Here is a 52,612-nt window from a genome sequence, read left to right as displayed (position 1 = left end):
GCAGGGACTTTCTCAGGTCGCAACCGGATGGGATCGCGGCGCGGCAGGTGTTCGGGGGCGACGGCCTCGTCGATGGGGCCGGCCGAGCCGCCAGCCAATTCGAGCACGAGGGCGGTGGCGCGCTCGAGGGCGCGGCGCGGCAGTTCGGGATCGACGCCGCGCTCGAAGCGATGCGAGGCTTCCGAGACGAACCCATAACGACGCGCCCGACCGGCCACGGCGGCAGGGGCGAAGAAGGCGCTCTCGAGGAAGACGTCGATGGTGTCGAGCGTGATGCCGCTGCCCTCGCCGCCCATGATGCCAGCCATCGCCAAGGGACCGCCCTCGTCGGCGATGACGAGCACGTCGGGCGCGAGCGTGATGCGCTGCTCGTTCAAAAGCGCCAGCGTCTCATCCGACCGAGCCCAGCGCACGGTGATGCCGCCCTGCAATTTCGCCTCGTCGAAGGCGTGCAGCGGCTGGCCGAGCTCGAGCATCACGTAATTGGTGATATCGACGAGCAAATGGATGGCGCGTACGCCGCTGCGTTCGAGCCGGCGGCGCATCCATTCGGGGGTCGGGCGCTTGGCATCGACCCCCCGTATCACCCGACCGAGATAGCGCGGGCAGGCTTCGGGGGCAGCCAGCCGGATGGGCCGGACGGCGTCCAGCGTCGCAGCGACCGGATCGATGCGCGGCGGATGCAGGGGCGCCTCGGTGAGCGCCGAAACCTCGCGCGCGATTCCCAAGATGCTGAGGCAGTCGGCACGGTTCGGCGTGAGCGAGACGTCGAAAACGGCCTCGTCGAGTTCGAGCACCTGGCGGACATCGGTACCGACGGGCAAGGCAGGATCGAGTTCGAGCAGACCCGAATGGTCCTCGCTCAAACCCAGCTCACGCGCCGAGCACAGCATGCCTTGCGATTCGACGCCGCGCAGCTTGGCGCGCTTGATCGCCAGCCCGCCCGGCAATTGCGCACCAACGAGGGCGCAGGGCACGACGATGCCGGCACGGGCGTTGGGCGCGCCGCAGACGATCTGCAGGGGTGCTTCGCCCCCCACATCGACATGGCACACGCGCAGCTTGTCGGCGTTGGGATGCGGTTCGGCACTCAGAATCCGGGCCGTGACGACCCCGATGAAAGGCGGCGCGGCGGGCTCGAGCGATTCGAGTTCGAGCCCGGCCATGGTGAGCCGCTCGCCAAGTTCCTCCGCCGAGAGAGGGGGGTCACAGAATTCGCGCAGCCAGCGTTCGGGAAACTTCATGATGGGCCTCTTTAGCGGAATTGCGCGAGGAAGCGCAGGTCGCTCTCGAAGAAGAGCCGCAGATCGTTGATGCCGTAGCGCAGCATGGTGAGACGATCGAGCCCCATGCCGAAGGCAAAGCCGCGCACCACCTCGGGATCGAAACCGCCGTTACGCAGCACTTGGGGATGCACCATGCCACAGCCGGCGATCTCGAGCCAACGGCCCTCGAGCGCGCCGCTCGTGAAGCGCACGTCGATCTCGGCGCTGGGTTCGGTGAAGGGGAAGAAAGAAGGGCGGAAGCGCACGGCGAGCGCATCGGTCTCGAAGAAGGCGCGCAGAAAAGAGGCGATGATCCCCTTGAGGTGGGCGAACGCGACGTCCCGCCCGACCCACAACCCCTCCAGCTGGTGGAACATGGGGGAATGGGTGGCGTCGGAATCGACGCGATAGACGCGCCCGGGGACGATGACGCGTAGATCGGGCATCGACGCCGCCTCGCGGTGGCGTGCGGTGTGCTCGAGCATGGCGCGGATCTGCACGGGGCTGGTGTGCGTGCGCAGCACGACGTCGTCGCGCCCTTGCAGATAGAAGGTATCGTGCATGGAGCGCGCAGGGTGATCCGCCGGCGTGTTGAGGGCGGTGAAGTTGTGCCAGTCGGTCTCGATCTCGGGGCCATCGACGGAAGAAAAGCCCATCGAACGAAAGAGCGCCTCGACGCGCTCCAGGGTGCGCGTGACCGGGTGTAGACCGCCGATACTCCCATTGCGCCCCGGCAAGGTCACGTCGAGCGCCTGGGCGGCGAGCTGGGCTTCGAGCCGACGCCGGGCGAGCGCCTCACGCGCCTCCTCCAGCAGGGTCTCGATTTGCGCCTTGGCCCGGTTGATCGCTGCCCCGGCGCGCTTGCGCTCATCCAGGGGGAGATTTGCCAGGCTCTTGAGCGCCTCGGTGACGACGCCCGCCTTGCCGAGGAAACGCGCCTTGACGCGCTCCAACTCGGCCGGATCGGTCGCGGCGGCAAATGCCTGCCGCGCCGCTTCCACCAAGCCATCCGGATCGATCATCGCTTGCTCCTGCTGCAAAAGTAAAAAAGGAGGCAAGCGCCTCCTTTTTGCTGCCGTCTTCGTGGGCTCAGGCGGAGAGCTGGGCGCGCGCCCGTTCGACCAGGGCGGCAAAGGCCGGTTTGTCGAACACGGCCAGGTCGGCGAGCACCTTGCGGTCGACCTCGACGCTGGCTTTCTTGAGCCCGTTCATGAAAGCGCTGTAGGTGAGGCCGCATTCGCGCGCGGCGGCGTTGATGCGGGCGATCCACAGGGCGCGGAACTGACGCTTGCGCTGGCGCCGGTCGCGATAGGCATATTGGCCGGCCTTCATCACCGCCTCTTTGGCGATGCGGTAGACGTTCTTGCGGCGGCCGCGATAACCTTTGGCGAGCGCTAGGACTTTCTTGTGGCGAGCACGGGCGGTGACACCACGTTTGACGCGAGGCATATCGTTCTCCTATCAGGCGTAAGGCATCATCTTCTTGACGAGAGGTAGGTCGCTCGGATGCACCTCGACCATGCCGCGCAGCTGACGCTTGCGCTTGGGGCTTTTCTTCGTCAGGATGTGGCGTTTGAACGCCTGGGAACGCTTGATGCTGCCGCTCGAGCGCACTTTGAAACGCTTGGCGGCCCCGCTCTTGGTTTTCATCTTGGGCATGAAGGCTCTCCTATGACATGACGCCAGGCAGCCCCCGGCGGAGGCATTTGTGGGCCCGACTTCACTTGTCGCGTACCGCGGCCGAACCGCCGCGGCGCTTTTCCCCGCCGCAGCGGCGAGAAAGTTTCTATTTTACCGCGAATCGCCGCGCAAGACCATCATCTATTTGCTTTTCTTCGGTGCGATGATCATCACCATCTGCCGCCCCTCGAGCCGGGGCATCTGCTCGACGACGCCGACGTCGGCCAGATCTTCGCGAACGCGCTCGAGCTGGCGCATGCCCAGTTCCTGGTGCGACAGCTCCCGGCCACGGAAGCGCAAGGTCACTTTGGCCTTGTCCCCTTCTTCGAGAAAACGGCGCAAATTGCGCAGCTTGATCTGGTAGTCGTTCTCGTCGGTTCCCGGTCGCAGCTTGATTTCCTTGACCTGGATCTGTTTCTGCTTGAGCCGGGCTTCGTGCGCTTTTTTCTGTTCCTGGTAACGGTACTTGCCGTAGTCCATCACCTTGCACACGGGCGGATTGGCCATGGGGGCGATCTCGACGAGATCGAGCCCCGCTTCCTCGGCCACCGCCAGCGCTTTGGCAAGCGACACGATACCCAACTGCTCTCCGTCCTCTCCGATCAATCGAACTTGCGGCGCGTCGATTTCCTCATTGACGCGCACTTTCTTTTCCTGTGCGATGGTCTTGCTCTCCTATGTCTGGCTGGACGCGGGGGCCGGCAATTTGCGCTCGATCTCCTCGCGCAGGCGCGCGACGAAATCATCCAATGGCATCGCACCGAGATTGATGCCACCGCGGGCGCGGACTGCCACCCCACCCGATTCCCGCTCCTGATCGCCGACGACGAGCAGGTAAGGGATCTTGTGCACACTGTGCTCGCGGATTTTATAGTTTATCTTTTCGTTGCGCAAATCGGTCTCGACGCGAAAGCCCTGACGGCGCAGAGCCTCGGCCACTTGTCGCGCATAGTCGGCGTGACGCTCGGCGATACTCAGCACTACGGCCTGCACTGGGGCGAGCCAGGCGGGCAGCGCTCCGGCGTAGTGCTCGATGAGGATGCCCGTGAAGCGCTCGAGCGAGCCGAAGAGCGCCCGATGCAGCATCACGGGTCGTTTACGGGTATTGTCCTCGGCCACGTAGCTGAGATCGAAACGCTCGGGCAGGTTCATGTCGACTTGCAAGGTGCCGCACTGCCAGTCGCGACCGATGGCATCGCGCAGCACGAATTCGAGCTTGGGCCCGTAGAAAGCGCCCTCACCGGGGAAGAGTTCATAGCTCATGCCCATGGATTCGAGCGCCTGCGCGAGCGCCCCTTCGAGCCGATCCCAGATCTCGTCGCTGCCGATGCGGTGCTCGGGACGGGTGGAGAGCTTGACCCGCACCTGCTCGAAGCCGAAGTCCTTGTAGATGTCCATGATGAGGCGCACGACGGTGCGGCACTCTTCTTCCATCTGCTCGGGGGTGCAGAAGATGTGCGCATCGTCTTGCGTGAAGTGGCGCACCCGCAGCAGCCCGTGCAGGGCACCGGAGGGTTCGTAGCGATGCACTTTGCCGAACTCGGCCATGCGCAAGGGCAGATCGCGGTAGCTGTGCAGCCCATGTTTGAACATGGTCACCGCCCCGGGACAGTTCATGGGCTTCAAGGCAAAGACGCGACCATCCTCGGTCTGGGTGGTGAACATGTGGTCGCGATAGTTCTGCCAATGCCCGGAGAGCTCCCACAGCGAGCGGTCCATGACGTCCGGGGTGTTCACCTCGACGTAGCCGGCCGCCTCCTGACGCGCGCGCATGTACTGGATGAGGGTTTGGAAGATGCGCCACCCCTTGGGATGCCAGAAGACGGCACCCGGGGCGGCCTCTTCGAAATGGAAGAGATCGAGCTGCTGACCGAGCCGGCGATGATCGCGTTTCTCGGCCTCCTCGAGCATGGTCAGATAGGCTTGGAGTGATTTTTCGTCGGGCCAGGCAGTGCCGTAGATGCGCTGCAGCTGTTCGTTGCGCGCATCGCCCCGCCAATAAGCGCCAGCGACCTTGGTGAGCTTGAAAGCCCGGAGTTTGTCGGTGGAGGGGACGTGCGGACCGCGACACAGGTCGATGAAGTCACCTTGCCGGTAGAGGGAGATGGTCTCCCCTGCGGGGATGGAGGCGATGATCTCGGCCTTGTAGTGCTCCCCGAGGGATTTGAAGAATTCGATCGCCTCGTCCCGCGACCACTCCTCGCGCACGACGGGGATGGCCTGCGCCGCGAGCTCGCGCATGCGCGCTTCGATGCGCTGCAGATCTTCGGGGGTGAAGGGGCGATCGTAGGCAAAATCATAATAGAAGCCATTTTCGATCACCGGCCCGATCGTCACCTGAGCCTCGGGGAAGAGCTCCTTGACGGCATGCGCGAGCAAATGTGCCGTCGAGTGGCGCAGGATCTCCAAACCTTCGGGACTGCGATCGGTGATGATCTCGACACGGGCATCCCGTTCGATACGGTGCGACAGATCGACCAGGCGCCCGTCGACCTTGCCGGCAAGGGCGGCCTTGGCCAGGCCCGGGCCGATCGATTCGGCCACTTCGCGTACCGTTACCGGCGAAGGGAATTCTTTGACGGAGCCATCGGGCAGAGCAATTCGAATCATGTCAGGTCTCGCAGGCAAAAAAAATGCGGCCACCGGGCCGCATTTCCATTTCTGTATAGGAGCTTCTTCCCCGGTGAAGCGGTCAGGAAGAGCGCAGGGTAGTTCGACTCATGAGAAGCTCCTGGATATCTGGTAGGCGCGATTGGACTCGAACCAACGACCCCCACCATGTCAAGGTGGTGCTCTAACCAACTGAGCTACGCGCCTGTAGAAAGCGGATTATAGCTTCGGAAACACGCCTGTCAAGGGCCCTGTAGCGATGTGTAAGAGCAAAATAGTAATGTCCGCTCTGGGCAAGATGAAAATGTCCGCATCGGGTCGATGCGGAGGTTCTGATGGAGCAGATCGAGATGAGTAGCAAAGCGCTCGAGCGCCTGGAGATGTTGCGCCAGGGCATGATCGGGGACGCCACGATCAGCCGCGTCGTCGACCAAGAGCGGCTCGGGCAAACACGACCCCAAGATACACCACACGAAGAAGGGCACTCGATGGTACTTCGGCATGAAGGCGCACATCGGCGCGGAAGAGGCCTCCGGCCTTGTGCACAAGGTACTCGACACGGCTGCCAACGTGAGCGATGTCATGCAAGCAAAGCGCCCCAAAGTGCGACAAACTCCACCATCTCGGCGATGTTCGCCCATTCTGTTCCAGAAACGGGATACTCCTCGACGAGAAAAGCTCGCGGGCTTACTTGCTTACTCGTTCAGCGTCTCCGTAACTATCGGACCTTTCTATTTCCCCTTGACAGTCGACAGTCGCGCCGCGCTGCTTCAGCGCAGTCCGAGCACGTCGCGCATGTCGTAGAGACCAGGCGCACGCCCCTGCAGGAAGCGCGCCGCACGCATGGCCCCCACAGCATAGGGCATGCGGCTCTGCGCGCGATGGGTGATCTCGATGCGCTCGCCCATGCCGGCAAAGAGCACGGTGTGATCCCCCACGATGTCCCCGCCCCGGATGGAGGAAAAGCCGATCTGCCGCGACGGGCGCACTCCCACCTCTCCCTGACGGCCGTAGACCGCTTCACGATCGAGGTCGAGGCCCAACACGCGGGCGACGGTGCGCCCCATTTCAAGCGCGGTGCCCGAAGGCGCATCCACTTTGTTGCGGTGATGCGCCTCGATCACCTCCACGTCGTACCCCTCGCCGAGCAAGGCAGCAGCCCCTTCGAGGAGCCGAAAGACGACGTTGACCCCGATGGCCATGTTGGGCGCGAGGACGATGGGAATCTCCTTGGCCGCTTGCTCGATGATGGCGCGCTGCTCGGCATCGAACCCGGTGGTACCGATCACCATGCTCTTGCCCAGGCGCTGAGCCACTCGGATAAGCCCGACGGTGACCCCCGGTCGCGTGAAGTCGATGACACAATCCGCTGCGGCAATTGCCGCCTGGGGATCCTCGCCGATGAGCACACCGGTGTTTCGTCCAGCTGGATCACCCGCGTCGCGGCCGATCCATTCGCTGCCGGGGCGCACGAAGGCCGCTGCAAGTTCGATGCCAGGATCCTCGAGCGCCGCCTCGACCAGCATCCGCCCCATCCGGCCGCCTACGCCGGCAATCGCTATCCGAACCGGTTTCATTGCTCCACCCCCTGTTTCGTTTGCTCCGAATCCTTCGCCTCACCCACGGCAGCGGTTTCCCCCGCATTCTCGACCCTCTTCTCGTCCTTGCCGTTTTTCTTCTCACCTTTGGTTGGCTTGCCGGGAATCTCGACCACTCGCGGCGCGGAGCTCGTCACCGGTGCATCCCCTTCGGCCGGCATGACGTCGCCCGCCACGCGCACGAGCACGTCGTTCTCGAAGAACACGGTAAGGCGCCGTTGCTGGACGGTGCCGTCACCCTTTTTCACGTAGTAGACGTAGTCCCAGCGATCGTTGCGGAACGGGTCGACGAGCAGCGGCGTTCCCAGGAGAAAGCGGACCTGGTCACGGGTCATCCCTTTCTCCAGCCGGGCGACGGCTTCCGGATCCTGGAAATTGCCCTGACGCACGTCGGCGCGGTAGGGCGAAGCCAATCCGACCACCCGGTCCATCGAGCACGCGCTCAAGAAGAGCGCCGCTGCGACGGTCGGCAAAAGGATTCGAGGGAACATGAGTCTCATTAAGGTTCTGCCGAACGGCGAAAAACTATATCATAGCGCATGTCGTGCTGCCGAATCGCACACATCGAACCGAGGAACCCCTGCCGATGGACAACACGAAGAACCTGCGAAACATGGGCCTCAAGGCCACCTACCCGCGGCTCAAGATCCTGGAGCTCTTCCAAAGCGGCGAGCATCGCCACCTCACCGCCGAGGACGTCTATCGCCTGCTCAACGCCGCCGGCGTCGAGATCGGCCTGGCGACGGTCTATCGGGTGCTGACGCAGTTCGAGCAAGCCGGCGTACTGGAACGGCATCACTTCGAATCGGGCAAGGCGATTTTCGAATTGGCCGCCGGCGAGCACCACGATCATCTCGTATGCCTCGACTGTGGGCATATCGAGGAGTTTTTCGACGCGACGATCGAATCACGGCAGCGTGAAATCGCCCAAGAACGCGGATTCGAGGTCACCGACCACGCGATGTATCTCTATGCCCATTGTCGCCGGGCGCATTGCCCACATCGTGATCGCAACGATTGAGTCAAGCGCTGTACCTCCAGCCTTGGCCACACCCAGCAGCGCTTGACGACCCTTAGGAAGGAGGCGACGAACCCGTCCTCCATCCTCCACGCCGAACGCTTTGCAGCGGCATGAGGATAAAAATAGCCTTCGACTGCCCCATCGCGCCGTCGGTCTATGACCTCGAAGAACCTTCGGCAGCCGTCACCGTGGAAAAGTCTCCTCCAGCCTCACACACAGAAATTCTGACACCCCCGCCGCTTCAAGGCGGTTAGATAATCACGCTTATGCTTGCTCACTTGCTCCTGCCTCGTTCACGTTTTCGTCACCTGCGCGTGACACCACGGTGACGGCCGAATTCCTACACTTGGGAACTTCGCCCTCATCCGGTTCCGTTGCATCATGCCGCTGCTCCGTCACGCTCAAGCCCGATTCCTTTCGCTGATCCTCCTCGCCTGGCTGCTCGTCTTTTTCCTCACCCGCACGGGCTTGCTCCTGGTACACCCGAACGAGGCGGTGCATACGCCGCTCGACGTCGTGCGCCTCTACGGCGTCGGCCTGGCTTACGACTTCGCTTTCCTCATCTACGCGGCCTTGCCGCTCGCCTTCTACCTCTTCGTACTGTGTCCCAACCGGCTGTGGCGCACGCGGGCGCACCGCGCCTTTCTCTACGCGCTCACGGCCCTGAGCCTCTTCGCCATGCTCTTCGTGGCCACTGCCGAATACTTCTTCTGGGACGAGTTCGGCGCACGGTTCAACTTCATCGCCGTGGATTACCTCATCTACACCACGGAGGTGATCGACAACATCCGCGAATCCTACCCCGTGGGGGCGTTGATCACGGGGCTTGCCGTGCTCGCGCTCGCGCTGACCTTCGCCCTGCGCCGGGTGATCGCCGGTGCGCTGGATGCCCCGCCCCTTGCGCTCAAACCGGGGCTTGCCGCCTTCGCCGGGTTGATTGCGCTCGCCGTGCTCGATGCAGCCTTCGTCGACCAGGATTTCCCCATGGGGCAGGAGCAGAACACCTATCGGCGCGAGCTCTCCGGCAACGGACCCTATCAATTCTTCGCAGCGTTTCGCAACAACGAGATCGACTATCGCCGTTTCTACGCCACCCTGCCCGAAGTCGACACGGGGCCGGTCTTGCGCCAGGAGCTCGCCGAGCCCAACGCGACCTTCCTCAGCCAGGATCCCCTCGACCCGCGCCGGCGCATCGTCAACGGCGGCCCGGAGCTGCGACGCAACATCATCCTCGTGACAGTGGAGAGCCTCAGCGCCAAGTTCCTCGGCAGTAACGGCGATCCGCGCGGGCTCACCCCGAACCTCGACGCCCTGCGCCGCGAAAGTCTCTATTTCAACAACTTCTACGCCACCGGCACCCGCACCGACCGCGGTCTGGAGGCGGTCACCCTGTCGGTGCCGCCCACGCCGGGCCGTTCCATCGTCAAGCGCATCGGGCGCGAGAGCGGCTACGCCAGCCTGGGACAGCAGCTCGTGGCCAAGGGTTACGACGCCGTCTTCGTCTATGGCGGGCGCGGCTACTTCGACAACATGAACGCTTTCTTCAGCGGCAACGGCTACCGCATCGTCGACCAGAGCAGCGTGCCCGAGTCCGAGATCCACTTCAAGAACGCCTGGGGCATGGCCGACGAGGATCTCTACGCCCAGGCGATGAAAGTGGCCGACCAGGACCATGCCGCCGGCAGACCCTTCTTCCTGCACCTCATGACCACCTCGAACCATCGCCCCTATACCTATCCCGACGGGCGCATCGACATCCCTTCGGGCAAGGGGCGCGACGGGGCGGTGAAATACACCGACTACGCCATCGGCAAGTTCCTGCGCGAGGCGCGCGACAAACCCTGGTTCAAGGATACGATCTTCGTCTTCCTCGCCGATCACACCGCCGGCAGCGCCGGCCATGAAGACCTGCCGGTGGCGAACTACCACATTCCGCTCTTCATCTACGCGCCGGGTTTCATCACCCCGCGCGAGGTCTCGGCGCTGACGAGCCAGATCGACCTCGCGCCCACCCTGCTCGGCCTACTGCACCTGGACTACGTCTCCACCTTCTACGGGCGCGACGTGCTGCGCGACGAAACCCGCCCGGGGCGCGCCCTCATCGGCAACTACCAGCATCTGGGGCTTTTCGACGGCAAGGATCTGGCGATCCTCAGCCCGCGCAAGAAGATCCGCCTGCGCGAGAATGCCACCGAGCGCGCAGAGCACGAACGCCCGGCATCGCCGGAAGCCCCCCTCGTGCGCCGCGCCATCGCCTACTACGAAGACGCGAGCCACGCTTTCCGCAACGGCCTGCTCGCGTGGCGAACGCAGGAGCACGAACTGGCTGAAACACCGAGCGGGCAAGCGACACCGACCTCGGGCGCCTCGACGAACCGTCACGGACGGGTGCAAAGCAAGGCGCCCGAAGCTCGAGAAACGAGACCTCTCGAATGGATGGGCGAGCCCCAAGGGACCGGAGCACGCCCCCGTACAGCCGCGCAGTAGGCCCAACGAGGCGCCCCAGTAGGCCACGGCCACCCGACTTATCGACGAGCCGCACTATAATTGTCGGGTGCCTCGAGCAACCGTCACGAGCTCAGGCCAAGCCAAGTGCCCGGGGCTGCGGTCCAGGGAACATATCGGATGGCTCGACGAGCATCCGGGCATCGCATGGCGCCGCCATACAGCCATATGGAGGGGCATTCGAGGCATCCTGCGGGATCGTGCTCGTCCCCGCGCCTGACACCCGATCCTTCATTCTCACGGAGTCCCTGCATGAGCACCCGTCACTGCCGCCTTCTCATCCTCGGTTCCGGCCCCGCCGGCTACACCGCCGCCATCTACGCCGCCCGCGCCAACCTCGAACCCGTCCTCATCACGGGGCTCGCCCAGGGCGGTCAGCTCATGACCACGACCGAAGTCGACAACTGGCCCGCCGAGCCGGAAGGCGTTCAGGGACCGGAGCTCATGGAACGCTTCGAGAAACACGCCCGCCGCTTCGGTACCGAGATCGTGTTCGACCACATCCACACGGCCGATCTCTCGCAGCGCCCGTTTCGCCTCGAGGGCGATGCCGGCACCTATACCTGTGATGCACTCATCATCGCCACCGGCGCCACCGCCAAGTACCTCGGCTTGCCGTCAGAGGAAAAATTCATGGGACGAGGCGTGTCGGCCTGCGCCACCTGCGACGGGTTCTTCTACAAGAATGAGGACGTCGCCGTGATCGGCGGCGGCAACACCGCCGTCGAAGAAGCGCTCTATCTCGCCAACATCGCGCGCAAAGTCACCCTGGTACACCGCCGCCAGCAATTCCGCGCCGAGAAGATCATGGTCGACAAGCTCATGGAGAAAGTCGCCAGCGGCAAGATCGAATTGGTACTCGACAGCGTGGTGGATGAAATCCTGGGCGACGATTCGGGCGTGACCGGCATCCGGGTGAAGCACGTCGTCGACGGCAGCACGCGCGAGATTCCCGTCAAGGGCGTATTCGTCGCCATCGGACACAAGCCCAACACGGAGCTCTTCGTCGGCCAGCTCGACATGGAGAACGGCTACATCGTCACGCGCGGCGGTCGCCACGGCAACGCCACGGCCACCTCGATCGAAGGGGTTTTCGCCGCCGGCGACGTGCAAGATCAAGTCTATCGCCAGGCCGTGACCAGCGCCGGTACGGGCTGCATGGCGGCGCTCGATGCCGAGCGCTACCTCGACGGCGTGGGAAGCTGAGCCCGATGGCCCGCCCGCGTCCTCCGGCCTGGGCGACACCTTTGGTCGAGCTCAAAAAGCAAGGCTCGAGCCGGGTCGGCGCTGCGCCCTCGAAGTCGATCCCCGAAGAAGCGGATTGGCGCGAGGGCGTTCGCCCGCTCTCTTTCACCCCGCGCGTGGAGCCTGAACGCCCGCGCCCGGCGCCGGTGCCGCGGCAAAAGCTCGCCGACGAACGCGCCATCCTCGCCGAGGAGCTGCTCGCCCCGCTGGAACTCGAAGACTGGCTGGAAGCAGACGAAGAAACGCACTTTTTGCGCCCAGGCGTGCCCCGGCGTGTTCTCACCGACCTGCGCCGTAGCCGCTGGGCGCTGCAAGGCGAGATCGACTTGCACGGTTTGACACGCATCGAGGCGCGCGAGGCGCTCTCGGCCTACCTCGCCCGCGCCCGACACCGAGGCTTGCGCTGCATTCGCGTCATCCACGGCAAGGGGTTGCGCTCGCCGGGCGGTTTCTCCGTGCTGCGCCACTTGTCGCGGCGCTGGCTCGCGCAGCGCGACGAGATCCTCGCTTTCTGCGAAGCCCCGCCCACGCGCGGCGGCAGCGGCGCCCTCATCGTCCTGCTGCGCGCCCCGCGCGAGTGAGCCGCCTCAAATCGCGTTGCCGTCGGTCTCGCCGGTGCGGATGCGGATCACCTGCTCGACCGGCAGCACGAAGATCTTGCCGTCGCCGATCTTGCCGGTGCGCGCCGTCTCCATGATGACGTCGACCACCTGGGCGACGCGATCGTCGGTGACGACCACCTCCACCTTGATCTTCGGCAGGAAATCGACCACGTATTCGGCACCACGGTAGAGTTCCGTATGCCCTTTCTGGCGACCGAAGCCCTTGACCTCGGTGACGGTCAGACCACTCACCCCGATCTCGGAGAGCGCCTCGCGCACCTCGTCGAGCTTGAACGGCTTGATGATCGCTTCGATCTTCTTCATGATCCGCTCTCCTCGTCGTATTCGTCGGCATAGCGCGCCGTGATGGGATAGCGCCAATCACGACCAAAGGCGCGCCGGCTCACCCGTACACCGATCGGCGCCTGGCGCCGTTTGTATTCGCTACGTTTCAAAAGCGTCACGGCGCGCCGCACCGCCGCGGCGTCGAACCCGGCGGCGATGATCTCACGGGGCGACCATTCCCATTCCATGTAGCGCTCGATGATCTGATCGAGCACCTCATAGGGCGGCAAAGAATCCTGGTCGCATTGATCGGGTTTGAGCTCGGCCGAAGGCGGACGCGTGATGATACGCTCGGGGATCACCTCACCGTCGCGGTTGCGCCAGCGCGCGAGCCGATAGACCTGGGTCTTGTAGACGTCCTTGAGCACGGCAAAGCCGCCTGCCATGTCGCCGTAGAGCGTGGCGTAGCCGGTGGCCATCTCGCTCTTGTTGCCGGTGGTGAGCACCAGCGCCCCCGTCTTGTTGGAAAGCGCCATCAGGAGCACCCCGCGGATGCGCGACTGCAGGTTCTCTTCGGTGGTATCCGGCGGCAAGCCGGCGAAGAAAGGCTCCAGCATCGCCGCGAACGTGTTCATCGCCGGCTCGATGGGGATGACGTCATAGCGCACCCCGAGCCGGGCAGCGAGCGTCGCGGCGTCTTCCAGGCTCATCGCCGCCGTATAGGGCGAAGGCAGCATCACGGCGCGCACGCGCTCCGGCCCCAAGGCGTCGACCGCGAGGCACAGCGTGAGCGCCGAATCGATCCCCCCCGATAGACCGATGATCGCGCCGGGGAAACCGTTCTTGCCGAGGTAATCGCGCACCCCCGACACCAGCGCCCGATAAAGCTCCTCTTCCGGCGGCAAGGGCTCGAAGGAAGGCGCATGCGGCCGCCAATACCCCTCACGCCACTCGATCACCGCCTCGTTCTCGGCGAAGAACGGTCCCTGCCAAGCCAAGGCGCCTTGCGCGTCGAGCGCGAAGGAAGCGCCGTCGAAGACGAGCTCATCCTGCCCCCCCACCATGTTGAGGTAGAGCAACGCCCGGCCGGAGGCCCGGACCCGCTCGGCGATCACGGCTTGCCGCTCACGCCACTTCTGCTGGTGGTAGGGCGAAGCGTTGAGCGCCACGACGAGCTCCGCGCCCTGCGCCACCGTCTCTTCTACCGGCCCTGCCGACCAGGCATCCTCGCAGATCACCACCCCCACCCGCACGCCTTGGTGGGTGAAGACGAAGGGCTCATTACCCGCGCAGAAGTAGCGTTTCTCGTCGAAGACGGCGTAGTTCGGCAAGCGGCGCTTGCGATAGAGCCCGTCGATTCGGCCATCGCGCAGCAGCGCCGCCGCGTTGAATCGCCCGCCCTCGTCGGCCCAGGGCACGCCGACGAGCAGCGCCGGCCCCGCCGCCGTACGCGCTGCCAAAGATTCCAGATGACGCCGCGCCGCGCGGTAGAAGTCAGGGCGCAACAGCAGATCTTCGGGTGGATAACCGCTCAGGGCGAGTTCCGGCGTGAGGACGAGCTCCGCGCCCTGGGCTGCCAGGCGAGCAAATGCCCCGGCGATGAGCGCCTCGTTGTGGGCGAAATCCCCCACCACCGGATCGATCTGGGCCAAGCCCAGGCGCAGTGCGCTCATTCCATCGGGGCCGTTTTACTTGGCCGACGAAGCGTTCTTCACGCCGGCGAGGATCTCCTGCTTGGCCTCTTCGACGCCCGCCCAGCCGAGCACCTTGACCCACTTGCCCGGTTCCAGATCCTTGTAGTGCTCGAAGAAATGCACGGTCTGTTTCAGCAGGAGCTCCGGCAGATCCTCGAGTGACTGCACTTTGTCATAGAGCGGGGTGAGCTTGGACACCGGCACCGCCACCACCTTGGCATCGACGCCCGATTCGTCTTCCATCTTCAGCAAACCCACCGGGCGGCAACGGATCACCACCCCCGGCTGCAGGGGAAACGGCGTGACGACGAGCACGTCGACCGGATCGCCATCCCCCGCCACCGTGTGCGGCACGTAGCCATAATTGAGCGGATAGCGCATCGTCGTGCCCATGAAACGGTCGACGAAAATGGCGCCACTCTCCTTGTCCACCTCGAATTTGATCGGATCGGACTGCGCCGGGATCTCGATGATGACGTTGATGTCGTTGGGCACGTCCTTGCCAGCGGAAACGCATTCGAAAGCCATGGAAACTCCTCACTCGTACAAAAAACCCGGCCGGAAGAACCGGCTCGACTGGAGGAGGATTATATAACGCCCTTTTGCGGCTTCAGGGGTGACAGACCACGCCCTGCCAGATCATCCCGCCCAGCTGCGGCGCGCGCCACAGCCCCAGCAGCCCGAAGGCGACCACCAGGAGGCCCGCGGCGCGGCGCACCCAGGGGTGTCCTGCCACGTTGCGAAAGCGCCGCAACAGCAGCCCCGCAGCGAGCAGATTCGGCAACGTACCCAAACCGAACGCGAGCATCACCCCGGCGCCACGCAACCCGTCACCCGCAAGCAGCGCCGTCGCGAGCACGCTATAGACGAGCCCACAGGGCAAAAACCCCCACAGCAGACCGAGCGGAAACGCCTGCGCCACCGAACGCACCGGCAGGAAACGGCGTGTGGCCGGCTGCACCCACCGCCACAGGCGATGCCCGGCGCGCTCGAGCGGGGCGAGCCAGCGCGTCTGGCCGAGAAAATAGAGCCCCATGGCCACGAGCATGAGATTGGCGAGCACGTAGAACGTGAGCTGAACCGGCAGCACTCCTTCGAGCATTCCGCCGATGGCCCCCAGCCAGCCCAGCACTGCGCCGAGCAGCGTGTAGGTGGTGATACGGCCGAGGTTGTAGGCCAGATGCAGCGGCCACTTCGCCCCCTGCGCCGTCTGCAGCGACAAGGCGCCGACGATGCCGCCGCACATGCCGAGGCAATGTACTCCGCCCAGGAGGCCGATGAGGAAGACCGCGAGAAAACCGTTCCAAGCCACGCCGCTGCCTCAGATCACGCGCGAATAGCGCGCCCGCTCGCGATCGTGGCGCAGATAGCGGTCGAACACCATGGCGATCGCCCGCACCAGCAGCCGCCCCGGTGGCAACACCGTGATCCAGCGATCCCCGATCTCCACCAGCCCTGCCTCGGCCATGCGCGCCAAGTCGTGTAACTCCGGGGCGAAATAGCGGCGAAAATCGATGAGGTGCGCGATCTCGATCGACTCGATCGACAGCTCGAAATGGCACATCAACGCCTGGATGATGGAGCGGCGCAGCACGTCGTCGGCGGTCAGCTCCACGCCGCGCAGCACCGGCAGCTCACCGCGCTCGAGCGCGTCGTAGTAGTCTTCCTCCGTCTTGTGATTCTGCGCGTAGATCGCCCCCAGTTTGCTGATGGAGGAAATGCCGAAGGCGATCATGTCGCACTCGGCCTGGGTCGAATACCCCTGGAAATTGCGGTGCAACCGCCCCTGCCGCTGGGCGATCGTCAGTTCGTCGTCGGGCTTGGCGAAGTGATCCATCCCGATATAGACGTAACCGGCATCGACCAGGCGCTCGATAGCGTACTTCATGATGCCGAGCTTGTCGGCCGCCGTGGGCAGGGCCGCCTCCTCGATGCGCCGCTGCGGCTTGAAGAGCCGCGGCAGGTGGGCATAGCTGTAGAGCGAGAGGCGATCGGGCGAGAGTTCGATCATCCGTTCGAGCGTGGCGGCAAAGCGCTCCACCGTCTGGTGCGGCAAACCATAGATGAGATCCATGCTCACCGACTTGAAGCCGTTTTCGCGCGCCGCCTCCAGCACCGCCGCCGTTTCGTCGAAACTCTGGATGCGATTGACCGCCGCCTGCACCAGCGGGTCGAAGTCCTGTACCCCGATGCTCATGCGGTTGAAACCGAGCTCGGCGAGCAAGGCCACCTGCGCCGCCTCCACCTTGCGCGGATCGACTTCGATGGAAAATTCACCGTGCTCGGCGAGCAGGAAGCGCGCCCGGATCACCTCCATCAACCGGCGCATCTCGTCTTCGGCAAGGAAAGTGGGCGTACCGCCGCCCAAATGCAACTGAGTGACCTCACGGCCACCGGCCAGATGCCGATCGACGAGGTCGATCTCGCGCTCGAGGAAATCGAGATAGCGCGCGCTGCGGGAATGATCCTTGGTGATGATCTTGTTGCAGGCGCAATAGTAACAAATCGTATTACAGAAGGGGATGTGCACGTATAATGACAGCGGCCGGTTCAAGCCTCCGACTTCGCGGCTCCCGAGCCAGCGGGCATACTGGGCCGGCCCGAAGGCTTCGACGAAGCGATCCGCCGTCGGATAGGAGGTATAGCGCGGCCCGCTGATGTCGAAGCGCCGGATCAGCTCCGGATCGACGACGAGGCGATGGGTTTCTTGCATCGTAGCACTCATGGACGGACGCCCACCTGGTTTTCCTGCGTTAGATTCTCATAATATGGCACGAAACGGCCGACGACAGGTTGACCGTCATCAACGAAAACGTTTCCTTTCCCCCCAGAGAAGCACAATGGACCTCCAACTTCCGCCCACCTTGCGCCAATTGCGCGTGGCCTGCTCCCAGTGCAACCTGATGGAACTGTGCCTGCCGGTCGGGCTGAGCGAAGAAGACGTGGCCCGCATCGAAGAGCTCGTTGGCACGCGCCGCAAGCTGCGGCGCCATCAGTCCCTCTACGAGGCGCGCATGCCGTTTCAGGCGCTCTATGCCATCCGCGCCGGTTCGTTCAAGACCACCATCGTGCTCGAGGATGGCCGAGAGCAGGTCACCGGGTTCCAGATGACCGGTGAGCTGCTGGGCTTGGACGGCATCAGCACGGGGCAGCACGTCGTCAGCGCCATCGCACTCGAAGACAGCGAAGCCTGTGTGATCGAATACGCCCGCCTCGAAGCGCTCGCACGCGAGATCCAGGGGCTACAGGCGCAGTTTCACAAGGTACTCTCGCGCGAGATCGTACGCGAACAAAGCGTCATGATGCTGCTCGGCACCATGCGCGCCGAAGAGCGCCTGGCCGCATTCCTGCTCAACCTGGCGCAGCGCTTCGCCGCCCGCGGTTTCTCGGGCACGGAATTTCGGCTGCGGATGACGCGCGAAGAAATCGGCTCCTACCTCGGGCTCAAACTCGAGACGGTCTCCCGCACCCTATCCCACTTTCAAGAAGAAGGGCTCATCGAGGTGCAGCACAAGAACATCCGGCTGCGCGATCGGGAGCGCCTGCGTGGTCTCATCCAGGCGCCCCTGTCTCACTAAACACGAACCGGCGCGCCGTCAGCGCTCGAGGACGTAGCTTCCCGGCGCCTTTCCGAGTGAAGGCACGCTCGCCGGGTCCTTCGGCGCCACCAGTTCGCCCGCCTGCGGTCTGAGCCAGGCGACCCAATCGTCCCACCAGCTGTTGGGATGCTCGGGTGCCGACTTGAGCCAGGAATCGGCTCGCGGCACCGGATCGCCGACGTCGCTCACCCAGTACTTGCGCTTTGGTGGATCTTTCGGCGGGTTGACGATACCCAGGATGTGACCCGAGCTCGACAGCACATAGCGCCGCGGCCCGCGCACGTGCCGCAGTAGCTTGAAAGTCTGCTGCCAGGGGGCAATGTGATCGTCTTCGGTGCCCACGGCATAGACCGGCTGCACGATCTGGCGCAGATCCACGGGAACGCCCGCCAGGGTCAGCGCATCGGGCTGGATGAGGCGATTGTTGAGATAGAGCTCGCGCAGATACCAGCAGTGCATCTTCGCCGGCATGCGCGTCGGATCCATGTTCCAGTAGAGCACGTCGAACGGCGCCGGCTCCTCGCCATAGAGCCAGCCATGCACGATGTAACGCCAGATGAGGCTGTTGGAGCGCAACAAGCGAAACGCCTCGGCCATGTCTTCACCGCGCAAGTAGCCATCGATCTGCATCTTGCGGCAGAGAAAATCGACGGTGGCTGGATCGATGAAGACTTCGATGTCGCCCGGAGCCGAAAAATCGACGAGCGTGGTGAGAAACGTCGCGTTTGCCACGGGCGAAGCCTCGACGCCCACCCTGCGGTTGATCACCGAGAGATAGGACGCCAGCGCGGTGCCACCGATGCAATAGCCCACGGCATTGACCTTGTCGGCACCGGTGATCGAACGTGCCGTCTCCACCAGCACGTCGATGCCATGGGTGAGATAGTCGTCGAACGTCGTATCGGCCATCTCGCGCGTGGGGTTCTTCCAGCTGATGATGAAGACCTCGAACCCTTGGTCGCAGAGATACTTCACCATGCTCTTGTCGGGCGTGAGATCGAGCACGTAGAACTTGTTGATCCACGGAGGAACGATCACGATGGGGCGCCGACGCACCTGAGGCTGGGTCGGTGTATAACGGATGATCTCCACCAGCCAATTGCGATGCACCACGTCCCCGGGCGTGGTGGCCAGATTCACCCCGACGTGGAAATCATCGGGCCGGGTCATCCGTACCATGCCGGCGGCCATGTCAGAGAGAAAATTTTTGTAGCCTTCGAGCAGACTCAGACCACTGGTTTCCACGGCGAGCTGGCGCGCCTTGGGGTTGGTCCAGAAGAAATTGGTGGGGGCAAGCGCATTGACGAACTCGCCGGTCCAAAAAACGGCGCGCCGCCGCTCCCGCTCGTCCAGTCCCGGAGTCTGGCGCACCATCTCGACCAAGGACTGCCCCCAGCCGAGGTAGCTCTGCTGTAGCCCCGACCACCAAACCGATTCGGTCCATGCGGGGTGATCCCAACGGATGTCATAAGGTTCGGGCACGAAGGGGGGCTCGACTTCCTGACCCGAGAGCCGCTGCGCGATGTAGCGCACCAGCGCTACGTTGCGCTTGCCCAGCTCGATCTCCTTCGACCACAGCGCCACCGGATGTAATGCCCACAGCACCTGAGCATGCAGAATGGGGGCGACGTTGCCCAACGGATCGAAAGTTCCCTCCATTGCCCGATGCATGATTTCGGCCACCTGTTCGGGAGTCTCCTCGATACGATGCGCGACCTCCCAATTCGAGTCCTGACGCGAATTTCGTGCCCTTGCCTTGCTCCTGGCCATGAAGACCTCCTCGTTGTCAAGAATCCTGCCACCTTTGACCGCGAACCGCTACCTCGACGTGGGTCCAGCCGAGCGTATCGCGTACCGTCTGCGCGAACGCCTGTGACTGGTTCACTTCACCATGGGTGACGAAACACTGCTGAGGGGGGCGGCGGAATCCCCGCAGCCAGGCAAGCAGCCCTAGGCGGTCGGCATGCGCCGACATGCTTCCTATCGTATGCAGACCAGCACGAACCGGGATTCGTTCCCCGAAAATCGTCACCTGCTGCGCTCCATCGACGAGACGCCGCCCCAGGGTACCCATCGCCTGGAAGCCGGCAATGACGATGGCGCATTCTGGACGGGGTAGATTGTATTTTAGGTGATATTTGATGCGACCGGCCTCGCACATGCCACTGGCCGAAATGATGACCAAGCCCGAGCGCACGTTGTTGAGCGCCATCGATTCCTCCACGCTCGCCGTGAAACGCACGTGAAAACGGTCGCGGTACCGTTGCATCCAGGCGAAGAGTTCGCGGCTGGGCTCATCCCACAAATCGAGGTGCCGCGCCGAGATCTTGCTCGCCTCGGTCGCCATGGGCGAGTCGACCACCACGTTGAGCGAACCCAAACGACCTCGCCGAACCAGATCGGCCAATACGAGGATCATCTCCTGGGTACGGCCAACGGCAAACGATGGAATCACGACGTTGCCCCGAGGCAAAGTCTCCCGTAATACCGTCTCCAGCTCGGCGACCGAGTCGTCCCAAGGGCGATGCTCCCGATCGCCATACGTCGACTCCACCCAGACGACGTCGGCGTCAGGAATCAGCGTTGGGTCGCGCACCAAAGGGCGTCCCGGCATGCCCAGATCTCCACTGAAGACCCACCGCCGGCGCACACCATCAACCCGCTCGAGCTCCAGCTCGACGATGGCCGAACCCAGGATGTGACCAGCGTCATGAAATCGCGCCCGTACGCCCTGCATCACGGGAAACCAGCGACCATAATCGTGCCGTCGCAGCCAGCGCAGACTCTCCTTCGCCTGGACCACCGTGTAGAGCGGCGCATCGGTTAGCAGCAAACGACGTCGAGTGCGATGCGACTGCTTGGACAGCCATTCCCACTCCTTTTCCTGGATGTAGGCGCTGTCGAGCAGCATCACTTCCAGCAGGTCGGCCGTGGCTTCGGTGACGTGCACCGGTGCCCGGGCGCCGAGGGCTACCAGTCGCGGTAGCAGGCCGGAGTGATCGAGATGCGCATGAGAAAGGATCACGGCCTGCAATGCCCAGGGATCGAAAGGAAACGCCTCGAGGTTCTTACGCTTGGCTTCACGTCCGCCCTGGAACATACCGCACTCGACGAGAAAATTCCCCTCGGGTGCGCTCACGTGAAAGCATGAACCGGTAACTTCCTGCACCCCGCCCAAAAAACGCACTTCGGGCGCCGCAGGAGCAGGTCGATCTTCGAACCGAGTCCGCCGGTGCGGGCTCGGGCCGCGAACTGCATCTTTCCCCTCGTGCTTTGGCCACTTCCCCTGCGCGCGTCCCGTTCGAACCATCTTGCACCCCACCTGCCTGTGGTTATAATGAAACAATGTTACCTCACCCAAGGAAGGAGCGACGATGTTCAAGCACATCCTAGTGCCGACGGACGGTTCGGATCTGTCGCGTAGCGCCTGCGAGCGCGCCGTCGCCTTTGCCAAGAGCATCGGCGCAAAGATCACTTTTTTCTATGCCCAGCCCGACTTTCCCCTACCAGTCTATGGTGAAGGCGCCCTGATCGATCCGACCACCCCGGATCAATTCCGCCGCGCAGCCAAGGAAGAAGCGGATCGCATCCTGGCGGAGGCCAAAGCGTTGGCGGACAAAGAGAATGTTCCCTGCGAAACCGACACCATCGTCAGTGACACCCCCTGGGAGGCGATCATCGATTGCGCTCAGCGACACGGCTGCGACCTCATCTTCATGGCCTCGCACGGACGGCGCGGCCTGGCAGGATTGCTGCTGGGCAGCGAAACGCAAAAAGTGCTCACCCACAGCAAGTTGCCGGTGCTCGTCTTTCGCTGAAACCAGGCACACGGGCGCGCAAGGAACCGCCAAGCGACGGCGCCGTCCGCGGTGCCCAAAGAAAAAAGGCCGCTGTCGCGGCCTTCGATTCGATCTAGGAAGAATGTTGCCGCCGTTGCTGCCCCGCAGAGGAGGCAGCATTTTTTTCCTCCTCCTGGATCTGCCGCGTGACGTAGCGGTAGATGTAGACCGCCATCACGATGATGAAGGCGATGGTAAAAAGGCTCAACCAGCCGATTCCCGAAGAAAGCAATTCTCGTAATGCGTCGGACATGACACGTCCTCCTTAGTCTGCTGCAGGCACGAACGGTTCGATTCTCACCTCGCTCTCTGTGGGCACATACACGGTCCCGTTCAGGCGCCACTCTCGGGACTCATCTTCGATCTGTACCAGCCAACGACCGGCATTGATGGGTTGGATCGGAGCGACATAGCGCCCCTGGTCGCGGACCAGGCGCACTACCTGGTCCATTCCGGAACGGGTGGGGTGGGTCAGGGTCACCACGAGGAAGGGAGGCTTGGCCTTGGCGCGCTCCTCGTCGAAGCGCAGCCATAGCCGCTCCGCGTCCATGCCCACATAAGCGACGAGGCCGAGCTCACCCGCTTTGAGCGAGCGGTCCAAGGTTTGGCGAATCGCCAACCCCTCTTTGTAATAGTCGTCGGTAACCAAACCGTCCCAGGTCGCGATCGCGATCCACAAAGTGGCGAACCCCGCCACGACCGCCACGGCCGGCGGCAACATGAGCAACCAAGGCCACTTTTGACGATACCAAGGTAGCGTCTGAGAACTGTTCCGTGAAGAAATCCGTGCTTCCATCGTTTCTCACTCCGGCATGATGAAAGTGGCCAGTTCCCGCGTCACGTTCTCGGGCTCATCCACCACCTTGATTTCGAAATAGATTTTGTGTGTTCCTGCATCCACCGCCCCGGCCGGGACGCGAACTTGAACCGTCAGCGGGAAAATGCTCACCGCGGGCACGTCGAATTCCTTGGGCCCTTCCATGACGATATTGGGCAGCCCCCCTACAGAGAGCGTGAAACGGCGAGGCCGCTCCACCATGTTCATGATGTTGAGCGTATAGACGTTCTCGATCCAACCACCGCGAACCTCCCGTGCGAGCGAGGCGCGATCCCGTATGACGTCTACGCGCACGTCGGGGCGTGTGGCGATTTTCCAGAAAAGCACCGAAGCCACGACGATGAGAATGACGCCGTAGATGAGCACTCGCGGCCGCAGAGCGCGCCGGAAGGTCCGTGCCCGATCCCAGTGATTCTTCATCGCGTTCTCGGTGGTGTAACGGATGAGACCGCGGGGATAGCCCATCTTGTCCATCACTTGGTTGCAGGCATCGATGCAGGCGGCACAGGCGATACATTCGTACTGCAGGCCATTGCGGATGTCGATGCCCGTAGGGCAGACCTGCACACAGATGCCGCAGTCGATGCAATCCCCCAAGCCCAAAGAACGGGGATCGACCCCTTTCTTACGCGGCCCACGCGGTTCGCCGCGCTCGGCATCGTAGGTGATGATGAGGGTGTCCGGATCGAACATCACGCCCTGGAAACGCGCGTAGGGGCACATGTATTTGCAGACTTGCTCGCGCAGCACCCCTGCGAGCAGAAAAGTGAATCCAGCGTAGAAAAAGATCCAGAAGGTTTCCCAGGGGCCGAAGCTGAACGTCTGCAAAGACTGCCACAATTCTTTTTGCGGCGTGAAGTAGCTCACCAGCGTAAAGCCGGTGAAGAGCGAGAAGACGATCCATATGGCGTATTTGGTGCTGCGCTTGACAATCTTCTCCACCGTCCAGGGCGAGGCGTCGAGTTTGCGCCGTTTGACGTGATCACCCTCGATCTTCTCTTCGAACCACATGAAGATCTCGGTATAGACGGTTTGCGGACAGGTATAGCCACACCACACCCGCCCCGCCACGGCACTGAAGAAAAAGAGCGCATAGGCCGAGAGAATCAGGATGAGCGAGAGATAGAAGACGTCCTGGGGCCAGAACACCCACCCGAACAAGTAGAACTTGCGCTCTACCAGGTGAAAGAGCACCGCCTGACGGTCGTTCCAGGTGAGCCACGGAAAACCGTAGAAGATCGCCTGCGTGAGGAAGACGAAAAACCACCGCAGCCGCTGGAAAGGGCCCGTGGTGGATCGCACGTAGAGCTTCTTGCGTTTGGCGTAGAGAGAGGACGGCACCTCGTCGGCGCCGTTGGATCTCTCCTTGGCGGACATCGCGGAAGTTTTCAGTGGCTCGTTCATGTAGAGATGGGCTCGTCGTTGTGAATCCGCACGGCGAAAGCGATCGTTGCTCGTGCGGCAAGACGCGGCGAGGCGCATGGCGCCCGCCGCGATCCCACGGTACTACCCTACAGCATCACTGCTTGTTGCTCAACCCCCACACGTAGGCGGTAAGGATATGGACCTTGTCTTCACCCAGGAATTCCCCGAACGCCGGCATACGGTTCTGGATGCCGTTGGTCACGATGGCGATGATCTGGGCTTCGGACGAACCCCACAGCCAGATGTCGTCGGTGAGGTTGGGCGCTCCCAGCAGCGGATTGCCCTTGGCGTCCGGTCCATGGCACACGGCACAGTTCTCGGCGAACACCGTTGCCCCACGCTCGGCCCGTGGCGCATCATGCGACAGCCCCGAGAGCGAGCGCACGTAGTGGGCGACGTCGCGGATCTGCTCCTCGGAGAGGATGTCCTTGAACGGCGTCATCACCCCGATACGCCCTTGAGCGATGGTCGTCTTGATGTACTCGGGCGAACCATCCCCACCGAGCCAGTCGTTGTCGGTGAGATTGGGGAAGCCCTTGGCGCCTCGTGCGTCCGCGCCGTGGCACTGCATGCAGTAGGTTTGAAACAGCCGCTTGCCCATGGCCATCGCTTCGGGGTCGGCCGCCACCGCCTTGACGTCCATGTTGCGATACTTGGCAAACTTCGGACCGTACTGCTCGTCGGCCCGTTTCATCTCCTGCTCCCACTGACCGACCGAAGTCCACTTGGCGATCCCCGGAAAGGCGCCAAAACCAGGGTAGATGATGAGATAGGCGATGCCGAAGAAAATGGTGATCCAATACAGATACATCCACCAACGCGGCAAGGGGTTGTTCCATTCCTGCAGCGTCTCGTCCCACTTGTGCGGCTGTAGCTCTCCGACCTTGCCGCTGACGCGCATGTTCAGCATGATGATGACGATGCAGAACACGAAACTGACGGCGACCAACACCATCACGTACATGTTCCAGAATCCACTCACGAAGTCAGCCATTTTATTTCCCTTCCGTGTGATCGTTGGCGAGCATCGGTTCGTCGTCCTCGAGGAACGGCAGGCGCGAGGCCTCTTCGAACCCCGGTTTGGCAGCACGGCTATAGGCCCACACGCAGATTCCGAGGAAACAGAGGAAGGCTGCCACCGTTACCGCACTACGCAGGTCGTTGATGTCCATCACGCCCTCCTTTCACTCATTGGAAATTGGACAACGCCCGACCGAGACCCTGCAGATAGGCCACCAGTGCTTCCATCTCCGTCTTGCCTTCGAGCATGGCCGGGGCCTGCGCGATCTCCTCGTCGGTATAGGGATGTCCCAAGGTACGGAGCGCTTTCATCTTGCCCTGAATGGCATTGATGTCGCGCTGGCTGATGGGCCGATCGAGCCACGGGAAAGCAGGCATGTTGGACTCGGGCACCACGTCACGCGGATTGCGTAGGTGCGCGATATGCCAGGTGTCCGAATAACGCCCCCCGACACGGTGCAGGTCGGGACCCGTGCGCTTGGAACCCCACTGGAAGGGACGATCGTAGATGTACTCGCCCGCCACCGAGTAGTGACCATAGCGCTCGGTCTCGGCACGGAAGGGACGAATCATCTGCGAATGGCAGTTGTAACAGCCCTCGCGGATATAGATGTCGCGGCCGGTGAGGCGCAGCGCATCGTAGGGTTTCACGTCGAGCGGGTTGCCCTGCCGGTCGATCGGCTTGGTGGTCGAATGCTGGAAGAAGAGTGGCACGATCTCCACCAATCCTCCGACACTCACCACCAACAAGGTCGCCACGATGAGCAGCGTCACGCTGCGTTCAATGAGCTCGTGCTTGGAATTCGCCATGATTCATTCTCCCTCAGGCATGAGCCGGAGCCAGCACCGGCGCATCGACGGGTTTGGCGCCCGCGACGGTCTTGAATACGTTGTAGGCCATCAGCAGCATTCCGACCAGGAAGAGCAGCCCACCGAGCACCCGGATGGTCCAGAACGGATAGGAGGCTTTCACCGATTCGACGAAGGCATAGGTGAGCGTGCCGTCCACGTTGGTGGCGCGCCACATCAGACCCTGCATCACCCCGGAGATCCACATCGAGGCGATGTAGAGCACGATGCCAATCGTCGCGATCCAGAAGTGCGCCGTGACCAGATCACGCGAATACATCTCGACTTTGCCGTAGAGCCGCGGGACCAGATAGTAGAGCGAGCCGATGGAAACCATCGCCACCCAGCCGAGCGCACCGGAGTGCACGTGGCCCACCGTCCAGTCGGTGTAGTGCGACAAGGCGTTGACCGTCTTCACCGACATCATCGGCCCTTCGAAGGTGGACATACCGTAGAAGGAGAGCGACACGATGAGGAACTTCAGGATCGGGTCGTCACGCAGCTTGTGCCAGGCACCGGAGAGCGTCATGATGCCGTTGATCATCCCGCCCCAGGAAGGCGCGAGCAGGATCAGCGAAAAGATCATGCCGAGCGATTGGGTCCAGTCGGGCAGCGCCGTGTAGTGCAGGTGGTGCGGACCGGCCCACATGTAGGTGAAGATGAGGGCCCAGAAGTGCACCACGGAGAGCCGATAGGAATACACCGGACGGCCGGCCTGCTTGGGAACGAAGTAGTACATCATGCCCAGGAACCCGGCAGTGAGGAAGAAGCCCACGGCGTTGTGACCATACCACCACTGCACCATGGCATCCTGCGCCCCGGCGTAGGCCGAATAGGATTTCGGCGTGAGGATACCCGCTTCGAACACGGGCATGGCCATGCTATTGACCACGTGCAGCAGCGCCACGGCGATGATGAAGGCGCCATAGAACCAGTTGGCGACGTAGATGTGGCTCACCTTGCGCTGAGCGATGGTGCCGAAGAACACCACGGCGTACGCCACCCATACGAGGGTGATGAGGATGTCGATCGGCCACTCGAGCTCGGCGTATTCCTTACCGGTGGTGAAGCCCAGCGGCAAGGACAGCGCCGCGAGCACGATCACGAGCTGCCAACCCCAGAAGGTGAAAGCCGCCAGGCCCGGCGCGAAGAGCCGGGTATGGCAGGTGCGTTGCACCACGTAGTAGGACGTAGCGAAGAGCGCCGAGCCGCCGAAGGCGAAAATCACCGCATTCGTGTGCAGCGGACGCAACCGCCCGAAATGGAACCACTCGCCGAGCTGCGGGAAATTGAGCTGCGGCCAGACCAGCTGGGCGGCGATCAACACCCCGACCAGCATCCCTACGATGCCCCACACCACTGCCATGATGGCGAACTGGCGTACGACTTTGTAGTTATAAGTCGCTTCCGTTTGCATGGTCACCTCTCCAATGAGAACTTACCGAAATCACCCCGGCGCGTCCGCCGACTGCGACAAGCGGTAGGATACGCCGCGCGAGCAAAGCCGTGTTGACTTCGGTCAACATTTTAGTCGATGACGTAACAAACTCGACGAAACGTGGCCGGAGAAAGAAAAAAAGGGCACGCGCCTGCGTGCCCCAACCCCAACAGAGAGACAAGGAACCCAAAAAGGCTTGGACTCGCACCCAAACCGGAGTCGATTCTATCCCTTATCAATCCAGAGGTTTTTGATGCACGTCAAAGAAACTCATCGTTCATCGACATTTCCACCCGACTTGCCGATATCATGGTCCGAGGCAGCCGTCGCTTTTTCAGTCGCCTCGTCGCGGTCCTCGAAGAGCACGCGGTAGGCCGGCCCCTGGAGATCGTCGAACTGTCCACTCCTGACCGACCACCAGAAGACGAGTCCGATGACGAACACGAGCACGACCGACAAGGGGATCAGGATATAGAGGCTTTCCATCGTCTCAGAGCCTATGGAGCGCGTTGCAGGCGCAGTGCGTTGAGCACGACACCCAAGGAGCTCGCCGCCATTCCCAGACCCGCCATCCACGGCGTCACCCAGCCGGCCATGGCAAAGGGAATGGCGAGAAGGTTGTAAGTGAACGCCCAGCGATGGTTCTGCGCCACGACCACGAGCGTGCGGCGTGCATGGCGTACGGCGCGTGCGACGCCCGAGAGATCGCTGCCAAGCAGCACGACATCGGCGTTGAGTCGGGCAAGATCCGCCCCTTCGCCCATGGCCACCGACACGTGTGCCCCCGCCAGCACCGGAGCGTCGTTGACCCCGTCGCCGACCATGGCGACCACGCTCCCTGGCCGTGCCATCACTTCCCGCAAGGCCTCGATCTTGCCCTCGGGAGTGAGCGCGGCGCGTGCCGAGTCGATGCCGAGGGCTCGTGCAACATGGAAGACGATCTCGGGCGCGTCTCCGGACAAGAGATGCGTACGCACGCCGAGCGCATGAAGCTCCTGCACCAGGGCCGGAGCTTCGTCGCGCACGACGTCGGTCAAACCGAAAAGCGCCATCCAGCCCGTTTCGTCGGCCAGCGCCACCCAGGTAAGCGTCGGATCGATGTCGCTCCCTGCTTGCGCCAGGGGAGGCAAGGAAAACCGTTCGGCGACCCATTCGGGGCGGCCGATCCGCACCCGACGTCCGCCGATGCGGGCGCTCAAACCTTGTCCGGTGACCACTTCCAGCGCCTCGAGCGAAACGTCCATGGGCGTCACGTCGGCGAAAGCGCGGGCGATCGGATGTTCGCTCGCCGCCTCCAGCGCCGCAGCCAGCGCCAGCGATTGCTGCGCGTCATGTCCGGAGAGCGGGAGCACCTTGGCCACAGCCAGCTGCCCCCGCGTGAGTGTACCGGTCTTGTCGAACGCAATGTCGGTGAGCCGAGCCAAAGTCTCGATGGCATGTCCGCGCGTTACCAGTACCCCCGAACGCATCAAGGCATCGGTGGCCGCGGTCAAGGCCACGGGAGTGGCCAAGGACAGGGCGCAGGGACAAGCGACGACGAGTACCGAGACGACGATGGGAACGATGCGAGCCGGGTCGAGCCAGCTCCAAAGCACGGCGGTGAGCAACGCCAATGCCAGCACGGCCACGATGAAGAGGCCGGCGTAGCGCTCGGCGAGCGTGGAGATTGCGGGCTTTTCGCTTTGAGCCCGCTCCATGGTGCGACGGATGGTCGCGAGCCGGGTTTCTTCGCCGACCCGCTCGACGGCGATTTCGAGCACCCCACCTCCGTTTAGACTGCCGCCGAGTACCCTATCCCCTTCGTTCTTGGGAATGGGGCGACTCTCTCCCGTAAGGATGGCTTCGCTCACTTCGCCGTACCCCGACAGGATCCGCCCGTCGACCGGGATGGTCTGTCCAGGACGTACGCGGATACGATCGCCCGGCGCGAGCCGTGCCACCGGCACACGCTGCCAAATCCCTGCTTCCAGACGTTCGGCCACGGCAGGAATGACGCGGGCGACCTCCTCCAGCCCGCGCACCGCCCGCTGACGGGCGAGCATTTCGAGGAATCTCCCACCCAGCAGAAAAAAGGCGAACATCGCCACCGAGTCGAAATAAACCTCCGCCCCGTCGGTGAGGGTAAACCATAGACTGGCCAAAAAAGCCACGCCGATGCCCAAGGCCACCGGCACATCCATCCCGACACGCCGCAGTCGCAGATCGCGCCAGGCATTGGCAAAAAAAGGGCCGCAGGAGTAGAACACCACGGGCAGGGTCAGCACGAGGCTCGCCCAGCGCAACAAGCGCTCGATGTCGGCCGGCATCTCGCCCTCGCCCGCCAAGTAGGTGGGGATGGCGTACATCATGACCTGCATCGAGGCAAAGCCGGCCACGAACACGCGCCAGAGCATGGATCGCCGCTCGCGCTGCGCAACCTCTTCGGCTTTCTTCGGATCGAAAGGGTAGGCGCGATAGCCGATTTCGGCGATCGCCTTGAGGATACGCGACAGGCTCGTACGCTCAGGATCCCAGCGCACCAGCGCGCGGCGGGTGGCGTAATTGATCTCGACGTGGGTGACGCCGGGCTGGCGGCGCAGGTGCTGCTCGTTGAGCCAGACGCAGGCTGCGCAGGTGATGCCCTCGAGGATGAGGGTGACCTCGCGCTCGTGCTCGCCCACCGCCCGTGAGACCTGCTCGGTGAGTTCGGGCAGATCGAAGGATTCGAGCTCTCGCACCACCTCGGGCAAGGCTTCGCGCACCGGCTCGGGCATGGCATCGCGGTGGCGGTAATAGTCGCCCAGGCCGTTGTCGACGATGGCCTGCGCCACGGCCACGCAGCCGGCGCAACACATGCGCCGCGCCCGCCCGTCGATCACCACGGAAAAATGCGTCTGCGGTGGAATCGGCAGGCCGCAGTGATAGCAATCGAGATCGGCGTCCGCAGCGATCTCCGCCTGCTCAAGGGTGGCTTCGTTCATCTCTGCCTGCGTCCGCCTTGGTTTCCTTTCTTACTACGCAAATATCAAACGGAGAAAGACTGTCCGCAGCCGCAGGTGGTGGTCGCATTGGGGTTGCGGATCACGAACTGGGCCCCCTCGATCCCTTCCACGTAGTCGATCTCGGCGCCGACCAGATATTGGTAACTCATGGAATCGATGAGCAGCGTCACTCCGCCCTTTTCGATCACGGCATCGTCTTCGGCCACTTCCTCGTCGAAGGTGAAACCGTACTGAAATCCGGAGCAACCACCCCCGGTCACGAATACACGCAGCTTGAGCGCCGGGTTACCTTCTTCTTCGATCAGCTCGCGCACTTTGGCGGCGGCACTGTCGGTAAAAACGAGTACGTCGTCGGTCTGGGTTTCGGTCGTCATGATATGGGCTCCTCGTCAGGGTCGTCGCAGAGGCGACGTGGTTATGGACCGGAAAGGGCGCTCGCCGTTCCCCGTTCCCGTTAGTTCAAGGGCTCACCGGCACGAGGTCGAGCCCCAGCGTCTCGGGGAAACCGAACATCAGGTTCATGTTCTGCACCGCCTGCCCCGCCGCACCTTTCACGAGATTGTCGATCACGGAAAGCACGACGACGATCTCGCCCCCTTGAGGCCGATGGACGGCGATGCGGCACACGTTGCTCGCGCGCACCGAACGCGTCTCCGGATGAGAACCCGCCGGCAGCACGTCCACGAAGGGTTCTCCGGCATAACGCTCGGCGAAGAGCGACTGCACGTCGAGCGATGGGTCCGCGAGCCGAGCATAGAGAGTGGCATGGATGCCGCGGATCATGGGCGTGAGGTGCGGCACGAAGGTCAATTCCACCGGCAGGCCGCGGGCGATGCGCTGCAGCCCCTGCCGAATCTCGGGCAGATGGCGATGCCCGGCCACCCCATAGGCCTTGAAGTTGTCCGCCGCTTCGGCAAAGAGCGTATGGACTTCGGCCTTGCGCCCGGCGCCGGAGACGCCAGACTTGCAATCGGCCACCAGCCAGTCACGGGCCACGGCATTCACCTCGAGCAGCGGCAGAAAGCCGAGTTGCACCGCCGTGGGATAGCAACCGGGGTTGGCCACCAGACGCGCCCGGGCGATCGCCTCGCGCTCAACTTCCGGCAAACCGTAGACGGCTTCCTCGAGGAGTTCGGGCGCAGCGTGCGTCATGCCATACCAGCGCTCCCATTGGTCGGCATCGGCCAGGCGAAAATCGGCCGAGAGGTCGATGAGGCGCACCCCGGCGTCCAACAGCCGCCGTGCCTCTTTCATGGCCACGCCATTCGGGGTGGCAAAGAAGACGAGGTCGCAACGATCGAGTCTTGCCTCGTCCGGCGTCGAGAAACGCAAATTCACGTGACCCCGCAGGCTGGGAAACATCTCGGACACCGGCATGCCGGCCTCGGTGCGCGAGGTGATCGCCTCGAGCGACACCTCGGGATGGCGGCTGAGCAGACGCAACAACTCCACCCCCGTATAACCTGTGCCACCGACCACGCCAACCTTGATCATCGTTTCGCCTCCTTGAGATCACAGCGTGCAATTATCGCCCGAGAACGCCGAAAATCGAGCGTGCTGAAACGGCGAAAGCCACCTCGAGGGTGGCTTTGCAGAATGCTGCCCGGGCGAAAACGATCAGCGCTTGGAGAACTGCTTGGCGCGACGGGCTTTGCGCAGACCGACTTTCTTCCGTTCGACCTCACGCGCGTCGCGAGTGACAAAACCGGCCGCCCGCAGCTGCGCCTTCCACTCGGGATTGTAGTCGATGAGCGCCCGGGTGATGCCGTGGCGCACCGCACCGGCTTGGCCGGATTCACCGCCACCATCGACATTGACCATGATGTCGAAGCGATTCTCGACTTCGAGCAGGCGCAGCGGCTGCCGCACGATCATGCGCCCCGTCTCGCGAGAAAAAAATTCATCGAGCGGCTTACCATTGACCACGATGTTGCCGGAGCCCGGCTTGATGAACACACGAGCAACCGCTTCCTTGCGCCGCCCCGTTCCGTAATTGTACGACACCGCCATCACTGACTCCTCAGATTTCCAGCACTTTGGGCTGCTGCGCGACATGGGGATGCTCGGCGCCGGCGTAGCACTTGAGCTTTTTCAGCATCGCATAGCCGAGTGGCCCTTTGGGCAGCATACCCTTGACCGCCTTCTCGAGCACACGCTCGGGATGGCGCTGCAGCAGTTTCTCGAACGTGGTCTCGTAGATACCGCCCGGATAGCCGGAATGGCGGTAGTATTTCTTGTCGGCAGCTTTGTTGCCCGTGACACGAATCTTATCGACGTTGACGACGACGATGTAATCACCGGTATCGACGTGGGGCGTATAGATCGCCTTGTGCTTGCCGCGCAAACGGCGGGCGATCTCGGCCGCGAGCCGACCCAGTACCTTACCCGACGCATCGACGACGAACCAGTCACGCTTGACTTCGTGTGGCTTGGCGGAGAACGTTTTCATGCGTATCCTCGATCATCTCAGGCCCGAGTCCGGCCCTTCTGGAAAGCAGGGGATGTTAGCGTAAAGGCAGCGCCTTTGTCAATCTCGAGCCGAAAAAAAACGCCGCCTCGAAGAGGCGGCGTTCAATCCACACCAAAGGAGGAGGGTGGAGGAGACACCGGTCGAACCACACGAGTCGTGATCCGTTGCTGCGTATACTAGTGACACCCGGCAAAAAAAGCAAGAAAAAAATGGCGCACTGCACAATAAACTTTTAGATCGCAAAATCAAACTCGTTTATCCGCAAATCCCCTACAATTCTGCATTGCGCAAACCACGAGGGAAGATCAACATGGAATGCACGGTTCGCTGGATCGAGGGCCGCACTTTTCTGGCAGAAACAGGATCGGGACATCTGGTGGCGATGGACGGAGCCCCGGAGGCAGGCGGCCGCAATCTCGCGCCACGCCCCATGGAGCTGCTGCTCGCCGGCGCTGGCGGCTGCACCGCCTTCGACATCGTGATGATCCTGGAGAAAGGACGGCAGGCCGTGAAAGGCTGCGAAGTACGGCTCGAGGCCGAACGCGCTCCCACCGACCCCAAGGTATTCACCCGCATCCGTTTCCATTACGTCGTGCGCGGCCGCGGACTGGACGAGGCGCGTGTGGCACGAGCAGTCCGGCTGTCGGCGGAAAAATACTGCTCGGCCTCGATCATGCTCGGCAAGACCGCCGAACTCGAGCACACTTGGGAAATCGTCGAGGAGGGGTGAACCACCCCGAGACGGCAGGTCAGAGGCGGTAGGCGAGCGTCGTCATCACTTTGGAAGCGAGCCGCATGGCCCCTCGCACCGGCGCCGGCAGCGGTCGCGCACCCAATGACTCGGCGAGTCGAGCATGCCCCGTCTCATCTTCCTTCATCTGTTCGAGAATGGCGCGACTGCGCCGATCCTCTGCCGGCAGCGCCTGCAGATGCCCTTCGAGATGACGCTCGACCTGGCGCTCGGTCTCGGCGAGAAAGCCGAGATTCCAGTCGTCCCCCGCCGCCCCCGCCGCCACGCCGATCGCCAGGGAACCCAGATACCACAAGGGATCGAGCAGGCTGGTTCGCCCGCCGAGCTCGTGCAGACGCGCCTCGGTCCAGGCGAGGTGGTCGACCTCCTCGTCGGAAGCGCGGCGCAACGCCTCGCGGATCGACGGGTCGCGACTGGTGAGCGCCTGCCCCTGGTAGAGTGCTTGGGCGCAGATCTCGCCGGTGTGATCCACTCGCAGCAGGCCTTCCACGTGCCGGCGCTGCGCTTCGTCGAGCGGACCACCCGGCAGGCCGGCACCGGGCATCGGCCGCGCGCCCCTTGCCGGGGCAAAAACCGTACGCAGGGCGCGATCGAATTCGACGATCACCCGGTCGAGCGCATCGAGCCGCTCAGCGTCCATGTCGTTCCTCCAACGGCGAAACAACGGGAAAATCGGGGGGGATCTCCTCGATCAATTCACGGTACTGCGGCTGAGTGTGCGGCGGCGGCACGTCGAGATAGCGCGAAAGTTCGATGAGGGCAAGCTGGTAGACGCGGCGTTTGAAAGCGATCACCGCATCGAGCGGCACCCAGTACTGCGCCCAGCGCCAAGCGTCGAACTCGGGGTGCGCGGTTGCGCGCAGGCAGACGTCGGAGTCCCGCCCCACGAGACGCAGCAGGAACCAGATCTGCTTCTGCCCGCGATAGACATTACGCCACTGGCGCTTCACCCAGCGCCGTGGTACATCATAGCGCAGCCAATCGCGCGTGCGTCCAAGGATGCGGACGTGCTGCGGCAGCAGACCGACCTCTTCGTGCAGCTCCCGGTACATCGCCTCTTCCGGCGTTTCCCCTTTTTTGATCCCGCCTTGTGGAAACTGCCAGGAATGTTCGCGTATACGTTTGCCCCAGAACACCTCGTTGCGCGCGTTGACGAGCACGATGCCGACGTTCGGGCGATACCCTTCCCGGTCGAGCATGGTCGTTTCCTCGATTCTTCGTTGCCGCTATTGTTCCATAATGAGACGCCAAAGAAAAGCGACGGCTCATCTCCTTGATTTCTCGCCCAAAACAACACGACGCAAAAACTGCTTGACAGTTCCCCGAGGAATTACCTATAATTCCACCTTCTTCGACGGGTCGTTAGCTCAGCCGGTAGAGCAGCGGACTTTTAATCCGTTGGTCGCAGGTTCGAATCCTGCACGACCCATCTCCAACGCGCGATCCCCGTGCGCATTTTCATCGCATCGCAGCCGTCGACCCATGGCTTTGATCCGCATTCGCGGTGCGCGCACCCACAACCTCAAAAACGTCGATCTCGACCTACCTCGAGGAAAACTGATCGTCATCACGGGCGTATCGGGCTCCGGTAAATCTTCGCTCGCCTTCGACACGCTCTACGCCGAAGGCCAAAGGCGCTACGTCGAATCGCTCTCCGCCCAGGCGCGCAAGTTTCTCGATCAGCTGCCGAGGCCCGAAGTCGACACGATCGAAGGGCTTTCGCCGGCGATCGCCATCGAGCAGAAGACGCTTTCGCCCAGCCCACGATCGACGGTGGGCACGCTCACCGAAATCCACGACTATCTGCGCGTACTCTTCGCTCGGCTGGGCACGCCGTATTGCCCCGAACATCCACAGGAGGCTCTGACGCACCGCTCGATGAGCGATTTCATCGAGTCTTTATTGCACACTCTGCCGCAGCGACGCATCGCCCTCCTCTCGCCCCTCGTGCTCGATACCGAACCGCGGGCCGCGCTCGCCTCCCTGAAGGCACAAGGGTTCACCCGCATCGAAACCGGTGGCGAATTCGTCGAGCTCGATGGTTTGCAAGATGCCCCCTCCGACGCGCCTCGACTGGTGATCGACCGCTTGAGAGTACGGGAAGAGGCGCGGGCGCGGCTCGCCGATTCGCTCGAACTGGCGCTCAAGATGGGGCATGGGCGCTGCTTCGTGCGCGATCTCGACGAAGGGGAAGAACTGACTTTCGTCGTCACCCCTTCGTGCCCCCGCTGCGGTTTCACGGCCCCGGCGCTCGAGCCGCAGCTCTTCTCTTTCAACCATCCGGCAGGCGCCTGCCCCACGTGCGAGGGAACGGGGCGGCGATGGGAGCTGGACGCGGAACGCTTACCAGCATCGGAGCGCAGCCTGCGCGAGGGTGCATTGCCCGGTCTCGACCTCGGCAACGCCTTCTCGGCCCGGCTTCTGGAGGATTTGGCGGCATATTATGGTTTCTCCCTCGACACCCCGTGGTCCGGGCTGCCGGAACCGGTGCGACGGGTTTTACTCTTCGGCTCGGGCGAGGAACCCATCCCTTTCCGCTACCCGCTCGATCGCAGCCGCATGGTGCTCAAGTCTCATCCTTTCGAAGGCTGGGTCTCCTACCTGCAACGGCGCCACCACCCCGAAGAGGAAAGAGGACGCAGAGAGAAGGCTCTGGATCTCCCTTGGCAGGAACGCCCCTGCCCCACCTGTGGTGGTAGCCGCTTGCAACCTTTTGCCCGGGCGGTACGCGTGGCGGGCATGAGTCTGCCGGAGCTCACGGCACTTCCCTTGTCGGCCTGTGCAAGTGCGATCGAACGCATCGCCACCGTGTGCGGAACTCATCCCGTGGCCGAGATGACGATCGAGGCGATCCGCTCGCGTCTCCGCTTCCTGCTGCAAGTCGGGCTCTCCTACCTGAGTCTCGATCGCGCATCGCACACGCTCTCCGGCGGAGAGGCGCAGCGCATCCGGCTCGCCAGTCAGGTTGGCTCGGGACTCACCGGCGTGCTCTACGTACTCGACGAACCTTCCATCGGGCTGCATCCACGCAATCAGGACGATTTGCTGCGTACGCTCGAAGAGATGCGCGATCTGGGTAACACCGTCGTCGTGGTCGAACACGACGAAGCGACGATTCGCCGTGCCGATCACGTAGTGGAAGTCGGCCCAGGTGCTGGACGAGAGGGAGGTGAAATTCTCGTCTCCGGGTCGCTGTCAGCGCTGCTCGCTTCGCCGCGCTCGCGAACCGCCCCTTATCTGCAACGCCCCTTGCACGTGCCGCATCGTTCTCTCCCTTGCGAAGAAGACAGGCCCACGCTACGGCTGCAAGGCTGCCACGCCCACAATCTGCAGGGAATCGACGTCGAGATCCCCCTGGGATGCCTCGTGGTCGTCACCGGGGTCTCCGGTTCGGGAAAATCCTCGCTCGTAGAGGACACGCTGGTTCCCATCCTGCGCGATCACCTCTCGGGGCGCCCCTGCCGCGCCCCGTGTACGGGAGCCTCGGGTCTAGAGGCGATCGACAAGCTGATCGTCGTCGATCAATCGCCGATCGGCCGTACGCCGCGCTCGAACCCGGCAACCTATACTGGCATCATGGATGGGTTGCGCGAACTCTTTGCCGCCACACCCGAAGCACGCATGCGCGGCTACCGCGCCGCCCGCTTTTCCTTCAACCTGAGAGGGGGGCGCTGCGAGGTATGCGAAGGTGAAGGATATCGGCGCATCGACTTGCAGTTTCTGCCCGACGTCTATCTACCCTGCGAAGCCTGCAGCGGAAAGCGGTACAACCGTGAGACGCTGGAGATCCGCTACCGCGGGCTGAACATCCACGAATCCCTCTCCCTTACCGTGGAGGAAGCGCTACATCCCTTCGGCTCGCACCCCACGCTGCGGCGCAAGCTCGAGATTCTGCAGTCGCTGGGGCTGGGCTACTTACCCTTGAACCAACCGGCCACGACGCTTTCGGGGGGAGAAGCGCAGCGCTTGAAATTGGCTGCGGAGTTGATGCGCCGCGACACGGGACGAACGCTGTACGTGCTCGACGAGCCAACCACGGGGCTGCACTGGGTCGACGTCGAACAGCTCCTCACCGCGCTGTTCGCGCTGCGCGATCGCGGAAACACCCTGGTGGTGATTGAACATCACCTCGACGTAATCGCCCATGCCGACTGGGTGATCGACCTGGGACCAGGAGCGGGCGAAGCAGGCGGCCGAATCGTCGCTTGCGGCACCCCCGCGGCGATCGCCGCCCATCCCAATTCCGTGACCGGACGCTACCTCGCCGAGCGGATCGGCTCGGCGGGATAAAAACGGACGCCGCACCCTCGAATGGATGCGGCGTCCATCGTTCTTCCCTGAACGGAAAGGGCGATCAGCCTGCGTTTTGCGGTGCGGCTTGCGTTTCGCTACCCGCCCGATCGACGAGCTCGATGATCGCCATCGGCGCGTTGTCACCATCGCGGTAGCCGAACTTCAGCACGCGGGTGTACCCACCTGGACGATTTTGCACGCGCGGGCCGATCTCGTTGAAGAGTTTGAGCACGATCTCACGATCGCGCAGGCGAGCGAAGGCGAGCCGGTGATTGGCCAGCGTCGGTTTCTTCGCCAGCGTGATGAGCGGCTCGACGAAGCGGCGCAGTTCCTTGGCTTTGGGCAGAGTCGTCTTGATGACTTCCTCGCGCAGCAGGGCGTTGGCGAGATTGCGCATCAGCGCCTGACGATGGCTCGTCGTGCGGTTGAGCTTGCGATATCCGTTTCCGTGACGCATTTTTCTTTCCTCGTGCGTTATCCGTCAGCCGAGTTTTTCCAAACCGGGCGGAGGCCAGTTTTCCAGTTTCATCCCCAGCGTCAGCCCGTGCGCTGCGAGCACTTCCTTGATCTCGTTGAGCGACTTGCGACCGAGGTTGGGGGTTTTCAGGAGTTCCTGTTCGGTGCGCTGGATCAGATCACCGATGTAGTAGATGTTCTCGGCCTTGAGGCAATTGGCCGAGCGGACCGTGAGTTCGAGATCGTCGACGGGGCGCAACAGTAGCGGATCGATCGCTGCGCCGCTCTCGGAGCGTGCACTGGGCTGGCGTCCTTCGAGATCGGCAAAGACGGCGAGTTGGTCCACCAGCACGCGTGCGGCATAGCGAATCGCCTCTTCGGGATCAATCGAGCCGTTCGTCTCGAGTTCGAGGACCAGACGATCGAGGTCGGTACGCTGCTCGACCCGGGCGCTTTCGACGGTATAGGCGACCCGACGCACCGGGCTGAAGGAGGCGTCCATCAGGATATGACCGATCGCACGATCGCCCTCGGTTTTGCGCGCGGAGGCCGGAACGTAACCCCGGCCTCGCTGGACACGGATTTCCATCTCGAGGCGCCCGCCTTCTTCGACGTGGGCGATGACGTGATCTCCGTTGATGACTTCGACGCCATGGCCCAACTGGATGTCGGCCGCGCGAACCACTTTCGGCCCCACGGCTTCGAGGCGCACGGTCGCATCTTCACGTTCGTGCAGTCGAAACACGACGCCTTTCAGATTGAGCAGCAAATCGACGGCGTCTTCGCGCACCCCTTCGATCGTCGAATACTCGTGCAACAGGCCAGTGATCCGCACCTCGGTAGGAGCGCTACCGGGAAGCGCAGCCAGGAGCACGCGCCGCAGCGCGTTGCCCAACGTATGGCCGAAGCCGCGCTCGAACGGTTCCATCGTGACGCGCGCCAACACCGGCGACAGATTTTCCACGTCGATGCTGCGCGGTTTCAGCAGGCTTTCCAAAGACATCGATGCTATCCTCTGTTTCTCGCCGCTGCGAGGGGCTTATCGCGAGTAGAGTTCGACCACGAGGTTTTCGTTGAGCGTGGGCGAAAGCTCGGCGCGCTGCGGATAGGCCTTGAACACCCCCTTGCCCGCCTGCACATCGACTTCGATCCACTCGGGGAAACCACGTTGCGCTGCCGCTTCCAACGCAGCCTTCACGCGGAGCTGGGCGCGGGCCTTTTCGGTGAGCTCGACCACGTCGCCCGGACGAACGAGGTAAGAAGGAATGTTGACCCGGCGACCGTTGACCATCACGCCATTGTGGCGCACGACTTGGCGCGCCTCGGCGCGTGAGGCGCCGAAACCCATGCGATAAGCGACGTTGTCGAGCCTGCCTTCGAGGAGTTGCAGAAGGTTCTCGCCCGTCTGGCCGCGACGGCGAGCCGCTTCGGCGTAGACACGACGGAACTGCATTTCCAAAACGCCGTAGAGCCGACGGATCTTTTGCTTCTCACGCAGCTGTTTTCCGTATTCGGACAAGCGCTGCCCCGAGGTTTGACCGTGCTGACCGGGTGCATAGCTGCGACGCTCGATCGCGCACTTGTCCGTGAAGCATTTTTCCCCTTTGAGGAAGAGCTTTTCGCCTTCCCGCCGGCACTGCCGGCACTTGGGATCGAGATTACGTGCCACGTTCGACTCCTGTTAGATCCGACGTTTCTTGGGCGGACGGCAGCCGTTGTGCGGAATCGGCGTTACATCCTGTATGCTGGCGATGCGGATGCCGAGCGCGGCAAGCGCCCGCACCGACGATTCACGCCCTGGGCCAGGACCTTGCACACGCACTTCAAGGCTCTTGATGCCACATTCCTGGGCTGCCTTGCCTGCCGCATCGGCCGCCACCTGGGCGGCAAACGGGGTACTCTTGCGCGAGCCCTTGAAACCCGCCGAACCGGACGAGGCCCAGGAAAGCGCGTTGCCTTGCCGATCGGTGATCGTGATGATCGTGTTGTTGAAACTCGCGTGGATGTGCGCGATGCCCTCCGCAACATTCTTTTTGACTTTACGTCGGGCCTTCGTCGTAGTTTTAGCCATGGAGTGACCTCATCATTTCTTCTTGCCGGCGATGGTCTTGGGCGGCCCCTTGCGGGTACGCGCGTTCGTGCGAGTACGCTGTCCACGCACGGGCAACCCCCGGCGATGGCGCATGCCGCGATAGCAACCCAAGTCCATCAAGCGTTTGATGTTCATGGTGATCTCACGCCGCAAGTCGCCCTCGACCTTGTATTTGGCGACTTCCTCGCGCAAGCGCTCGAGCTCGGCGTCCGTCAGATCTTTGACCTTGGCCGATGGCTGGATGCCTGCGGCCTCGCAAATCTTGCGGGCACGGGAACGACCGATGCCGTAGATCGCCGTGAGCGCGATCTCGGTGTGTTTGTGGTTGGGGATATTCACCCCTGCGATACGGGCCATCTGCAATCACCCCAAAAACGAAATTTTCAAGTATAAAAGATTCGCGCCCAAGGTTCAACCTTGACGCTGCTTGTGGCGCGCTTCTTTACAAATGACCCGCACCACGCCCTTGCGCCGCACGATGCGGCAATTGCGGCAGATCCGCTTCACTGAGGCTTGGACTTTCATGGAGCTCTCCCTGGATTCTTCACTTGGAACGGAATACGATGCGCCCGCGCGTCAGGTCGTACGGAGTGAGCTGCACCGTGACCTTGTCTCCGGGCAGGATGCGGATGTAGTGCATTCTCATCTTGCCCGAGATATAACCGAGAATGACGTGACCATTTTCCAGACGCACGCGGAAGGTGGCGTTGGGCAGCGTCTCGATCACTTCACCCTGCATTTCGATGACGTCTTCCTTGGCCATGCCTTACTTCCTCCGCAACGCGCCAGACGTGAAATTCGCCTTCTTGAGCAAACTCTCGTATTGGTGCGACATCACATAGGATTGCAGTTGCGTCATGAAATCCATCGTCACGACCACGATGATGAGTAGCGAAGTCCCCCCGAAATAGAAGGGCACGTTCCACTCGAGGATGAGAAACTCGGGGATCAAGCACACGAGCGTGATGTAGATTGCCCCGGCGAGCGTGAGTCGCATCAACACGCGGTCCAGATACTTCGCCGTCTGCTCGCCCGGCCGAATGCCTGGCACGAACGCACCGCTCTTCTTCAGGTTCTCCGCCGTCTCCTTGGCATTGAAGACGAGGGCGGTGTAGAAGAAACAGAAAAAGACGATCGCCAAGGCATAGAGCAGGATATAGACCGGCTGCCCGGGCGACAGCGCTCCAGCCAGGTCTCTCAACCAGATGAAGCGATCGCCCGACCCGAACCACTGCGCCAGCGTGGCAGGGAAAAGAATGATGGACGAGGCGAAGATCGGCGGGATCACACCGGCCATGTTGAGCTTCAAGGGCAGATGCGAACTCTGACCCCCATAGATCTTGTTGCCCACCTGTCGCTTGGCGTAATTGACCAGGATTTTCCGCTGACCTTTTTCGACGAAGACGACGAAAGCCGTCACCAGCAACACCAGCATGCAGACGAAGAGGGCGGAGAAAGGATGCATCGCCCCGCTCGAGACGAGCTCGAAGAGTCCGCCCAGCGCCTGGGGCAGCCCCGCGACGATCCCGGCGAAGATGATGAGAGAAATGCCGTTCCCAATACCCCGTTCGGTGATCTGCTCACCGAGCCACATCAGGAACATCGTGCCGGTCACCAGCGTCACCACGGTGACGAAACGGAACATCAATCCTGGTTCGAGCACCAACCCGGGCTGGGATTCGAGGGCGACCGCGATTCCCAAGCCCTGCGCGAGCGCGAGCACCAAGGTACCATAGCGCGTGTACTGCGTCAGCTTGCGCCGACCCGCCTCGCCTTCTTTTTTCAGCGCCTCGAGCGCAGGGAAGGCGTAGGACATGAGCTGCACGATGATCGATGCCGAGATGTACGGCATGATCCCGAGCGCGAAGATCGTGAAGCGCGACAACGCCCCGCCGGAGAAGAGGTTGAACACCCCCAGGATCCCGCCACCTTGCGTCTGGAAGAGCTGGGCAAGTTTGGCCGGATCGATGCCCGGGACAGGGATGTGCGCCCCGATCCGATAAACGACGAGCGCCCCCAGCAAGAACCAGAGACGCCGTTTCAGGTCGGCAAATTTCCCTACCGTCGCGTGTTGGGTCGCTTTGGCCACGACGTTTCCCTACTCAGGATTCGACGAGGGTGCCGCCGGCCGCCTCGATGGCGCTCTTGGCCCCCTTGGTGGCCGCGATTCCCCGCAGGATGAGCTTGCGCGAAAGGGTACCCGCAAGGATGACCTTTGCCGCTTTGGCGGTTCTCGGAACGACCCCCGCTTGCTTGAGCACGAGCAGATCGATCTCCTCGACCGGGATTTGCTCGAGGTCGGAGAGGCGCACCTCGGCCACGTCATTGGCCGTAGGCGAGACGAATCCACGCTTGGGCAGACGGCGTTGAAGCGGCATCTGACCGCCTTCGAAACCGACTTTGTGAAAACCTCCGGAGCGAGATTTCTGGCCCTTGTGCCCCCGGCCGCAGGTCTTGCCCAGACCGGAACCGATGCCGCGGCCGACCCGCTTCTTGGCTTTCTTGGCCCCATCGGCCGGTTTGATGGTGTTGAGTTGCATTTGTCAGCCCTCGACCTTCAGGAGATAAGACACCTTGGCGATCATGCCACGCACCTGAGGGGTGTCGGCGAGCTCGACCGTGTGGTTGAGCCGACGCAAGCCGAGCCCACGCACGGTGGCACGATGATCCTTACGCGTGCCGATCAAAGACTTGATCAGCGTCACCTTGACTTTGTCTTTCGCCATGGCTCACTCCGTGATCTCTTCGATGGACTTGCCGCGCTTGGCGGCAAGCTCGGAAGGACGGCGTGTGGCCGTCAATCCCTTGATCGTGGCGCGCACCACGTTGTACGGGTTGGTCGAGCCGATGATCTTGCAGATGACGTCCTTGACGCCCATCACCTCGAACACCGCGCGCATGGCACCGCCGGCGATGATTCCGGTACCCGGAGGAGCCGACTTCATCATCACCGTGGAAGCACCGTGCTTGGCGATCACGGTATGCTGGATGGTGCCGTTTTTCAAAGGCACCTTGACCATGTCACGACGGGCCGACTGCATGGCCTTTTGCACCGCGACCGGTACCTCACGGGCCTTACCCTTACCCATGCCGATGCCACCGTCACCGTCGCCGACGACCGTCAGCGCCGCAAAGCTCAGGATGCGCCCACCCTTGACGGTCTTGCTGACGCGGTTGATCGACACCATCTTTTCATTGAGCTCGTCCTGCCGCTCTTCCGCAGGTCGGCGCTTGTCTTGCTGATTCCTGGCCATCGCTTTTCCCGTATCAGAATTTGAGCCCGGCTTCGCGCGCGGCCTCAGCCAAGGCTTGCACGCGACCATGATAGAGATATCCCGAGCGGTCGAACGCGACCGTCTCGATGCCGATCGCCTTGGCTTTCTCGGCGATGGCACGACCCACGAGCGCCGCAGCGGCCTTGTTACCCCCGTTGCTCACCTTGTCGCGCAGCTCCTTGTCGAGCGTAGACGCGGCAGCGAGCACGCGTGAACGGCACGGGGAGATGATCTGCGCGTAGACGTGCGAGTTGGAACGGTAAACCGTGAGGCTCGGCACTTTCAGCTGCGCGATCTTCGCCCGGGTTTTGCGGGCACGGCGCAGACGTGCAAGTTTCTTGTTCATGATCGAATGCCCTTATTTCTTCTTGGTCTCTTTCAAGACCACGATTTCATCCGCATAGCGTACACCCTTGCCCTTGTAAGGCTCCGGCGGACGGTAACCGCGGATCTTGGCGGCTTGCTGGCCGAGTTGTTGCTTGTCGGCCCCTTTGAGCACGATCTCGGTCGGTTGAGGTACTTCGGCCTTGATACCCGCAGGAAGCTCGTGCTCGATCGGGTGCGAGTAGCCCAGCGAGAGATTCAGCTTGTTACCCTGCAGCTGTGCGCGGTAACCCACCCCGACCAAAGTAAGGCGCCGCTCGAACCCTTTCGCGACCCCATGCACCATGTTGGCGAGGATGGCCCGCGCAGTACCGGCTTGAGCAACGCTGCCGGGAATCTTCTCGTCGCCCTGGCAGCGCAGCACGTTACCCTCCCGGACGATGCGCACGGCGGGATTGAACGAGAACTCGAGCGCGCCGAGCGGACCTTTGACCGCGACACGGCTGCCGTCGATCGTGACGTCGACGCCACCCGGAACCTCGATCGGTTGTTTTGCGATTCTCGACATCTCGATCTCCCTCAGGCGACGTAACAGAGCACTTCGCCACCGACTTGCGCCTTGCGAGCGGCACGATCGGTCATCACCCCCTTGGGCGTAGACACGATGGCCACTCCCAGACCGTTCATAACCTTGGGCAAGTCGGCGACGGAACGGTAGATGCGCAAACCAGGACGCGACACCCGCTCGATGCGCTCGATCACGGGACGACCAGCGTAGTACTTGAGCTTCAATACCAGGGTCGATTTCGGCCCATCCTGCCGCACCTCGAACCCATCGATGTAGCCCTCTTCGTGCAATACGCGAGCGATCGCGGACTTGAGCTTGGAGCCAGGAACCTCGACGGTAGGCTTTTCCGCCTTTTGCGCATTGCGAATGCGCGTCAACATATCGGCGATCGGATCAGACATGCTCATCTTCGGACTCCCTTACCAGCTCGCCTTGGTCATGCCGGGGACTTCGCCGCGGAAAGCCATTTCACGCAACTTGTTTCGGCTCAGACCGAATTTACGGAAAGTTCCGCGCGGACGGCCAGTGATCGCGCAACGATTCCGCAACCGAGTGGGGCTGGCGTTGCGCGGCAGTTGCTGCAGCTCGAGGCGCGCCTGCATGCGCTCTTCTTCGGACAGACTCATGTCCCGTATTTTGGCGAGCAGAGCGTCGCGCTTGGCTGCGTACTTGGCCACCAGCTTGCGACGTTTTTCCTCGCGATTGATCATCGATTTCTTTGCCATGTCAGCCTCAATTCCGGAAGGGAAACTTGAACGCGGCCAGCAGCGCCTTGGCCTCTTCATCGGTTTTCGCCGTGGTCGTGATGGTGATGTTCATGCCGCGCAGCGCATCGACCTTGTCGTACTCGATCTCCGGAAAGATGATCTGCTCACGCACACCCAAGTTGAAGTTGCCACGACCATCGAACCCCTTGCCGCCAACGCCGCGGAAATCCCGCACGCGGGGCAGAGCGATCGAAATGAGCCGATCGAGGAATTCGTATGCCCGAGCGCCGCGCAGCGTCACCTTGCATCCGATCGGGTATCCCTCGCGGATCTTGAAACCGGCGATCGATTTGCGCGCCTTGGTGATCACGGGCTTTTGCCCCGAAATCGCCGCCAGATCTTTGACGGCATTCTCCAGGACTTTCTTGTCGGCCACGGCCTCACCTACGCCCATGTTGAGCGTGATCTTGGTGATGCGCGGCACTTCCATGATCGACTTGTAGCCGAACTTACTGACGAGTTCGGGCACGACCTTTTCTTTGTACTGTTGTAGCAACCGGGCCATGTTCGCTCCTTAGACGTCCACCACTTCGCCGGTGCTCTTGAAGAAGCGCACTTTACGGCCATCTTCGAGCACCCGAATCCCGACCCGGTCGGCTTTCTGGGTCTGCGGATTGAATAGCGCGACGTTGGAGATGTGGATAGGCATCTCTTTTTCGATGATCCCACCTGCGATTCCGCGCAAGGGATTGGGGCGCACGTGTTTCTTGACGCGGTTGATCCCCTCGACGATGACTTTTTCGTCGCTGACGCGGCGCGTCACTACCCCCCGGCGCCCTTTGTCTTTGCCGGCGATCACGATCACCTGATCGCCCTTACGGATCTTCTTCATTGCGACACCTCAGATGACTTCGGGGGCGAGCGAGACGATCTTCATGAATCGCTCGGTACGCAATTCACGCGTAACAGGGCCAAAAATACGCGTACCGATCGGCTCGAGCTTGTTGTTGAGCAGCACGGCGGCGTTGCCATCGAATTTGATGAGCGAACCGTCGGGACGGCGCACCCCTTTGGCGGTGCGAACGACGACGGCGTTATAGACGTCGCCTTTCTTGACGCGCCCGCGCGGGGCCGCTTCCTTGACCGACACCTTGATGATGTCACCGACGTTGGCATAGCGGCGCTTGGAGCCCCCAAGCACTTTGATACACATGACCTTGCGCGCGCCGCTGTTGTCGGCGACCTGCAAGAGGGTCTGCATCTGGATCATGAAAATCTCCAACTTATACCGCTAGAGCGGACAGTTTTGGACTCAAACACCTTCGGCGCGCAAACGGCTCAGGCGACGAAGGAAAACGAAGCGCCCCGCCTTGCGACGGGGCAAGAGTCCAGCACTATAACCGATGCGGCAGAAAATTGCAAGGGCGAATCAGGCAAGACGTGCCTTGGACACGAGCCGGACGACCTTCCAGGTTTTTGTCTTGGAAATCGGACGGCACTCTTCGATCTCGACGACATCGTTGAGCGCCACTTCCGGATCTTCGCAGTGCGCATGGAATTTGCGCGATTTGGTGACGATCTTCCCATAGAGGGGATGCGCCACTCGACGTTCGACCAATATGGCGACCGTCTTGGCCCGAGCGGTACTCACGACGCGTCCAACCATGCGCTGCCGGGTCTTGTTTTGCATTTCTTCGGTCATTTACGCACCCCTTTTTCCCGCAGGAGGGTCTTGATCCGCGCGATATCGCGCCGGGTAGCACGCATCGCCGCGGTATTGGTCAGTTGCTGCGTCGCTTGTTGCATACGAAGCGAGAATTGCGCCTTGCGCAACTCGAGCAATTCTTTCTCGAGCTCGTCGACGCTCTTTTCACGCATGTCTTTTGCTTTCATCATGCCGCTCCCAACTTGCGGGTGACGAAGACGGTCTTGAACGGCAGCTTCGCGGCGGCGAGTTCGAACGCCTCACGGGCCAGCGCTTCGCTCACACCGTCCATCTCATACAAGACTTTGCCCGGCTGGATTTCGGCGACCCAGTATTCAGGGTTTCCTTTCCCGCTTCCCATACGGACCTCGGCAGGTTTCCGGGAGATGGGTTTATCGGGAAACACTCGGATCCAGATCCGCCCGCCGCGCTTGATGTGACGGGTCATGGCGCGCCGCGCTGCTTCGATTTGGCGAGCCGTGAGCCGTCCGCGGCCGATCGCCTTGAGACCGAACTCGCCGAAGGAAACGGAGGTCCCGCGCGTTGCCAGTCCCTTGTTGCGGCCCTTCTGGACCTTGCGGAATTTAGTTCGTTTCGGCTGCAGCATCGCCCACTCCCGAAGTTACGTTCGCTTTGGCGGCGCGGGTGCGACGACCGCGACGCGCGCCTTCCCCTTCGTCACGACGACCCCGCGCGGGACGCCGAGCTTCCCGCTCGACAGGCTCCTGCGGTGCCTGATTACGCGCCAGGATGTCGCCCTTGTAGAGCCAGACCTTGACGCCGATGATCCCGTAGGTGGTCTGTGCCTCGGCAAAACCATAATCGATGTCGGCGCGCAGGGTTTGCAGGGGAACCCGACCCTCACGGTACCATTCGGAGCGTGCGATCTCGGCCCCGCCCAGACGGCCGGAGGTCATGATCTTGATCCCTTTCGCCCCGAGCCGCATCGCGTTTTGCATCGCACGTTTCATGGCGCGACGGAACTGGATGCGTTTCTCGAGCTGGGTCGCGACCGATTCGGCGATGAGCTGCGCATCGAGCTCGGGTTTGCGGATTTCCTCGATCGTGAGGTGCACCGGCACGCCCATGCGACGGTTCAGATCCGCTCTGAGAAGCTCGATGTCCTCACCTTTCTTCCCGATGACCACACCGGGACGCCCCGAGTGGATCGTGATCTTTGCACTCTTGGCCGGGCGTTCGATCACGATACGACTGACGGCCGCATGCTTGAGCTTGTTCTTCAAGTACCCACGAACCTGGGCGTCTTGCTGCAGCAGGCGCGGGAAGTCCTTGCTCGAGGCAAACCAGCGCGAGGACCAGTCACGCGTGACGACGAGGCGAAAGCCGGTCGGATGGATTTTCTGTCCCATGTTCGCTCCTTATTCTCCGACCGCGACGATGATGTGCGACGTAGGCTTGAGGATCTTCGCCCCACGCCCTTTGGCCCGCGCCCGGAAGCGCTTGAGCACCACGCCCTTCTCGACCATGATGCGTTTGACCTTGAGTTCATCGACGTCGGCACCGTCGTTGTGTTCCGCATTGGCGATGGCCGAAAGCAGCGCTTTACGAATCAAATGCGCGCCTTTTTGCGGACAGAAGGCGAGGATGTCGAGCGCCTGCGCCACCGGTTTGCCGCGGATGAGATCGGCGACGAGACGACCTTTCTGGGGAGAAAGGCGCACGCCGCGCACGATAGCCTTGGTTTCCATATCTCGTTTCCTCGACCTTTAGCGTTTAGACTTCTTGCCCGCGGCGTGCCCTTTGAAGGTGCGGGTGAAGGAGAATTCGCCGAGTTTGTGTCCAACCATGGCCTCGGTAACGAATACCGGGACGTGCTGCCGGCCATTGTGCACCGCGAACGTCAACCCGATGAATTCGGGCAGGATCGTGGAGCGGCGAGACCAGGTCTTGATCGGACGCTTGTCGTTGGTCGCGCGGCTTTGCTCGACCTTCTTGAGCAGATGGGCATCGACGAACGGCCCTTTTTTGACGGAACGTGCCATGACTTACCCCTTAACGCTTGTGCCGACGCTGGACGATCATGTTGTCCGTGCGCTTGTTGCGGCGAGTGCGATACCCTTTCGTCGGCTGACCCCATGGGCTGCGCGGCACGCCGCCCTCGCCCGTGCGCCCTTCACCACCACCATGCGGGTGGTCGATCGGGTTCATCGCCACACCGCGTACGGTAGGACGAACGCCACGCCAGCGGGAAGCCCCCGCCTTGCCGAGTTTTTCCAGGGAATGCTCACCATTGCCCACTTCCCCGATAGTGGCGCGACATTCGACGTGCACCTTGCGCACTTCGCCCGAGCGCAGACGCACCTGGGCATAGGCACCTTCACGCGCGACGAGCTGGACCGAAGTTCCTGCAGCGCGAGCGAGCTGCCCGCCCTTGCCCGGCACGAGCTCGACGTTGTGCAGCGTCGTTCCCACCGGGATGGCACGGATCGGCAGCGCATTGCCGGGCTTGATCGGCGCTTGCGGACCGCTCATGATGGTCTGGCCGACCGTCAGCCCTTTTGGCGCGAGGATGTAACGGCGCTCCCCGTCGGCGTAGCACAGCAGTGCGATGTGCGCCGAGCGGTTGGGATCGTACTCGATCCGCTCGACCCTGGCCGGGATGTTGTCCTTGTTACGCCGAAAGTCGACGATGCGATAGTGCTTCTTGTGCCCGCCGCCCTTGTGCCGGGTAGTGATGCGTCCGGCGTTGTTGCGACCCGCGAGACGCGTCATCGCCTCGACGAGTGAAGGATACGGCCGACCCTTGTAGAGTTCCTTGTTGACGACCCGCACCATGGCACGACGGCCGGGCGAAGTCGGTTTCATCTTGATCACTGCCATGATGGTTTACTCCCCGGCCATGAAGCTGAGCTCTTGGCCCGGCTTGAGCGAGACGAAGGCTTTCTTCCAACCGGCACGGCGGCCCGTGATTCGCCCCGTCCGTTTCTCCTTGCCTTTGACGTTGAGCACCCGCACGCCCTCGACTTCGACCTCGAAGAGCTTCTCGACGGCGGCCTTGATTTCGGGCTTGGTGGCATCGCGCGCGACGCGGAATACCACTTGATTGAGACGCTCCCCGAGCATCGTGGCTTTTTCCGAAATCTGCGGGCCGAGCAGAACCTGATAGAGGCGTTCTTCGCTGATCGTCATTGCCACATCTCCTCGAATTTGGCCACGGCGCCCTTGGTGAGGAGCACTTTCGGGAAGTGCACCAAAGCCACCGGATCGGTCTCGTGCGCCGCCAGCACCAGCGCATCTTTGAGGTTGCGGCTGCCGAGCAGCAGATTCTCATCGAGCTCGTCGGTGATCAGCAGCACGCGCGTCCCCGCAAGCCCCATTTCCTTGAGCTTTTGTGCCACGAGTTTGGTCTTGGGCGCATCGACGCGGAAATCGTCGATCACCGCCAGGCGCTCTTCGCGGGCGAGCTGCGACAGGATGGTGGCCATTGCCGCGCGGTACATCTTACGGTTGACCTTCTGCTTGAAATTCTCGTCCGGCGAACTGGGGAAAATCTTTCCGCCATGCCGCCACAGGGGGCTGGAAGTCATCCCTGCGCGCGCACGCCCCGTCCCCTTCTGCCGCCAGGGCTTACGGGTGGAGTGATGCACCTGGGAACGATCTTTCTGAGCGCGCGTACCTTGACGGGCATTGGCCTGATAAGCGACGACGACCTGATGCACCAGCGCTTCGTTGTAAGGGCGGGCGAAGAGCGCGTCGGAGACCTGAGTGGTTCCGGCAGGCTGACCCTGCGCATTCAATAGCTTGAGTTCCATATCCACCTCGCCTTAGCCTTTGACCGCCGGGCGCACGATCACGTCGCCGCCCTTGGCACCAGGAACCGCCCCCTTGACGAGCAGGAGGTTGCGCTCGGCATCGACGCGCACGATCTCGAGATTCTGCACCGTGACGGTCTCGTCGCCCAAATGCCCCGCCATGCGCTTGCCGGGGAAGACGCGACCGGGATCCTGCGCCATACCGATGGAGCCGGGCGCGCGCGTAGTGATCGAGTTCCCGTGCGAGGCACGGTTGGAGCTGAAGTTGTGGCGCTTGATCGCGCCGGCGAACCCCTTACCGATGGAGCGACCGGTGACGTCGACTTTCTGTCCCGGCTGGAACATCGTCACGGAAAGCTCCTGGCCGAGCTGCAACGAGGCGAGATCGGAGGGGGCGACGCGGAATTCACGCAAGACACGCGCCGCAGTGACGCCCGCCTTGGCGAAATGCCCGGCGAGCGGCTTGGTGGTGCGCGAAGGCTTTCGCGCGCCAAAACCGACCTGGACGGCTGCATAGCCATCGGTCTCTGGCGTTTTGAGTTGCGTCACGCGGTTGGCGGAGGCTTCGAGCACGGTCACCGGAATGGACTGACCATCGTCGGTGAAAATCCGAGTCATGCCCACCTTGCGAGCGACAAGGCCTAGACTCATGTTGTTCTCCTCGAACCGGTTACGATTGACCGGACGTGTACGAAATAAGACCCGCCGAAGTGGGTAAACGCGCAATTATAGGCCGGATCGATCTCTAATGCAAGGCAAGGCTTACATCAGCTTGATGTCGACGTCCACCCCGGCAGGGAGGTCGAGCTTCATCAAGGCATCGACGGTCTTGTCCGTGGGCTCGACGATGTCCATGAGCCGCCGATGGGTACGGATCTCGAACTGGTCACGCGAGGTTTTATTCACGTGCGGCGAGCGCAATACGTTATAGCGTTCGATTTTGGTCGGCAAAGGAATCGGGCCGTGGACGACGGCCCCAGTGCGCTTGGCCGCCTCGACGATCTCGTGCGCGGACTGGTCGATCAACCGATAGTCGAATGCCTTGAGGCGGATGCGGATCTTCTGATTGTTCATGATTCATTCCAAAGAGCGAAAGGTAGAAAAACCCGGCGGGGAATGTCCCGCCGGGTCAGAGCAGCAAAACGATTACTCGATGATCTTGGTGACGACGCCGGCGCCGACGGTACGGCCGCCTTCACGGATGGCGAAGCGCAAGCCTTCTTCCATCGCGATCGGGGCGATCAGCTTCACTTCCAGCTTCACGTTGTCACCGGGCATCACCATCTCCACCCCTTCGGGCAGCTTGATGGCACCGGTGACGTCAGTGGTGCGGAAGTAGAACTGCGGCCGGTAGTTGCTGAAAAACGGCGTGTGACGCCCGCCTTCTTCCTTGGAGAGCACGTACACTTCACACTCGAAGTGCGTGTGCGGCGTGATCGTCCCGGGCTTGGCGAGCACTTGCCCGCGTTCGACGTCTTCGCGCTTGGTGCCGCGCAGCAGCACCCCGACGTTGTCGCCCGCTTGCCCTTGATCGAGGAGTTTGCGGAACATCTCCACGCCCGTGACCGTGGTCTTCTGCGTCGGGCGCAGACCGACGATCTCGACTTCGTCGCCCACCTTGACGATGCCGCGCTCGACCCGGCCCGTGACCACCGTGCCACGACCGGAGATGGAGAACACGTCTTCGATCGGCAGCAGGAAGGG

The 52,612-nt window shown here is 62.5% G+C and carries 68 protein-coding genes, 2 tRNA genes and 1 pseudogene (1 of these 71 cut by a window edge); 10 read left to right on the top strand and 61 right to left on the bottom strand.

The annotated features are described in order from the left end of the window. The 7 genes from pheT to EPD80_RS09630 all read right to left on the bottom strand — a co-directional run. Positions 1-1,244: the 5' portion of a phenylalanine--tRNA ligase subunit beta gene (gene pheT, locus EPD80_RS09660; protein WP_142811351.1), read on the bottom strand. The gene continues 1,141 nt to the left of window position 1, outside the view; only the first 1,244 of its 2,385 coding nucleotides appear in the window; the start codon lies at positions 1,242-1,244; its stop codon lies off the left edge, out of view. Positions 1,245-1,255: 11 nt separating this feature from the next. Beyond that, positions 1,256-2,287, bottom strand: coding sequence for a phenylalanine--tRNA ligase subunit alpha (pheS, locus tag EPD80_RS09655; protein WP_142811349.1), 1,032 nt, complete (start codon positions 2,285-2,287; stop codon positions 1,256-1,258). A gap of 67 nt (positions 2,288-2,354) precedes the next feature. After that, on the bottom strand, positions 2,355-2,714 hold the full coding sequence (rplT, locus tag EPD80_RS09650; protein WP_055424109.1) for a 50S ribosomal protein L20: 360 nt from the start codon (positions 2,712-2,714) through the stop codon (positions 2,355-2,357). A 12-nt stretch (positions 2,715-2,726) separates the two neighbouring features. After that, positions 2,727-2,924 carry a 50S ribosomal protein L35 gene (gene rpmI / locus EPD80_RS09645; RefSeq protein ID WP_142803693.1) on the bottom strand — a complete coding sequence of 66 codons (198 nt, stop codon included), beginning with the start codon at positions 2,922-2,924 and terminating at the stop codon, positions 2,727-2,729. Positions 2,925-3,086: 162 nt separating this feature from the next. Next, a complete protein-coding gene (gene infC / locus EPD80_RS09640) occupies positions 3,087-3,608 on the bottom strand; it encodes a translation initiation factor IF-3 (RefSeq protein ID WP_142803692.1) in 522 nt (173 codons plus the stop codon). 12 nt (positions 3,609-3,620) lie between these two features. After that, positions 3,621-5,555, bottom strand: coding sequence for a threonine--tRNA ligase (gene thrS / locus EPD80_RS09635; RefSeq protein WP_142811347.1), 1,935 nt, complete (start codon positions 5,553-5,555; stop codon positions 3,621-3,623). Between the two features lie 130 nt (positions 5,556-5,685). Then, positions 5,686-5,762: transfer RNA gene (locus EPD80_RS09630), tRNA-Val, on the bottom strand. A 176-nt stretch (positions 5,763-5,938) separates the two neighbouring features. On the opposite strand from EPD80_RS09630, the pseudogene EPD80_RS11515 reads away from it, so the two are divergent. Continuing rightward, a pseudogene (locus tag EPD80_RS11515) lies at positions 5,939-6,152 on the top strand (transposase); the annotation flags it as partial. Positions 6,153-6,325: 173 nt separating this feature from the next. Here EPD80_RS11515 and dapB read toward each other — a convergent pair. Together dapB and EPD80_RS09615 are read right to left on the bottom strand one after the other, a co-directional pair. Next, a complete protein-coding gene (gene dapB, locus EPD80_RS09620) occupies positions 6,326-7,132 on the bottom strand; it encodes a 4-hydroxy-tetrahydrodipicolinate reductase (RefSeq protein ID WP_142811343.1) in 807 nt (268 codons plus the stop codon). Further along, positions 7,129-7,644: an outer membrane protein assembly factor BamE gene (locus EPD80_RS09615; RefSeq protein ID WP_221928947.1), complete on the bottom strand. Its 516-nt coding sequence runs from the start codon at positions 7,642-7,644 to the stop codon at positions 7,129-7,131. The genes dapB and EPD80_RS09615 overlap by 4 nt, the downstream gene beginning before the upstream one ends. A 95-nt stretch (positions 7,645-7,739) precedes the next feature. Here EPD80_RS09615 and fur point away from each other — a divergent pair, with 95 nt between their 5' ends. The 4 genes from fur (at position 7,740) to EPD80_RS09595 (ending at position 12,505) form a co-directional block, all read left to right on the top strand. Continuing rightward, on the top strand, positions 7,740-8,174 hold the full coding sequence (gene fur / locus EPD80_RS09610; RefSeq protein WP_142811339.1) for a ferric iron uptake transcriptional regulator: 435 nt from the start codon (positions 7,740-7,742) through the stop codon (positions 8,172-8,174). 381 nt (positions 8,175-8,555) lie between these two features. After that, the gene (locus tag EPD80_RS09605; RefSeq protein ID WP_142811337.1) at positions 8,556-10,661 is read left to right on the top strand and encodes an LTA synthase family protein; all 2,106 of its coding nucleotides are present in this window, start codon (positions 8,556-8,558) and stop codon (positions 10,659-10,661) included. Between the two features lie 270 nt (positions 10,662-10,931). Beyond that, the gene (trxB, locus tag EPD80_RS09600) at positions 10,932-11,885 is read left to right on the top strand and encodes a thioredoxin-disulfide reductase (RefSeq protein WP_142803664.1); all 954 of its coding nucleotides are present in this window, start codon (positions 10,932-10,934) and stop codon (positions 11,883-11,885) included. 5 nt (positions 11,886-11,890) lie between these two features. Then, a complete protein-coding gene (locus EPD80_RS09595; protein WP_142811334.1) occupies positions 11,891-12,505 on the top strand; it encodes a Smr/MutS family protein in 615 nt (204 codons plus the stop codon). 6 nt (positions 12,506-12,511) lie between these two features. On the opposite strand, the gene EPD80_RS09590 is transcribed toward EPD80_RS09595, so the two are convergent. The 5 genes from EPD80_RS09590 to hemN form a co-directional block, all read right to left on the bottom strand. Next, complete coding sequence (locus tag EPD80_RS09590; protein ID WP_028874947.1) at positions 12,512-12,850, bottom strand: P-II family nitrogen regulator; 339 nt, start codon at positions 12,848-12,850, stop codon at positions 12,512-12,514. After that, a complete protein-coding gene (locus EPD80_RS09585; RefSeq protein ID WP_142811332.1) occupies positions 12,847-14,484 on the bottom strand; it encodes an NAD+ synthase in 1,638 nt (545 codons plus the stop codon). Before EPD80_RS09585 ends, EPD80_RS09590 begins: the two co-directional genes overlap by 4 nt. A 15-nt stretch (positions 14,485-14,499) precedes the next feature. Further along, a complete protein-coding gene (ppa, locus tag EPD80_RS09580; RefSeq protein ID WP_142811330.1) occupies positions 14,500-15,033 on the bottom strand; it encodes an inorganic diphosphatase in 534 nt (177 codons plus the stop codon). Positions 15,034-15,115: 82 nt separating this feature from the next. Then, complete coding sequence (locus EPD80_RS09575) at positions 15,116-15,817, bottom strand: sulfite exporter TauE/SafE family protein (RefSeq protein ID WP_142803668.1); 702 nt, start codon at positions 15,815-15,817, stop codon at positions 15,116-15,118. Between the two features lie 9 nt (positions 15,818-15,826). Beyond that, the gene (gene hemN, locus EPD80_RS09570; RefSeq protein ID WP_142803669.1) at positions 15,827-17,218 is read right to left on the bottom strand and encodes an oxygen-independent coproporphyrinogen III oxidase; all 1,392 of its coding nucleotides are present in this window, start codon (positions 17,216-17,218) and stop codon (positions 15,827-15,829) included. Between the two features lie 127 nt (positions 17,219-17,345). Between hemN and EPD80_RS09565 the strand changes: the two genes are divergently transcribed. Next, the gene (locus tag EPD80_RS09565) at positions 17,346-18,083 is read left to right on the top strand and encodes a helix-turn-helix domain-containing protein (protein ID WP_142803670.1); all 738 of its coding nucleotides are present in this window, start codon (positions 17,346-17,348) and stop codon (positions 18,081-18,083) included. 18 nt (positions 18,084-18,101) lie between these two features. Here EPD80_RS09565 and EPD80_RS09560 read toward each other — a convergent pair whose 3' ends face one another. Together EPD80_RS09560 and EPD80_RS09555 are read right to left on the bottom strand one after the other, a co-directional pair. Beyond that, entirely contained in the window at positions 18,102-19,775 is a 1,674-nt protein-coding gene (locus EPD80_RS09560; protein ID WP_221928946.1) for a PHA/PHB synthase family protein, read from the bottom strand. A gap of 115 nt (positions 19,776-19,890) precedes the next feature. Continuing rightward, a complete protein-coding gene (locus EPD80_RS09555) occupies positions 19,891-21,291 on the bottom strand; it encodes an MBL fold metallo-hydrolase RNA specificity domain-containing protein (RefSeq protein ID WP_390613101.1) in 1,401 nt (466 codons plus the stop codon). A 187-nt stretch (positions 21,292-21,478) separates the two neighbouring features. On the opposite strand from EPD80_RS09555, the gene EPD80_RS09550 reads away from it, so the two are divergent. Further along, positions 21,479-21,922, top strand: coding sequence for a universal stress protein (locus tag EPD80_RS09550; RefSeq protein ID WP_142803673.1), 444 nt, complete (start codon positions 21,479-21,481; stop codon positions 21,920-21,922). A 94-nt stretch (positions 21,923-22,016) separates the two neighbouring features. Here the strand turns inward: EPD80_RS09550 and EPD80_RS09545 are convergent, their stop codons facing one another. From EPD80_RS09545 to rplM, 13 genes are all read right to left on the bottom strand, one after another. Further along, positions 22,017-22,196, bottom strand: coding sequence for a DUF3149 domain-containing protein (locus EPD80_RS09545; RefSeq protein WP_142803674.1), 180 nt, complete (start codon positions 22,194-22,196; stop codon positions 22,017-22,019). Between the two features lie 12 nt (positions 22,197-22,208). Next, on the bottom strand, positions 22,209-22,739 hold the full coding sequence (locus EPD80_RS09540) for a FixH family protein (RefSeq protein WP_142803675.1): 531 nt from the start codon (positions 22,737-22,739) through the stop codon (positions 22,209-22,211). 6 nt (positions 22,740-22,745) lie between these two features. Then, positions 22,746-24,185 (bottom strand): cytochrome c oxidase accessory protein CcoG, encoded by a 1,440-nt coding sequence (gene ccoG / locus EPD80_RS09535; RefSeq protein ID WP_142803676.1) that lies wholly within the window; start codon positions 24,183-24,185, stop codon positions 22,746-22,748. Between the two features lie 115 nt (positions 24,186-24,300). Continuing rightward, positions 24,301-25,200: a cytochrome-c oxidase, cbb3-type subunit III gene (gene ccoP / locus EPD80_RS09530; RefSeq protein ID WP_142803677.1), complete on the bottom strand. Its 900-nt coding sequence runs from the start codon at positions 25,198-25,200 to the stop codon at positions 24,301-24,303. A 1-nt stretch (position 25,201) separates the two neighbouring features. Then, positions 25,202-25,378, bottom strand: a complete 177-nt coding sequence (locus tag EPD80_RS09525) for a cbb3-type cytochrome oxidase subunit 3 (protein ID WP_142803678.1) — start codon at positions 25,376-25,378, stop codon at positions 25,202-25,204. Between the two features lie 16 nt (positions 25,379-25,394). Beyond that, positions 25,395-26,036, bottom strand: coding sequence for a cytochrome-c oxidase, cbb3-type subunit II (ccoO, locus tag EPD80_RS09520; protein ID WP_142803679.1), 642 nt, complete (start codon positions 26,034-26,036; stop codon positions 25,395-25,397). Between the two features lie 13 nt (positions 26,037-26,049). Beyond that, on the bottom strand, positions 26,050-27,492 hold the full coding sequence (ccoN, locus tag EPD80_RS09515) for a cytochrome-c oxidase, cbb3-type subunit I (RefSeq protein WP_142803680.1): 1,443 nt from the start codon (positions 27,490-27,492) through the stop codon (positions 26,050-26,052). A gap of 291 nt (positions 27,493-27,783) precedes the next feature. Beyond that, on the bottom strand, positions 27,784-27,999 hold the full coding sequence (gene ccoS / locus EPD80_RS09510; RefSeq protein ID WP_142803681.1) for a cbb3-type cytochrome oxidase assembly protein CcoS: 216 nt from the start codon (positions 27,997-27,999) through the stop codon (positions 27,784-27,786). 11 nt (positions 28,000-28,010) lie between these two features. After that, positions 28,011-30,473: a heavy metal translocating P-type ATPase gene (locus EPD80_RS09505; protein ID WP_142811326.1), complete on the bottom strand. Its 2,463-nt coding sequence runs from the start codon at positions 30,471-30,473 to the stop codon at positions 28,011-28,013. Between the two features lie 44 nt (positions 30,474-30,517). Further along, complete coding sequence (gene erpA, locus EPD80_RS09500) at positions 30,518-30,868, bottom strand: iron-sulfur cluster insertion protein ErpA (RefSeq protein WP_142803684.1); 351 nt, start codon at positions 30,866-30,868, stop codon at positions 30,518-30,520. A gap of 85 nt (positions 30,869-30,953) precedes the next feature. After that, positions 30,954-31,988 carry an N-acetyl-gamma-glutamyl-phosphate reductase gene (gene argC, locus EPD80_RS09495; protein WP_142811324.1) on the bottom strand — a complete coding sequence of 345 codons (1,035 nt, stop codon included), beginning with the start codon at positions 31,986-31,988 and terminating at the stop codon, positions 30,954-30,956. A 123-nt stretch (positions 31,989-32,111) separates the two neighbouring features. After that, positions 32,112-32,504, bottom strand: a complete 393-nt coding sequence (gene rpsI / locus EPD80_RS09490) for a 30S ribosomal protein S9 (protein ID WP_142803686.1) — start codon at positions 32,502-32,504, stop codon at positions 32,112-32,114. A 10-nt stretch (positions 32,505-32,514) separates the two neighbouring features. Further along, entirely contained in the window at positions 32,515-32,943 is a 429-nt protein-coding gene (gene rplM / locus EPD80_RS09485; protein ID WP_142811323.1) for a 50S ribosomal protein L13, read from the bottom strand. Between the two features lie 331 nt (positions 32,944-33,274). Here rplM and EPD80_RS09480 point away from each other — a divergent pair, with 331 nt between their 5' ends. Continuing rightward, on the top strand, positions 33,275-33,694 hold the full coding sequence (locus EPD80_RS09480; RefSeq protein ID WP_142803688.1) for an OsmC family protein: 420 nt from the start codon (positions 33,275-33,277) through the stop codon (positions 33,692-33,694). 19 nt (positions 33,695-33,713) lie between these two features. Here the strand turns inward: EPD80_RS09480 and coq7 are convergent, their stop codons facing one another. Continuing rightward, positions 33,714-34,355: a 2-polyprenyl-3-methyl-6-methoxy-1,4-benzoquinone monooxygenase gene (gene coq7, locus EPD80_RS09475; RefSeq protein ID WP_142811321.1), complete on the bottom strand. Its 642-nt coding sequence runs from the start codon at positions 34,353-34,355 to the stop codon at positions 33,714-33,716. Further along, on the bottom strand, positions 34,345-34,914 hold the full coding sequence (locus tag EPD80_RS09470) for an RNA pyrophosphohydrolase (protein ID WP_142811319.1): 570 nt from the start codon (positions 34,912-34,914) through the stop codon (positions 34,345-34,347). Before EPD80_RS09470 ends, coq7 begins: the two co-directional genes overlap by 11 nt. A gap of 157 nt (positions 34,915-35,071) precedes the next feature. Between EPD80_RS09470 and EPD80_RS09465 the strand changes: the two genes are divergently transcribed. Then, positions 35,072-35,144: transfer RNA gene (locus EPD80_RS09465), tRNA-Lys, on the top strand. Between the two features lie 53 nt (positions 35,145-35,197). Beyond that, positions 35,198-38,005 carry an excinuclease ABC subunit UvrA gene (gene uvrA / locus EPD80_RS09460; RefSeq protein ID WP_142811317.1) on the top strand — a complete coding sequence of 936 codons (2,808 nt, stop codon included), beginning with the start codon at positions 35,198-35,200 and terminating at the stop codon, positions 38,003-38,005. Positions 38,006-38,069: 64 nt separating this feature from the next. Here the strand turns inward: uvrA and rplQ are convergent, their stop codons facing one another. The 30 genes from rplQ to EPD80_RS09310 all read right to left on the bottom strand — a co-directional run. After that, positions 38,070-38,465 (bottom strand): 50S ribosomal protein L17, encoded by a 396-nt coding sequence (gene rplQ, locus EPD80_RS09455; RefSeq protein WP_142803744.1) that lies wholly within the window; start codon positions 38,463-38,465, stop codon positions 38,070-38,072. A gap of 24 nt (positions 38,466-38,489) precedes the next feature. Next, positions 38,490-39,467, bottom strand: coding sequence for a DNA-directed RNA polymerase subunit alpha (locus EPD80_RS09450; RefSeq protein WP_142803745.1), 978 nt, complete (start codon positions 39,465-39,467; stop codon positions 38,490-38,492). 36 nt (positions 39,468-39,503) lie between these two features. After that, positions 39,504-40,133: a 30S ribosomal protein S4 gene (gene rpsD, locus EPD80_RS09445; protein ID WP_142803746.1), complete on the bottom strand. Its 630-nt coding sequence runs from the start codon at positions 40,131-40,133 to the stop codon at positions 39,504-39,506. 12 nt (positions 40,134-40,145) lie between these two features. After that, positions 40,146-40,535, bottom strand: a complete 390-nt coding sequence (gene rpsK / locus EPD80_RS09440; protein ID WP_142803747.1) for a 30S ribosomal protein S11 — start codon at positions 40,533-40,535, stop codon at positions 40,146-40,148. A 12-nt stretch (positions 40,536-40,547) separates the two neighbouring features. Beyond that, on the bottom strand, positions 40,548-40,913 hold the full coding sequence (gene rpsM / locus EPD80_RS09435) for a 30S ribosomal protein S13 (protein WP_142803748.1): 366 nt from the start codon (positions 40,911-40,913) through the stop codon (positions 40,548-40,550). Between the two features lie 54 nt (positions 40,914-40,967). Next, positions 40,968-41,081 (bottom strand): 50S ribosomal protein L36, encoded by a 114-nt coding sequence (gene rpmJ, locus EPD80_RS09430; protein WP_028874976.1) that lies wholly within the window; start codon positions 41,079-41,081, stop codon positions 40,968-40,970. A 19-nt stretch (positions 41,082-41,100) separates the two neighbouring features. After that, the gene (infA, locus tag EPD80_RS09425; protein ID WP_028874977.1) at positions 41,101-41,319 is read right to left on the bottom strand and encodes a translation initiation factor IF-1; all 219 of its coding nucleotides are present in this window, start codon (positions 41,317-41,319) and stop codon (positions 41,101-41,103) included. A 3-nt stretch (positions 41,320-41,322) separates the two neighbouring features. After that, complete coding sequence (gene secY / locus EPD80_RS09420; RefSeq protein ID WP_142803749.1) at positions 41,323-42,645, bottom strand: preprotein translocase subunit SecY; 1,323 nt, start codon at positions 42,643-42,645, stop codon at positions 41,323-41,325. A gap of 13 nt (positions 42,646-42,658) precedes the next feature. Continuing rightward, the gene (gene rplO, locus EPD80_RS09415; protein ID WP_142803750.1) at positions 42,659-43,096 is read right to left on the bottom strand and encodes a 50S ribosomal protein L15; all 438 of its coding nucleotides are present in this window, start codon (positions 43,094-43,096) and stop codon (positions 42,659-42,661) included. 3 nt (positions 43,097-43,099) lie between these two features. Further along, the gene (gene rpmD, locus EPD80_RS09410; RefSeq protein ID WP_142811315.1) at positions 43,100-43,282 is read right to left on the bottom strand and encodes a 50S ribosomal protein L30; all 183 of its coding nucleotides are present in this window, start codon (positions 43,280-43,282) and stop codon (positions 43,100-43,102) included. A 3-nt stretch (positions 43,283-43,285) separates the two neighbouring features. Then, a complete protein-coding gene (rpsE, locus tag EPD80_RS09405; RefSeq protein WP_142803752.1) occupies positions 43,286-43,810 on the bottom strand; it encodes a 30S ribosomal protein S5 in 525 nt (174 codons plus the stop codon). 13 nt (positions 43,811-43,823) lie between these two features. Beyond that, a complete protein-coding gene (gene rplR, locus EPD80_RS09400) occupies positions 43,824-44,177 on the bottom strand; it encodes a 50S ribosomal protein L18 (protein WP_142803753.1) in 354 nt (117 codons plus the stop codon). A gap of 12 nt (positions 44,178-44,189) precedes the next feature. Continuing rightward, on the bottom strand, positions 44,190-44,723 hold the full coding sequence (gene rplF, locus EPD80_RS09395; RefSeq protein ID WP_142811314.1) for a 50S ribosomal protein L6: 534 nt from the start codon (positions 44,721-44,723) through the stop codon (positions 44,190-44,192). Between the two features lie 11 nt (positions 44,724-44,734). After that, the gene (gene rpsH, locus EPD80_RS09390; RefSeq protein ID WP_142803755.1) at positions 44,735-45,130 is read right to left on the bottom strand and encodes a 30S ribosomal protein S8; all 396 of its coding nucleotides are present in this window, start codon (positions 45,128-45,130) and stop codon (positions 44,735-44,737) included. Between the two features lie 12 nt (positions 45,131-45,142). After that, positions 45,143-45,448 carry a 30S ribosomal protein S14 gene (rpsN, locus tag EPD80_RS09385; RefSeq protein WP_142811311.1) on the bottom strand — a complete coding sequence of 102 codons (306 nt, stop codon included), beginning with the start codon at positions 45,446-45,448 and terminating at the stop codon, positions 45,143-45,145. Positions 45,449-45,455: 7 nt separating this feature from the next. Further along, positions 45,456-45,995 carry a 50S ribosomal protein L5 gene (rplE, locus tag EPD80_RS09380; protein WP_142803757.1) on the bottom strand — a complete coding sequence of 180 codons (540 nt, stop codon included), beginning with the start codon at positions 45,993-45,995 and terminating at the stop codon, positions 45,456-45,458. 9 nt (positions 45,996-46,004) lie between these two features. Beyond that, positions 46,005-46,322 (bottom strand): 50S ribosomal protein L24, encoded by a 318-nt coding sequence (rplX, locus tag EPD80_RS09375; RefSeq protein ID WP_142803758.1) that lies wholly within the window; start codon positions 46,320-46,322, stop codon positions 46,005-46,007. 9 nt (positions 46,323-46,331) lie between these two features. Then, the gene (gene rplN, locus EPD80_RS09370; protein ID WP_142803759.1) at positions 46,332-46,700 is read right to left on the bottom strand and encodes a 50S ribosomal protein L14; all 369 of its coding nucleotides are present in this window, start codon (positions 46,698-46,700) and stop codon (positions 46,332-46,334) included. Positions 46,701-46,859: 159 nt separating this feature from the next. Next, on the bottom strand, positions 46,860-47,132 hold the full coding sequence (gene rpsQ / locus EPD80_RS09365) for a 30S ribosomal protein S17 (RefSeq protein ID WP_142803760.1): 273 nt from the start codon (positions 47,130-47,132) through the stop codon (positions 46,860-46,862). Continuing rightward, positions 47,129-47,323 (bottom strand): 50S ribosomal protein L29, encoded by a 195-nt coding sequence (gene rpmC / locus EPD80_RS09360; protein ID WP_142804237.1) that lies wholly within the window; start codon positions 47,321-47,323, stop codon positions 47,129-47,131. The genes rpsQ and rpmC overlap by 4 nt, the downstream gene beginning before the upstream one ends. After that, positions 47,323-47,742 carry a 50S ribosomal protein L16 gene (gene rplP / locus EPD80_RS09355; RefSeq protein WP_142803761.1) on the bottom strand — a complete coding sequence of 140 codons (420 nt, stop codon included), beginning with the start codon at positions 47,740-47,742 and terminating at the stop codon, positions 47,323-47,325. The genes rpmC and rplP overlap by 1 nt, the downstream gene beginning before the upstream one ends. Further along, on the bottom strand, positions 47,720-48,505 hold the full coding sequence (rpsC, locus tag EPD80_RS09350) for a 30S ribosomal protein S3 (protein WP_142803762.1): 786 nt from the start codon (positions 48,503-48,505) through the stop codon (positions 47,720-47,722). Before rpsC ends, rplP begins: the two co-directional genes overlap by 23 nt. A 9-nt stretch (positions 48,506-48,514) precedes the next feature. Beyond that, positions 48,515-48,844, bottom strand: coding sequence for a 50S ribosomal protein L22 (gene rplV, locus EPD80_RS09345; protein ID WP_028874993.1), 330 nt, complete (start codon positions 48,842-48,844; stop codon positions 48,515-48,517). Positions 48,845-48,862: 18 nt separating this feature from the next. Continuing rightward, complete coding sequence (gene rpsS / locus EPD80_RS09340) at positions 48,863-49,138, bottom strand: 30S ribosomal protein S19 (RefSeq protein ID WP_142803763.1); 276 nt, start codon at positions 49,136-49,138, stop codon at positions 48,863-48,865. Positions 49,139-49,148: 10 nt separating this feature from the next. Then, the gene (gene rplB / locus EPD80_RS09335; protein ID WP_142803764.1) at positions 49,149-49,976 is read right to left on the bottom strand and encodes a 50S ribosomal protein L2; all 828 of its coding nucleotides are present in this window, start codon (positions 49,974-49,976) and stop codon (positions 49,149-49,151) included. A 6-nt stretch (positions 49,977-49,982) separates the two neighbouring features. Next, a complete protein-coding gene (gene rplW, locus EPD80_RS09330) occupies positions 49,983-50,285 on the bottom strand; it encodes a 50S ribosomal protein L23 (RefSeq protein ID WP_142811309.1) in 303 nt (100 codons plus the stop codon). After that, a complete protein-coding gene (rplD, locus tag EPD80_RS09325) occupies positions 50,282-50,908 on the bottom strand; it encodes a 50S ribosomal protein L4 (RefSeq protein ID WP_142803766.1) in 627 nt (208 codons plus the stop codon). Before rplD ends, rplW begins: the two co-directional genes overlap by 4 nt. 12 nt (positions 50,909-50,920) lie before the next feature. Further along, positions 50,921-51,559, bottom strand: coding sequence for a 50S ribosomal protein L3 (gene rplC / locus EPD80_RS09320; protein WP_142803767.1), 639 nt, complete (start codon positions 51,557-51,559; stop codon positions 50,921-50,923). 111 nt (positions 51,560-51,670) lie between these two features. Next, the gene (gene rpsJ, locus EPD80_RS09315; RefSeq protein WP_028874999.1) at positions 51,671-51,982 is read right to left on the bottom strand and encodes a 30S ribosomal protein S10; all 312 of its coding nucleotides are present in this window, start codon (positions 51,980-51,982) and stop codon (positions 51,671-51,673) included. A 72-nt stretch (positions 51,983-52,054) separates the two neighbouring features. Then, the coding region (locus EPD80_RS09310) for an EF-Tu C-terminal domain-related protein (RefSeq protein WP_260677391.1) at positions 52,055-52,612 on the bottom strand (558 nt) is incomplete at its 5' end.

The organism is Tepidiphilus olei (assembly GCF_006980705.1).
Lineage (GTDB): Bacteria > Pseudomonadota > Gammaproteobacteria > Burkholderiales > Rhodocyclaceae > Tepidiphilus > Tepidiphilus olei.
Note: the sequence above shows the minus strand (reverse complement) of the source record. Positions and strands in the feature narration are given on the sequence as shown.

What these genes read in the sequence shown, in the direction of transcription:
- EPD80_RS09450 (WP_142803745.1), bottom strand. Translation starts at nt 39,467, where the DNA reads ATGTCTTTGGAAAGCCTGCTGAAACCGCGCAGCATCGACGTGGAAAAT.
- EPD80_RS09585 (WP_142811332.1), bottom strand. Translation starts at nt 14,484, where the DNA reads ATGAGCGCACTGCGCCTGGGCTTGGCCCAGATCGATCCGGTGGTGGGG.
- rpsS (WP_142803763.1), bottom strand. Translation starts at nt 49,138, where the DNA reads ATGGCACGTTCCGTCAAAAAAGGGCCGTTCGTCGATGCCCATCTGCTC.
- EPD80_RS09550 (WP_142803673.1), top strand. Translation starts at nt 21,479, where the DNA reads ATGTTCAAGCACATCCTAGTGCCGACGGACGGTTCGGATCTGTCGCGT.
- argC (WP_142811324.1), bottom strand. Translation starts at nt 31,988, where the DNA reads ATGATCAAGGTTGGCGTGGTCGGTGGCACAGGTTATACGGGGGTGGAG.
- dapB (WP_142811343.1), bottom strand. Translation starts at nt 7,132, where the DNA reads ATGAAACCGGTTCGGATAGCGATTGCCGGCGTAGGCGGCCGGATGGGG.
- infA (WP_028874977.1), bottom strand. Translation starts at nt 41,319, where the DNA reads ATGGCCAAGGAAGACGTCATCGAAATGCAGGGTGAAGTGATCGAGACG.
- rplB (WP_142803764.1), bottom strand. Translation starts at nt 49,976, where the DNA reads ATGGCAGTGATCAAGATGAAACCGACTTCGCCCGGCCGTCGTGCCATG.
- EPD80_RS09565 (WP_142803670.1), top strand. Translation starts at nt 17,346, where the DNA reads ATGGACCTCCAACTTCCGCCCACCTTGCGCCAATTGCGCGTGGCCTGC.
- EPD80_RS09615 (WP_221928947.1), bottom strand. Translation starts at nt 7,644, where the DNA reads ATGTTCCCTCGAATCCTTTTGCCGACCGTCGCAGCGGCGCTCTTCTTG.
- rplR (WP_142803753.1), bottom strand. Translation starts at nt 44,177, where the DNA reads ATGAACAAGAAACTTGCACGTCTGCGCCGTGCCCGCAAAACCCGGGCG.
- rplW (WP_142811309.1), bottom strand. Translation starts at nt 50,285, where the DNA reads ATGACGATCAGCGAAGAACGCCTCTATCAGGTTCTGCTCGGCCCGCAG.
- rpsK (WP_142803747.1), bottom strand. Translation starts at nt 40,535, where the DNA reads ATGGCTAAAACTACGACGAAGGCCCGACGTAAAGTCAAAAAGAATGTT.
- hemN (WP_142803669.1), bottom strand. Translation starts at nt 17,218, where the DNA reads ATGCAAGAAACCCATCGCCTCGTCGTCGATCCGGAGCTGATCCGGCGC.
- rpsH (WP_142803755.1), bottom strand. Translation starts at nt 45,130, where the DNA reads ATGAGCATGTCTGATCCGATCGCCGATATGTTGACGCGCATTCGCAAT.
- rpsI (WP_142803686.1), bottom strand. Translation starts at nt 32,504, where the DNA reads ATGGCGGTGTCGTACAATTACGGAACGGGGCGGCGCAAGGAAGCGGTT.
- EPD80_RS09480 (WP_142803688.1), top strand. Translation starts at nt 33,275, where the DNA reads ATGGAATGCACGGTTCGCTGGATCGAGGGCCGCACTTTTCTGGCAGAA.
- ccoP (WP_142803677.1), bottom strand. Translation starts at nt 25,200, where the DNA reads ATGGCTGACTTCGTGAGTGGATTCTGGAACATGTACGTGATGGTGTTG.
- EPD80_RS09470 (WP_142811319.1), bottom strand. Translation starts at nt 34,914, where the DNA reads ATGCTCGACCGGGAAGGGTATCGCCCGAACGTCGGCATCGTGCTCGTC.
- rpmI (WP_142803693.1), bottom strand. Translation starts at nt 2,924, where the DNA reads ATGCCCAAGATGAAAACCAAGAGCGGGGCCGCCAAGCGTTTCAAAGTG.
- EPD80_RS09595 (WP_142811334.1), top strand. Translation starts at nt 11,891, where the DNA reads ATGGCCCGCCCGCGTCCTCCGGCCTGGGCGACACCTTTGGTCGAGCTC.
- rplD (WP_142803766.1), bottom strand. Translation starts at nt 50,908, where the DNA reads ATGGAACTCAAGCTATTGAATGCGCAGGGTCAGCCTGCCGGAACCACT.
- rplV (WP_028874993.1), bottom strand. Translation starts at nt 48,844, where the DNA reads ATGGAAACCAAGGCTATCGTGCGCGGCGTGCGCCTTTCTCCCCAGAAA.
- EPD80_RS09590 (WP_028874947.1), bottom strand. Translation starts at nt 12,850, where the DNA reads ATGAAGAAGATCGAAGCGATCATCAAGCCGTTCAAGCTCGACGAGGTG.
- rplN (WP_142803759.1), bottom strand. Translation starts at nt 46,700, where the DNA reads ATGATCCAGATGCAGACCCTCTTGCAGGTCGCCGACAACAGCGGCGCG.
- EPD80_RS09525 (WP_142803678.1), bottom strand. Translation starts at nt 25,378, where the DNA reads ATGGACATCAACGACCTGCGTAGTGCGGTAACGGTGGCAGCCTTCCTC.
- rplT (WP_055424109.1), bottom strand. Translation starts at nt 2,714, where the DNA reads ATGCCTCGCGTCAAACGTGGTGTCACCGCCCGTGCTCGCCACAAGAAA.
- pheS (WP_142811349.1), bottom strand. Translation starts at nt 2,287, where the DNA reads ATGATCGATCCGGATGGCTTGGTGGAAGCGGCGCGGCAGGCATTTGCC.
- rpsJ (WP_028874999.1), bottom strand. Translation starts at nt 51,982, where the DNA reads ATGAACAATCAGAAGATCCGCATCCGCCTCAAGGCATTCGACTATCGG.
- EPD80_RS09540 (WP_142803675.1), bottom strand. Translation starts at nt 22,739, where the DNA reads ATGGAAGCACGGATTTCTTCACGGAACAGTTCTCAGACGCTACCTTGG.
- uvrA (WP_142811317.1), top strand. Translation starts at nt 35,198, where the DNA reads ATGGCTTTGATCCGCATTCGCGGTGCGCGCACCCACAACCTCAAAAAC.
- EPD80_RS09605 (WP_142811337.1), top strand. Translation starts at nt 8,556, where the DNA reads ATGCCGCTGCTCCGTCACGCTCAAGCCCGATTCCTTTCGCTGATCCTC.
- ccoO (WP_142803679.1), bottom strand. Translation starts at nt 26,036, where the DNA reads ATGGCGAATTCCAAGCACGAGCTCATTGAACGCAGCGTGACGCTGCTC.
- thrS (WP_142811347.1), bottom strand. Translation starts at nt 5,555, where the DNA reads ATGATTCGAATTGCTCTGCCCGATGGCTCCGTCAAAGAATTCCCTTCG.
- fur (WP_142811339.1), top strand. Translation starts at nt 7,740, where the DNA reads ATGGACAACACGAAGAACCTGCGAAACATGGGCCTCAAGGCCACCTAC.
- rplF (WP_142811314.1), bottom strand. Translation starts at nt 44,723, where the DNA reads ATGTCGAGAATCGCAAAACAACCGATCGAGGTTCCGGGTGGCGTCGAC.
- ccoG (WP_142803676.1), bottom strand. Translation starts at nt 24,185, where the DNA reads ATGAACGAGCCACTGAAAACTTCCGCGATGTCCGCCAAGGAGAGATCC.
- rpsM (WP_142803748.1), bottom strand. Translation starts at nt 40,913, where the DNA reads ATGGCCCGTATCGCAGGGGTGAATATCCCCAACCACAAACACACCGAG.
- EPD80_RS09545 (WP_142803674.1), bottom strand. Translation starts at nt 22,196, where the DNA reads ATGTCCGACGCATTACGAGAATTGCTTTCTTCGGGAATCGGCTGGTTG.
- ccoS (WP_142803681.1), bottom strand. Translation starts at nt 27,999, where the DNA reads ATGGAAAGCCTCTATATCCTGATCCCCTTGTCGGTCGTGCTCGTGTTC.
- erpA (WP_142803684.1), bottom strand. Translation starts at nt 30,868, where the DNA reads ATGACGACCGAAACCCAGACCGACGACGTACTCGTTTTTACCGACAGT.
- rpmJ (WP_028874976.1), bottom strand. Translation starts at nt 41,081, where the DNA reads ATGAAAGTCCAAGCCTCAGTGAAGCGGATCTGCCGCAATTGCCGCATC.
- rpmC (WP_142804237.1), bottom strand. Translation starts at nt 47,323, where the DNA reads ATGAAAGCAAAAGACATGCGTGAAAAGAGCGTCGACGAGCTCGAGAAA.
- rplQ (WP_142803744.1), bottom strand. Translation starts at nt 38,465, where the DNA reads ATGCGTCACGGAAACGGATATCGCAAGCTCAACCGCACGACGAGCCAT.
- ccoN (WP_142803680.1), bottom strand. Translation starts at nt 27,492, where the DNA reads ATGCAAACGGAAGCGACTTATAACTACAAAGTCGTACGCCAGTTCGCC.
- EPD80_RS09560 (WP_221928946.1), bottom strand. Translation starts at nt 19,775, where the DNA reads ATGCATCGGGCAATGGAGGGAACTTTCGATCCGTTGGGCAACGTCGCC.
- coq7 (WP_142811321.1), bottom strand. Translation starts at nt 34,355, where the DNA reads ATGGACGCTGAGCGGCTCGATGCGCTCGACCGGGTGATCGTCGAATTC.
- rplX (WP_142803758.1), bottom strand. Translation starts at nt 46,322, where the DNA reads ATGAAGAAGATCCGTAAGGGCGATCAGGTGATCGTGATCGCCGGCAAA.
- rpsN (WP_142811311.1), bottom strand. Translation starts at nt 45,448, where the DNA reads ATGGCAAAGAAATCGATGATCAATCGCGAGGAAAAACGTCGCAAGCTG.
- ppa (WP_142811330.1), bottom strand. Translation starts at nt 15,033, where the DNA reads ATGGCTTTCGAATGCGTTTCCGCTGGCAAGGACGTGCCCAACGACATC.
- rpsC (WP_142803762.1), bottom strand. Translation starts at nt 48,505, where the DNA reads ATGGGACAGAAAATCCATCCGACCGGCTTTCGCCTCGTCGTCACGCGT.
- rplP (WP_142803761.1), bottom strand. Translation starts at nt 47,742, where the DNA reads ATGCTGCAGCCGAAACGAACTAAATTCCGCAAGGTCCAGAAGGGCCGC.
- rpsE (WP_142803752.1), bottom strand. Translation starts at nt 43,810, where the DNA reads ATGGCCAGGAATCAGCAAGACAAGCGCCGACCTGCGGAAGAGCGGCAG.
- rpmD (WP_142811315.1), bottom strand. Translation starts at nt 43,282, where the DNA reads ATGGCGAAAGACAAAGTCAAGGTGACGCTGATCAAGTCTTTGATCGGC.
- trxB (WP_142803664.1), top strand. Translation starts at nt 10,932, where the DNA reads ATGAGCACCCGTCACTGCCGCCTTCTCATCCTCGGTTCCGGCCCCGCC.
- rpsQ (WP_142803760.1), bottom strand. Translation starts at nt 47,132, where the DNA reads ATGACCGAAGAAATGCAAAACAAGACCCGGCAGCGCATGGTTGGACGC.
- rplC (WP_142803767.1), bottom strand. Translation starts at nt 51,559, where the DNA reads ATGAGTCTAGGCCTTGTCGCTCGCAAGGTGGGCATGACTCGGATTTTC.
- rplO (WP_142803750.1), bottom strand. Translation starts at nt 43,096, where the DNA reads ATGCAACTCAACACCATCAAACCGGCCGATGGGGCCAAGAAAGCCAAG.
- EPD80_RS09505 (WP_142811326.1), bottom strand. Translation starts at nt 30,473, where the DNA reads ATGAACGAAGCCACCCTTGAGCAGGCGGAGATCGCTGCGGACGCCGAT.
- rplM (WP_142811323.1), bottom strand. Translation starts at nt 32,943, where the DNA reads ATGAAAACGTTCTCCGCCAAGCCACACGAAGTCAAGCGTGACTGGTTC.
- rplE (WP_142803757.1), bottom strand. Translation starts at nt 45,995, where the DNA reads ATGGCCCGGTTGCTACAACAGTACAAAGAAAAGGTCGTGCCCGAACTC.